52 protein-coding genes (1 of these 52 running past the window's edge) are annotated in these 56,584 nt (G+C 67.6%); 22 read left to right on the forward strand and 30 right to left on the reverse strand.

Annotated elements, in window-relative coordinates:
• Window positions 1–64: 64 nt before the first annotated feature.
• The 6 genes from Q8S30_RS01665 (at window position 65) to Q8S30_RS01690 (ending at window position 6,540) form a co-directional block, all read left to right on the forward strand.
• On the forward strand, window positions 65–1,192 hold the full coding sequence (locus Q8S30_RS01665; RefSeq protein ID WP_305664293.1) for an aminomethyltransferase family protein: 1,128 nt from the start codon (window positions 65–67) through the stop codon (window positions 1,190–1,192).
• 10 nt (window positions 1,193–1,202) lie between these two features.
• Complete coding sequence (locus Q8S30_RS01670; RefSeq protein WP_305664294.1) at window positions 1,203–1,805, forward strand: dimethylamine monooxygenase subunit DmmA family protein; 603 nt, start codon at window positions 1,203–1,205, stop codon at window positions 1,803–1,805.
• A complete protein-coding gene (locus tag Q8S30_RS01675; RefSeq protein WP_305664295.1) occupies window positions 1,802–2,758 on the forward strand; it encodes a PDR/VanB family oxidoreductase in 957 nt (318 codons plus the stop codon). The genes Q8S30_RS01670 and Q8S30_RS01675 overlap by 4 nt, the downstream gene beginning before the upstream one ends.
• A gap of 13 nt (window positions 2,759–2,771) precedes the next feature.
• Entirely contained in the window at window positions 2,772–3,839 is a 1,068-nt protein-coding gene (locus tag Q8S30_RS01680) for a DUF3445 domain-containing protein (RefSeq protein ID WP_305664296.1), read from the forward strand.
• Window positions 3,840–3,879: 40 nt separating this feature from the next.
• Window positions 3,880–5,214: an NAD(P)-binding domain-containing protein gene (locus Q8S30_RS01685; protein ID WP_305664297.1), complete on the forward strand. Its 1,335-nt coding sequence runs from the start codon at window positions 3,880–3,882 to the stop codon at window positions 5,212–5,214.
• A 183-nt stretch (window positions 5,215–5,397) separates the two neighbouring features.
• Window positions 5,398–6,540, forward strand: a complete 1,143-nt coding sequence (locus Q8S30_RS01690; protein WP_305664298.1) for an iron-containing alcohol dehydrogenase — start codon at window positions 5,398–5,400, stop codon at window positions 6,538–6,540.
• A 138-nt stretch (window positions 6,541–6,678) separates the two neighbouring features.
• On the opposite strand, the gene Q8S30_RS01695 is transcribed toward Q8S30_RS01690, so the two are convergent.
• From Q8S30_RS01695 to trpS, 16 genes are all read right to left on the reverse strand, one after another.
• On the reverse strand, window positions 6,679–7,362 hold the full coding sequence (locus Q8S30_RS01695) for a hypothetical protein (RefSeq protein WP_305664299.1): 684 nt from the start codon (window positions 7,360–7,362) through the stop codon (window positions 6,679–6,681).
• 368 nt (window positions 7,363–7,730) lie between these two features.
• Window positions 7,731–8,213 (reverse strand): hypothetical protein, encoded by a 483-nt coding sequence (locus Q8S30_RS01700; protein ID WP_305664300.1) that lies wholly within the window; start codon window positions 8,211–8,213, stop codon window positions 7,731–7,733.
• A gap of 87 nt (window positions 8,214–8,300) precedes the next feature.
• Window positions 8,301–9,047, reverse strand: a complete 747-nt coding sequence (locus Q8S30_RS01705; protein ID WP_305664301.1) for a TIGR02186 family protein — start codon at window positions 9,045–9,047, stop codon at window positions 8,301–8,303.
• Window positions 9,044–9,964, reverse strand: coding sequence for a sulfite exporter TauE/SafE family protein (locus Q8S30_RS01710; RefSeq protein WP_305664302.1), 921 nt, complete (start codon window positions 9,962–9,964; stop codon window positions 9,044–9,046). Before Q8S30_RS01710 ends, Q8S30_RS01705 begins: the two co-directional genes overlap by 4 nt.
• Window positions 9,965–10,046: 82 nt before the next feature.
• Window positions 10,047–10,859, reverse strand: coding sequence for a purine-nucleoside phosphorylase (locus tag Q8S30_RS01715; RefSeq protein WP_305664303.1), 813 nt, complete (start codon window positions 10,857–10,859; stop codon window positions 10,047–10,049).
• Entirely contained in the window at window positions 10,860–11,825 is a 966-nt protein-coding gene (locus tag Q8S30_RS01720; RefSeq protein WP_305664364.1) for an ABC transporter permease, read from the reverse strand.
• Window positions 11,825–12,913, reverse strand: a complete 1,089-nt coding sequence (locus Q8S30_RS01725; RefSeq protein WP_305664304.1) for an ABC transporter permease — start codon at window positions 12,911–12,913, stop codon at window positions 11,825–11,827. Before Q8S30_RS01725 ends, Q8S30_RS01720 begins: the two co-directional genes overlap by 1 nt.
• Window positions 12,910–14,463 (reverse strand): ABC transporter ATP-binding protein, encoded by a 1,554-nt coding sequence (locus Q8S30_RS01730; RefSeq protein WP_305664305.1) that lies wholly within the window; start codon window positions 14,461–14,463, stop codon window positions 12,910–12,912. Before Q8S30_RS01730 ends, Q8S30_RS01725 begins: the two co-directional genes overlap by 4 nt.
• 6 nt (window positions 14,464–14,469) lie before the next feature.
• The gene (locus Q8S30_RS01735) at window positions 14,470–15,459 is read right to left on the reverse strand and encodes a BMP family protein (RefSeq protein WP_305664306.1); all 990 of its coding nucleotides are present in this window, start codon (window positions 15,457–15,459) and stop codon (window positions 14,470–14,472) included.
• 175 nt (window positions 15,460–15,634) lie between these two features.
• Entirely contained in the window at window positions 15,635–16,057 is a 423-nt protein-coding gene (rimI, locus tag Q8S30_RS01740) for a ribosomal protein S18-alanine N-acetyltransferase (RefSeq protein ID WP_305664307.1), read from the reverse strand.
• On the reverse strand, window positions 16,054–16,707 hold the full coding sequence (gene tsaB / locus Q8S30_RS01745; RefSeq protein WP_305664308.1) for a tRNA (adenosine(37)-N6)-threonylcarbamoyltransferase complex dimerization subunit type 1 TsaB: 654 nt from the start codon (window positions 16,705–16,707) through the stop codon (window positions 16,054–16,056). Before tsaB ends, rimI begins: the two co-directional genes overlap by 4 nt.
• A gap of 3 nt (window positions 16,708–16,710) precedes the next feature.
• Window positions 16,711–17,274: a NifU family protein gene (locus tag Q8S30_RS01750; protein WP_305664309.1), complete on the reverse strand. Its 564-nt coding sequence runs from the start codon at window positions 17,272–17,274 to the stop codon at window positions 16,711–16,713.
• Between the two features lie 156 nt (window positions 17,275–17,430).
• Window positions 17,431–17,886, reverse strand: coding sequence for a universal stress protein (locus Q8S30_RS01755; protein ID WP_161344507.1), 456 nt, complete (start codon window positions 17,884–17,886; stop codon window positions 17,431–17,433).
• 58 nt (window positions 17,887–17,944) lie between these two features.
• Window positions 17,945–18,808, reverse strand: a complete 864-nt coding sequence (locus Q8S30_RS01760; RefSeq protein WP_305664310.1) for a branched-chain amino acid aminotransferase — start codon at window positions 18,806–18,808, stop codon at window positions 17,945–17,947.
• A gap of 245 nt (window positions 18,809–19,053) precedes the next feature.
• Window positions 19,054–20,217: a hypothetical protein gene (locus Q8S30_RS01765; protein WP_305664311.1), complete on the reverse strand. Its 1,164-nt coding sequence runs from the start codon at window positions 20,215–20,217 to the stop codon at window positions 19,054–19,056.
• Window positions 20,218–20,675: 458 nt separating this feature from the next.
• The gene (gene trpS / locus Q8S30_RS01770) at window positions 20,676–21,704 is read right to left on the reverse strand and encodes a tryptophan--tRNA ligase (protein WP_305664312.1); all 1,029 of its coding nucleotides are present in this window, start codon (window positions 21,702–21,704) and stop codon (window positions 20,676–20,678) included.
• Window positions 21,705–21,793: 89 nt separating this feature from the next.
• On the opposite strand from trpS, the gene Q8S30_RS01775 reads away from it, so the two are divergent.
• A complete protein-coding gene (locus Q8S30_RS01775; RefSeq protein ID WP_305664313.1) occupies window positions 21,794–22,483 on the forward strand; it encodes a rhomboid family intramembrane serine protease in 690 nt (229 codons plus the stop codon).
• Here the strand turns inward: Q8S30_RS01775 and murJ are convergent.
• Genes murJ through Q8S30_RS01790 form a run of 3 tightly spaced genes read right to left on the reverse strand, consistent with a single transcriptional unit; the run spans window position 22,474 to window position 28,044 of the window.
• Window positions 22,474–24,018, reverse strand: coding sequence for a murein biosynthesis integral membrane protein MurJ (gene murJ / locus Q8S30_RS01780; RefSeq protein ID WP_305664314.1), 1,545 nt, complete (start codon window positions 24,016–24,018; stop codon window positions 22,474–22,476). The two genes, Q8S30_RS01775 and murJ, sit on opposite strands and share 10 nt — an antisense overlap.
• A gap of 56 nt (window positions 24,019–24,074) precedes the next feature.
• Complete coding sequence (locus Q8S30_RS01785) at window positions 24,075–26,894, reverse strand: [protein-PII] uridylyltransferase (RefSeq protein WP_305664315.1); 2,820 nt, start codon at window positions 26,892–26,894, stop codon at window positions 24,075–24,077.
• The gene (locus tag Q8S30_RS01790; protein WP_305664316.1) at window positions 26,854–28,044 is read right to left on the reverse strand and encodes a penicillin-binding protein activator; all 1,191 of its coding nucleotides are present in this window, start codon (window positions 28,042–28,044) and stop codon (window positions 26,854–26,856) included. Before Q8S30_RS01790 ends, Q8S30_RS01785 begins: the two co-directional genes overlap by 41 nt.
• A 106-nt stretch (window positions 28,045–28,150) precedes the next feature.
• Here Q8S30_RS01790 and rsmI point away from each other — a divergent pair, with 106 nt between their 5' ends.
• The 4 genes from rsmI (at window position 28,151) to Q8S30_RS01810 (ending at window position 31,539) form a co-directional block, all read left to right on the forward strand.
• The gene (rsmI, locus tag Q8S30_RS01795; RefSeq protein ID WP_305664317.1) at window positions 28,151–29,167 is read left to right on the forward strand and encodes a 16S rRNA (cytidine(1402)-2'-O)-methyltransferase; all 1,017 of its coding nucleotides are present in this window, start codon (window positions 28,151–28,153) and stop codon (window positions 29,165–29,167) included.
• 29 nt (window positions 29,168–29,196) lie between these two features.
• Window positions 29,197–29,553, forward strand: coding sequence for a YraN family protein (locus Q8S30_RS01800; protein ID WP_305664318.1), 357 nt, complete (start codon window positions 29,197–29,199; stop codon window positions 29,551–29,553).
• 79 nt (window positions 29,554–29,632) lie between these two features.
• Complete coding sequence (gene gshB / locus Q8S30_RS01805) at window positions 29,633–30,610, forward strand: glutathione synthase (RefSeq protein ID WP_305664319.1); 978 nt, start codon at window positions 29,633–29,635, stop codon at window positions 30,608–30,610.
• Entirely contained in the window at window positions 30,610–31,539 is a 930-nt protein-coding gene (locus Q8S30_RS01810; RefSeq protein ID WP_305664320.1) for an alpha/beta hydrolase, read from the forward strand. Before gshB ends, Q8S30_RS01810 begins: the two co-directional genes overlap by 1 nt.
• On the opposite strand, the gene Q8S30_RS01815 is transcribed toward Q8S30_RS01810, so the two are convergent.
• Together Q8S30_RS01815 and Q8S30_RS01820 are read right to left on the reverse strand one after the other, a co-directional pair.
• Entirely contained in the window at window positions 31,505–33,019 is a 1,515-nt protein-coding gene (locus tag Q8S30_RS01815; protein WP_305664321.1) for a YifB family Mg chelatase-like AAA ATPase, read from the reverse strand. The two genes, Q8S30_RS01810 and Q8S30_RS01815, sit on opposite strands and share 35 nt — an antisense overlap.
• A 75-nt stretch (window positions 33,020–33,094) precedes the next feature.
• A complete protein-coding gene (locus Q8S30_RS01820; RefSeq protein ID WP_305664322.1) occupies window positions 33,095–33,967 on the reverse strand; it encodes a glutathione S-transferase in 873 nt (290 codons plus the stop codon).
• A gap of 237 nt (window positions 33,968–34,204) precedes the next feature.
• Here Q8S30_RS01820 and Q8S30_RS01825 point away from each other — a divergent pair, with 237 nt between their 5' ends.
• From Q8S30_RS01825 to Q8S30_RS01860, 8 genes are all read left to right on the forward strand, one after another.
• The gene (locus Q8S30_RS01825) at window positions 34,205–35,083 is read left to right on the forward strand and encodes an RNA polymerase factor sigma-32 (RefSeq protein WP_305664323.1); all 879 of its coding nucleotides are present in this window, start codon (window positions 34,205–34,207) and stop codon (window positions 35,081–35,083) included.
• Window positions 35,080–35,886, forward strand: a complete 807-nt coding sequence (locus tag Q8S30_RS01830; RefSeq protein WP_305664324.1) for a ChaN family lipoprotein — start codon at window positions 35,080–35,082, stop codon at window positions 35,884–35,886. The genes Q8S30_RS01825 and Q8S30_RS01830 overlap by 4 nt, the downstream gene beginning before the upstream one ends.
• A 112-nt stretch (window positions 35,887–35,998) precedes the next feature.
• The gene (coaBC, locus tag Q8S30_RS01835; protein WP_305664325.1) at window positions 35,999–37,201 is read left to right on the forward strand and encodes a bifunctional phosphopantothenoylcysteine decarboxylase/phosphopantothenate--cysteine ligase CoaBC; all 1,203 of its coding nucleotides are present in this window, start codon (window positions 35,999–36,001) and stop codon (window positions 37,199–37,201) included.
• Window positions 37,198–37,683, forward strand: coding sequence for a dUTP diphosphatase (dut, locus tag Q8S30_RS01840; protein WP_305664326.1), 486 nt, complete (start codon window positions 37,198–37,200; stop codon window positions 37,681–37,683). Before coaBC ends, dut begins: the two co-directional genes overlap by 4 nt.
• Window positions 37,680–38,732 (forward strand): HesA/MoeB/ThiF family protein, encoded by a 1,053-nt coding sequence (locus Q8S30_RS01845; RefSeq protein WP_305664327.1) that lies wholly within the window; start codon window positions 37,680–37,682, stop codon window positions 38,730–38,732. The genes dut and Q8S30_RS01845 overlap by 4 nt, the downstream gene beginning before the upstream one ends.
• A 400-nt stretch (window positions 38,733–39,132) precedes the next feature.
• A complete protein-coding gene (locus tag Q8S30_RS01850) occupies window positions 39,133–39,909 on the forward strand; it encodes a transporter substrate-binding domain-containing protein (RefSeq protein WP_305664328.1) in 777 nt (258 codons plus the stop codon).
• Between the two features lie 19 nt (window positions 39,910–39,928).
• The gene (locus Q8S30_RS01855; RefSeq protein WP_305664329.1) at window positions 39,929–40,720 is read left to right on the forward strand and encodes an amino acid ABC transporter permease; all 792 of its coding nucleotides are present in this window, start codon (window positions 39,929–39,931) and stop codon (window positions 40,718–40,720) included.
• 54 nt (window positions 40,721–40,774) lie between these two features.
• Complete coding sequence (locus Q8S30_RS01860; RefSeq protein WP_305664330.1) at window positions 40,775–42,802, forward strand: M3 family metallopeptidase; 2,028 nt, start codon at window positions 40,775–40,777, stop codon at window positions 42,800–42,802.
• Between the two features lie 107 nt (window positions 42,803–42,909).
• On the opposite strand, the gene Q8S30_RS01865 is transcribed toward Q8S30_RS01860, so the two are convergent.
• On the reverse strand, window positions 42,910–43,791 hold the full coding sequence (locus Q8S30_RS01865) for a cation diffusion facilitator family transporter (protein WP_305664331.1): 882 nt from the start codon (window positions 43,789–43,791) through the stop codon (window positions 42,910–42,912).
• A 52-nt stretch (window positions 43,792–43,843) separates the two neighbouring features.
• The gene (locus tag Q8S30_RS01870; protein ID WP_305664332.1) at window positions 43,844–44,446 is read right to left on the reverse strand and encodes an SH3 domain-containing protein; all 603 of its coding nucleotides are present in this window, start codon (window positions 44,444–44,446) and stop codon (window positions 43,844–43,846) included.
• A gap of 328 nt (window positions 44,447–44,774) precedes the next feature.
• On the opposite strand from Q8S30_RS01870, the gene Q8S30_RS01875 reads away from it, so the two are divergent.
• The 3 genes from Q8S30_RS01875 to Q8S30_RS01885 all read left to right on the forward strand — a co-directional run bounded on the left by Q8S30_RS01875 (window position 44,775) and on the right by Q8S30_RS01885 (window position 50,215).
• Window positions 44,775–45,761: a D-glycerate dehydrogenase gene (locus tag Q8S30_RS01875; protein ID WP_305664333.1), complete on the forward strand. Its 987-nt coding sequence runs from the start codon at window positions 44,775–44,777 to the stop codon at window positions 45,759–45,761.
• 385 nt (window positions 45,762–46,146) lie between these two features.
• The gene (locus Q8S30_RS01880; RefSeq protein WP_305664334.1) at window positions 46,147–47,595 is read left to right on the forward strand and encodes a glycosyltransferase family 39 protein; all 1,449 of its coding nucleotides are present in this window, start codon (window positions 46,147–46,149) and stop codon (window positions 47,593–47,595) included.
• Window positions 47,596–47,713: 118 nt separating this feature from the next.
• Complete coding sequence (locus Q8S30_RS01885; RefSeq protein ID WP_305664335.1) at window positions 47,714–50,215, forward strand: FAD-dependent oxidoreductase; 2,502 nt, start codon at window positions 47,714–47,716, stop codon at window positions 50,213–50,215.
• 49 nt (window positions 50,216–50,264) lie between these two features.
• On the opposite strand, the gene Q8S30_RS01890 is transcribed toward Q8S30_RS01885, so the two are convergent.
• The 7 genes from Q8S30_RS01890 to Q8S30_RS01920 all read right to left on the reverse strand — a co-directional run.
• Entirely contained in the window at window positions 50,265–51,035 is a 771-nt protein-coding gene (locus Q8S30_RS01890) for a GH25 family lysozyme (protein ID WP_305664336.1), read from the reverse strand.
• A 120-nt stretch (window positions 51,036–51,155) separates the two neighbouring features.
• A complete protein-coding gene (locus Q8S30_RS01895; RefSeq protein WP_305664337.1) occupies window positions 51,156–51,503 on the reverse strand; it encodes a carboxymuconolactone decarboxylase family protein in 348 nt (115 codons plus the stop codon).
• A 92-nt stretch (window positions 51,504–51,595) separates the two neighbouring features.
• Complete coding sequence (locus Q8S30_RS01900; protein WP_305664338.1) at window positions 51,596–52,672, reverse strand: FAD-binding oxidoreductase; 1,077 nt, start codon at window positions 52,670–52,672, stop codon at window positions 51,596–51,598.
• A gap of 79 nt (window positions 52,673–52,751) precedes the next feature.
• Entirely contained in the window at window positions 52,752–53,834 is a 1,083-nt protein-coding gene (locus Q8S30_RS01905; protein WP_305664339.1) for a BMP family ABC transporter substrate-binding protein, read from the reverse strand.
• Window positions 53,835–53,900: 66 nt separating this feature from the next.
• A complete protein-coding gene (locus Q8S30_RS01910; protein ID WP_305664340.1) occupies window positions 53,901–54,830 on the reverse strand; it encodes an ABC transporter permease in 930 nt (309 codons plus the stop codon).
• Window positions 54,827–55,909 (reverse strand): ABC transporter permease, encoded by a 1,083-nt coding sequence (locus tag Q8S30_RS01915; protein ID WP_305664341.1) that lies wholly within the window; start codon window positions 55,907–55,909, stop codon window positions 54,827–54,829. Before Q8S30_RS01915 ends, Q8S30_RS01910 begins: the two co-directional genes overlap by 4 nt.
• On the reverse strand, window positions 55,896–56,584 hold the end of the coding sequence (locus Q8S30_RS01920) for an ABC transporter ATP-binding protein (RefSeq protein WP_305664342.1). Its footprint extends 892 nt past the window's final position; only the last 689 of its 1,581 coding nucleotides appear in the window; its start codon lies off the right edge, out of view; its stop codon occupies window positions 55,896–55,898. Before Q8S30_RS01920 ends, Q8S30_RS01915 begins: the two co-directional genes overlap by 14 nt.

The following is a 56,584-nucleotide window of genomic DNA, read 5'->3' on the forward strand; positions in this document are numbered from 1 at the left end:
GCGCACCGCGCCACGCATAGTGAAGAAATAAATATTCCGCCTAATAAACACGACAGGGAACATGATGGCTCTCAGCTGGCGTTTTTCGGCCCTTGCGGACCGGCACCGCGCTCTTGGCTCCAACCTTGAAGATTGGAGCGGGATGGGCACCGCCTGGACCTATGCCAAGGACATTCAGGACGAACATACCGCGATCCGCACCAAGGCCGGGCTGATGGATGTGTCGGGCCTGAAGAAGCTGCATCTGGTCGGCCCCCACGCGATTGCGGTGCTGGACTATGTCACCACGCGCAATATTGCCAAGGTCACGCCGGGCCGGTCGGTCTATGCCTGCATCCTCAACGACAAGGGCTTCTTCACCGACGATTGCATCATCTACCGCACCGGGCCGAACGCCTTCATGGTCGTCCATGGATCGGGCACCGCGCATGAGGAGATCGTCAAGCAATGCGTTGGCCGCAACGTCGCTGTGCTGTTCGATGACGACCTGCACGACCTGTCGCTGCAAGGCCCCGTGGCGGTGGATTTTCTGGCCAAGCATGTGCCGGGCATCCGCGATCTGAAATATTTCCACCACATGCAGACCACCCTGTTCGGCGCGCCGGTGATGATTTCGCGCACCGGATATACCGGCGAGCGGGGGTATGAGATTTTCGTGCGGGGGCAGGATGCGCCGCTGGTCTGGGACACGATTCTGGCGGAAGGGGCCGAGATGGGGATCATCCCCTGCTGCTTCTCGGTGCTCGATATGCTGCGGGTGGAAAGCTACCTGCTGTTCTACCCTTACGACAATTCGCAGATGTACCCCTTTGCCGATCAGGGCCCGGGCGACAGCCTGTGGGAACTGGGCCTCGACTTCACCGTCAGCCCGGGCAAGACCGGCTTCCGCGGGGCCGAGGAACATGCCCGGCTGAAGGGCAAGGAGCGGTTCAAGATCTACGGGCTGCTGCTGGAGGCGGAGGGGCCCTGCGATCTGGGGGATGCGGTGTTTGCCGGGGATACTCAGGTCGGCGTGGTGACCTGCCCGAGCTATTCGGCGATCACCAGGCAGTCGATGGCGATTGCCCGGCTGGAGGTGGGCTGCGCGGTGCACGGCACGCCGCTGACGGTCGGCGGCAAGGCGATCCCGGCTGTGGCGCACAAGCTACCCTTCGACGACCCCGAGAAGAAAAAGCGCACGGCGATCGGCTGAGGGTGAAGCGATGCAGATTGATGCCATCCGCAGCCGCCCGATCTATCCCGGGCTTGCCATCGCGCCGCTGGCCCGGCGCCACATCTTCGCGCTGGAAGGCGAGGGCGCGGGGGCCCTGCTGGACATTGCGGGCAGCCTGACGCCCGCGGTGCTGGGGCGCAGCCAGATCCTCTATGTCGCGCGCGGCTCGCTTGGGGTGGGCCATCACGGCGCGCTGCAGACGCTGGGGGCGGCATTCTGGGCCGCGCCGACGGTGCAGCCACTGCTGGGGCGGCTGGATGTGGAGTTGTCGCGCTCGCACATGGGCACCCGGCTCTATCTGGCGGGGACCGAGGGGTTCATCGGGCAGGCGATGCAGGTGGCGGCGGCGCATGGGATCGATCCGGCCTCGGTCATCACCGAACATCGCGGCTCGCTCGCGCGGCGGGTGCAATGCGTGCATTGCAAGGGCGTGACAGAGGGGGTGACCGCCTCGCCCTTCGTCTGCAGCCATTGCGGGCTGAGCCTGTTCGTCCGCGACCACTATTCCCGGCGGCTGGGGGCCTTTCAGGGCGTGAACATCGATGCCGAGGAACCGGGCGCCGTGCCCCCGCCCGAGGAGCTGTATCTGTGAAGGGTGATCTTCAGATGCGGGTGACCGCGCTTCATGACGAGGCCGCCGGCATCCGCCGGGTGCGGCTGGAGCCGGTGGATGGCGGGGCGCTGCCGGCCTTCTCGGGCGGCGCACATGTGGTGGTTGCGATGCAAGATGGCGGTGTCACCCGCCGCAACCCCTATTCGCTGTGCTGCGACCCGGACGACCGGACCGGCTATGAGATCGCGGTGGCCCGCGCCGCCACCTCGCGCGGGGGATCGGCCTTCATCCATGAGCGGCTGGCGGTGGGCGATGTGCTGGTGGTGGGCGCGCCGACCAACCTCTTCTCCCCCGATTGGCGAGCGAAGAAGCATATCATGGTGGCGGGCGGTATCGGCATCACCCCCTTCGTGGCGATGATGGCGCAATTCGCCCGGGCAGGGCTGGCCTTCGAGCTGCATTACGCCGTGCGCTCGCGCGCCGCGGCGGCCTTTGCGGGGGTGTTGCAGGATCGCTATGGCCCGCGGGTGAAGATCTATGCCGCCGATGAGGGTGCGCGCCTGCCGCTGGCGGCGCTGGTGGAGAACCAGCCGCTTGGGACGCATCTCTACACTTGCGGGCCAGAGCGGCTGATGGGGGCGGTGCTGGACACCGCGCGCAACGCGGGCTGGCCCGAACAGGCGCTGCATTCCGAGCATTTCATGGCCCCGCCCCCCGGAGACCCGTTCACCGTGACGCTGGCGGAGTCCGGCCGCGAAGTTGCCGTGGGCCCGGACCAGAGCCTGCTGGAGGCGCTGGAGGCGGCCGGGGTGAACCCGCGCTACCTCTGCCGCGGCGGCGTCTGTGGGGAATGCGCGACCAAGGTCGTCGAGTTCCGCGGCACCATCCTGCACGCCGACCATTTCCTGACGCCCGAGGAACGCGCCGAAAGCCGCACGATCATGATCTGCATGTCGCGGTTTTCCGGCGACCGGCTCGTGCTGAACCTTTGAGGGAGACCCTGTGATGGACACAGCCTATAGCGCGACGCACCGGCCCGAGACCTTCCGGGAAGAAACCTTCCGCGGCGATTTCTCCTATGCCAACAGCCCCGAGAACATTCGGCATTTCCCGTTTCCGTTCCATGAGGACCACTACCGCTATTCGGTGAATATCGAGCCGCATGTGCCTGGCCTGCCGGGTTCGGCCTTCGAGCACCTCATCGACGTGGATGAGCATTATGTAGCCGAAATGGCCGACCGGGCGCAGGTGCTGGCCGAGGATCCGCTGCGCTATCAGGCGCTGCCGCATATGATGCTGGCGCAATGGGATACGCTGGAACTGCTGATGGAGGAGCAGGCGCGGGCCTATCCGCATCTGTTCACGCTCACGCGGAACGGCGATCAGTGGCGCTGGATCAACCGGCCGCTGGGGATCGACGATACCTTCACCTTCGGCGATCGCTCGACCCTGCCGCGCGAGCCGCTGGACTATATCTGCCGGCAGACCCAAGGCGATATCGCGCTGATGGACCAGCGCGACGGCAACCTGTGGATGGATGCCGGGATGATCACCGCGCAGGCCGACTGGTCGCTGGATTTCGACGTGGGCATGAACTTCCACGAATGGCACGCACCGGTGCCGCTGGCCCCGCAGATGGGGGTGTTCGACAGGGCCTTGAAATACCTGCTGAATCTGCAACTGGGCAAGCCCGTGCGGCGGCTGAACTGGACGATGACGATCAACCCGCGGCTCGATACCAGCCCCGAGAACTACCCCAAATGGGGGCCGGATCGGACCACGGTCACGCCCGAGAATGTGGGCCAGAAGGTCCATCTGCGGGTGGAACTGCAAAGCCTGTGGCGGCTGCCGCGGTCGAACGGCATGCTGTTCGTGATCCGCGGCTACATGATGCGCATGGACGAGGTGGTGACGGTGCCGAAATGGGGTCGTCGCCTGCCGCGGGTGCTGGAGACGCTGCCCGAAGAACTGGCCACCTACAAGGGCCTCAGCCGATATCGCCAGACCACCATCGACTGGCTGAAACGCCATGATGACGGCGCGCCGACCTCGCCAGGGATATTCCCGGATTGACGGGGACCGGCCAAGACAATCGACAACAGGGGACCAAAGCATGAGAGTTGCAGTCATCGGGGCCGGCCCGTCCGGCCTTGCGCAGTTGCGCGCCTTCCAGTCCGCGGCCCAGAAGGGCGAGGAGATCCCCGAGGTGGTCTGCTTTGAAAAGCAGAGCGACTGGGGCGGGTTGTGGAACTACACCTGGCGCACCGGGCTCGATGAGCATGGCGAGCCGGTGCATTGCAGCATGTACCGCTATCTGTGGACCAATGGCCCCAAGGAAGGCCTTGAATTCGCAGACTATTCCTTCGAGGAACACTTCGGCAAGCAGATCGCCAGCTACCCCCCGCGGGCGGTGATGGTGGATTATATCGAGGGCCGGGTGAAGAAGGCCGGGGTGCGGGACTGGATCCGCTTCTGCTCTCCCGTGCGCTGGGTGGCTTATGACGAAGGCACGGGGATGTTCACCGTGACGGCGCATGACCTGCTGAAGGACACGGTTTATTCGGAGACCTTCGACCATGTGATCATCGCCTCGGGGCACTTCTCGGTGCCGAATGTGCCGGAATATCCGGGGTTTGGCAGTTTCAACGGCCGCATCCTGCACGCGCATGACTTCCGCGATGCGCGGGAATTTTCGGGCAAGGATGTGCTGCTGATCGGGACGTCCTATTCTGCCGAGGATATCGGCTCGCAGCTGTGGAAGTATGGCGCGAAGTCGATCACCGTGTCGCACCGGACCGGGCCGATGGGCTATGACTGGCCGGAGAACTGGACAGAAGTTCCGCTTTTGCAAGGGGTTGAGGGGAACCGTGCGACGTTTGCGGATGGGACGACCAAGCAGGTGGACGCGATTATCCTGTGTACCGGGTACAAGCATCACTTCCCGTTCCTGCCCGATGATCTGCGGCTGAAGACGGCGAACCGGCTGGCGATTGCCGATCTTTACAAGGGTGTGGTCTGGGTGAAAAATCCCAAGCTGTTCTATCTTGGCATGCAAGATCAATGGTTTACCTTCAACATGTTCGACGCGCAGGCCTGGTGGGTGCGCGACGCAATCCTGGGGAAAATTGCAATTCCAGGGGAGGACGAAAGGGCGGCGGATGTCGTTTTGCGGGTGGCGGGGGAGGATGCGGGCAAGGACAGCCATGACGCGATCCATTATCAGGGCGATTACGTGAAGGAGCTGATCGCCGAGACCGATTATCCCAGCTTCGATGTGGACGGCGCCTGCGAGGCCTTCTTTGAATGGAAGGATCATAAAGCCAATGATATCATGGCCTTCCGCAACCACTCCTATCGCTCGGTGATGACCGGGACGATGGCGGAGCCGCATCACACGCCCTGGAAGGATGCGCTGGACGATAGCCTCGAGGCCTACCTGCGGGGGTAAGCGAGGGGGCCGCTCCGGGTGGGGCGGCCCCGATGTGAAAGGTATGCAGAAACCATGCAGAAACCGTATGTATTGCATACATACGATTTCGCCCTCCCCGGCGCTTGACGAGGCACCCATTCCGACCGACCTAAGGGCAATAGGCTGCGCGTTCTGTGCCGTCGCCGATCCGGAGGCTTGCCCATGACCCCGCCGTTTTCCTTCCTGACCGCGACCGAGATCCGCTTTGGCCGCGGCACCGTGGAGGGGGCGGCGGAGTATGTTGCGCGGCAGGGGCGCAATGTGCTGGTGGTGCAGGGTGCCAGCGGCCAGCGCGCCGATCCGCTGATCCTGGCGCTGCAGCGGCTGGGAGTGGGGGTGAGCGTGTTCAGCTGTCCGCGCGAGCCCGACATCGCGCTGATCGAGGACGGGATCCGGCTGGCGCGCGGCGCGGGTGTGCGGGCGGTGGTGGCGCTGGGCGGCGGCGCGGTGATTGATTGCGGCAAGGCCATTGCCGCGCTGGCCCCGGCGCCGCGGCCGATGCTGGACCATCTGGAGGTGGTGGGTCGCGGGCTGCCGCTGGATGCGCCGCCGCTGCCCTTCGTGGCGATCCCGACGACGGCGGGCACCGGCGCCGAGGTGACCAAGAACGCGGTGATCGCGGTGCCCGAAGCGCGGCGCAAGGTGTCCTTGCGCGATGCGCGGATGCTGCCGCTGTTGGCGATTGTGGATCCGGCGCTGACCGATGGCTGCCCGCGTAGCGTGACGCTGGCCAGCGGGCTGGATGCGGTGACGCAGGTGATCGAGCCTTACGTGTCGAATAAAGCGAACCGGCTGACGGATGCGCTGTGCCGCGATGCGATCCCGCTGGGGCTGCGGGCGCTGGCGCGGTTGATGGAGGGCGAGGATGCGGGGGCGCGCGACGATCTGGCCTGGGTGAGCTTGTGCGGTGGGTTGGCGCTGGCCAATGCGGGCCTTGGCGCGGTGCACGGGCTGGCGGGGCCGATCGGCGGGATGGCATCTGCGCCGCATGGGGCGGTGTGCGGCGCGCTGCTGCCGCATGTGCTGGCGGCGAACATTGCGCGGGCCGAGGGGGTCGCGGCGGAGCGGCTGGCCGAGGTGGCGGGGTGGATTGCCGCGGCCTTGGGCGGAGCGCCGGGTGAGGCAGCGGAGACGCTGGCGGGCTGGTCGGCGGCGCAGGGGCTGCCGCGGCTGGGGAAGATGGGGATGGCGGCGGGCGATGTGCCCGAGGTGGCGGCGCTCGCGGCGGGGTCATCCTCGATGGCGGGGAACCCGGTTGCGCTGGACAGCGGCGCGCTGATCGGGGTGTTGCGCGCGGCGTTTTGAGGGAGCGGGTGTCAGGTGCCAGAGAGTCTTGACCCCCGAGGGCATCCCTGCGCCCGACGTCAGCCGAAACCGACTCGCATTGCCTGAAGGTGGGGGTCGGCTTTGCGGGACTGTGCCGTCGTTCGACCGCCTCTATGGTTAAGCCTTCGCCGAAATAGACCGAGCGAGATGCTCCGATCTAAGCAAATCCCTATTATCCTCCAAATTGCTTGCAAGCCGTGCGAGGTAATCACTATGTTTCATTAGCTTATCCAACTCATGCCGGAGCGGGCGTAACTGGACGATTCCGAATTTTGCTTCGTCGCGGCCCTGTGCGAAGTTATCTCGTCGTATCGCTTCTTTCGAGTTCTTCGTCAGGATAACTAGGGCATCTTGCTTGGGAACCTTGCGGACAACCCAGTGAGCAAACCCGTGCCTGTGCGTTCTATGCATCTCGAGAGTAGAAGCTGCCTTGCAAACACCTTCCGCGATATGGGGAGCTCCGGTCCATTCTGATGTACAGATTTTGAGGTGCAAAATTACATCGGAGTCATTCAAAGATGAGGCAAAGTCGGTTTCCTCCGCCTTGGTTATGAACCGCATAGCATTAATAGTCGCCCGCGCATTAAAGTCGGCGGAACAGTAGACCTGAATGAATTTTCCGATGAACGCGAAGTCTGCGTCTCGGAGAAGCTCGGTTTTTTTAAGCCAGTTAGGATCGGATGTTAGCGCAGCCAACAAACCTTCTAGATTTGCGACTAAATCCTCGGAAGACCGAAAGTTGTTTCTGGCACTTGCTGCTCCCCGTATGCGATCCATAATACCTCGAACTATTTTGGTCATGCATTACCTCTCGGCTTGAACTTCAAATATGGAATCGAGGATATCGTCGTCCGGCTCGTTTGTGTATGCCGATGGCCCGCTATCGCGCCACGTCAGCCACATCGCGGCGATTTCTCCACGTCTTCACAACGTCTCAGAAGGGCTCCTCGCTTTGATGGTGATGCCACGGCTTCATCTGGGTCAGCAATCTGCCGGAACGCCACAAGTATCCGACCGGACCGAGGCCTTTGGGGCCCGACCGTGAGGGATGAGAGGTCGCGGCGTGGCGAAAGGCGATGGCCTTCGCCACGGCGGGGGTGGCTGGGGGAGGACCCACGCAAAAGGCCCGCCTTTTCGGGCGGGCCTTGGCAGGATCAGCTCAGCAGAAATCAGTCGAGCTTTTCGACCACACGCTCGGCAAACAGCTCGATCATCGTGGCATAATAGACCGGGCTTTCGATGGTCAGCACGGTAATATCGGTGCCGACGGGCAGGTAGGCCTGGTCGAAGCCGACCTCAAGATCATAGGTGCTGAACTTGGTGTTGTCGGTCTCGCTGGAGATGTTCACCCGGCCGACCAGCTTGGAATCGGCGATCCCCATCGCCGACTGGAACGAGTTGGCCAGCTCGACCTCGTTGATATCGACCGAGATCTTCACGCCGTCTTCGTCAACACGGTCGGTGACCCGGCCGATGATGGCCATCTGCAGATCGGATGCGATATTGCCCCAGACCGTGGCGGCCTGCGGGTTGTTGATGGCGTTCAGGTCAATGGACACTTCGACCTCTTTCACCTCGGTGACCGCAAGGGCGGGCGAGGCCGCACCAAGGGCGAGGGCAGAAAGGAAAGCTGCGAATGTAAAGCGTGACATCTGTCGTCTCCAAATCGTAAGGACGGCATATTGCCATTCCACGAGGGACAACTCCCGCGGGCCGGGAAAGGTTCCGCCCCCGCCGCCTTAGCTGCGGATATAGCGGAAGGCGGCCGAGGCGGCCCAGCCGGCGGTCACCGCCAGCACAAGGGATAGCAGGCCATAGATCAGCGGCTGTTCGCGCGAGAGGGCGAAGAGCCAGCGCTCCAGCCCGACCTTGCGAACGTCGACCATGGTTTCATGGCTGTCGATCACTTGGCCATTGCGGGTGAGCAGGATGCGGGTGCGATAGGCGCCCTCTGTCAGGTTCGCGGGCAGGATAAAGCGGGTGCGGAACAGGGTTTCCTCGGCCAGCTCCACCCCGGTTTCATTAAGCGTATAGGAGCCCTCATCGGTGCGGATGCGGATCAGCGCATCTGTGAAGACGCCCGCATCCTCGAGCCCGCTGCCGACGGCACGGATGGCGCGGGGGATCGACACGGCATGGCGCAGGTCTTCGGTTTCGGTCAGCACCTCGCGCAGGGGGGCGGTGGCGGCGATGGCGTAGAAGGAGGGCGAGCTGCTGACGGGGACGGCATCAGTGTTGACCCAGATGCCGGCGACCTTGTCCTTGCGGCGGACGGTGACGGCGAGGGGCGGGCCCTGCAGGGTGATGATGACCTGAAGCGGGCCCTCGGGCGCCGGGGTGTCACGCTTGACGGCGCCGAAGACGAGGATGTCAGAGCCCGAGAAGCTGGCGGTGATGGCGATGCGGTTCTGGCTGAGGCCGGCGACGACTTCTTCGGCGCGAACCGGGAGGGCGAAGAGGATCAGGAGGGCGAGGAGGCGGATCATGCGCGGCCCTCCACCGAGATGGAGTAAAGCTCGCCGGGGCGCAGCAGCAGGTCCAGCGCCAAGAGGCCGCAGACGCCGAGGACCAGAAGGGCCAGCAGGATGCGCAGCTGCTCGGCCTTCAGCTTGGCGCCGATCTGGGTGCCGAACTGTGCGCCGACGACGCCGCCGAGGATCAAGAGCAGCGCCAGCATCATGTCCACCGACTGGTTGGTGACGGCATGCATGACGGTGGTGAAGGCGGTCACGAAGATGATCTGGAACAGCGAGGTGCCGATGACGACCTTGGTGGGCATTCCCAGAAGGTAGATCATCGCGGGGACCATGATGAAGCCGCCGCCGACGCCCATGATGGCGGCGAGAACGCCGACCAGCATCCCGACGAGGATGGGGGGGATGACGCTGATATAGAGGCCCGAGGTGCGGAACTTCATCTTCAGCGGCAGGCGGTGGACCAGAAGGTGCTGGTGGCGGCGGGTGATCTTCCGCGCCGGCTGACGCGACCGCAGGATGGAGCGGAGCGATTCCTGGAACATCAGGAGGCCCACGAAGCCGAGGAACAGGACGTAGGACAGCTGCACCGTCAGGTCGATCTGGCCGAGGGCAGAGAGGATGTTGAACACCCAGATGCCGAGGGCAGAGCCGATGAGGCCCCCCGCCAGCAGCACCCAGCCCATGCGGAAATCGACCGTACGCTTGCGGATATGCGCGAGCACGCCGGACACGGAGGAGGCGACGACCTGGTTGGCGCCGGTGGCGACGGCGACGGTGGGGGGGACGCCGATGAAGAACAAAAGCGGCGTGATCAGGAAGCCGCCGCCCACGCCGAACATCCCGGACAGAAGCCCGACAATTCCGCCCAGGCCGAACAGCAGGAGGGCGTTCACCGAGACTTCGGCGATGGGCAGATAGATCTGCATGGGCATGTCAGTCAGTGAAGGACGTTGCTGTCCAAGTCTTGGGCGTGGTTGCCTACCATGTCAAACCGATGCTGCAGATGCGTCACGGCATGTTGCGCAGACAGCGCCGCAGCACCTTCTCGAGCTTCGCGGCGCCAAGGGGGGCCATGGCCTTGGTATGCTCATGGCTGATCGCCTCGTCCGACATGCCGGCCGCCATGTTGGTGATGACCGACACCGCCGCGACGCGCAGGCCGAGGAAGCGGGCGAGGATCACCTCGGGCACGGTGGACATGCCGACGGCATCGGCGCCGAGGATGCGGATGGCGCGGATCTCGGCCGGGGTTTCGAAGGAGGGGCCCGAATACCAGGCATAGACGCCTTCGGGCAGGTCGATGCCTTCGGCCTCTGCCGCCGCGCGCAGGGCGGCGCGCAGGGCAGGGTCATGGGCGGCGGTCATGGGCACGAAGCGGGCATCCGACGGCTCACCGATCAGCGGGTTGAGGCCGGAGAAGTTGATATGGTCTGACAGCAGCATCAGCGAGCCGGGCGGGGTGGTGGGGACCATGGAGCCTGCGGCGTTGGTCAGCAGCAGGCTTTCGGCGCCGAGTGCCTTGAGGAGTTCCAGCGGCAGGCGCATGGCGGCGGGGTTGCCGGTCTCGTAGTAATGCGCCCGCCCCCCGAAGACGGCGACGCGCTGGCCCTCCAGATCCCCGATCACCAGCTGCGGGGTGTGGCCGGAGACGCCGGCATGGGGGAAGCCCGGCAGGTCGGCATAGTCGATGGCGACGCCCTGCACCGCGCCCGACAGATGGCCGAGCCCCGAGCCGAGGATCAGCCCCACCTTCACAGGTTCGGTGCCGGCCACGGCATGGACCCGGGCGGCGAGCGCCGAGGCGGTTTCAAGAGCGGTCATTCAGCGTTCCTTGACATAGGCCTCGCCCCCGGCGCGCGGCGGCGTCGCCTTGCCGATGAAGCCGGCAAGGATCACCACGGTCAGGATGTAGGGCAGGGCCTGCATGAATTGCACCGGCAGCACGACGCCGCCGAGGTCGATGTTCTGGTAGCGGTTGGCGATGGCCTCCAAAAGGCCGAAGAGCATGGTCGCGCCAAGCGCCGGGACGGGCCGCCATTTGGCGAAGATCAGCGCGGCGAGGGCGATGTAGCCGCGCCCCGCCGTCATCTCTTTCACGAAGCCGGCCGAGAGGGCGGTGGCGAGGTAGGCACCGGCAAGGCCGGTCAGCAGCCCGCAGATCATCACCGCCGCATAGCGCAGCCGCACCACGGAGATGCCGGCGGTATCGACCGCGGCCGGATTCTCGCCCACCGCGCGCAGGCGCAGGCCAAAGCGGGTGCGGTAGAGCAGCCACCAAGACAGCGGCACCGCGGCGAAGGCGACATAGACGAGGATGGAATGGCCCGAGATCAGTTCGTAATAGATCGGGCCGATCACCGGCACCTCGCGTAGGGTTTCCGCGAAGGGCAGGGTGATGGGCGAGAAGCGGCCATCGCCGGTCAGCGGCGGGGTGCGCCCGCCAAGCTGGAACCATTTCTGCCCGATCAGCACCGTCAGGCCCGAGGCGAGGAAGTTGATCGCCACGCCGGAAATGAGCTGATTGCCACGGAAGGTGATCGAGGCCGCGCCGTGGATCGCGGACAGCACCAGCGAGGACAGCACCCCCGCCGTCAGCCCCAGCAGGACCGAGCCGGTGATCGCAGCGACGGCGCCCGAGAAGAAGGCGGCCATCAGCATCTTGCCTTCCAGCCCGATGTCGAAGATCCCGGCACGTTCCGAGAAGAGGCCGGCAAGGCAGGCCAGCAACAAGGGCGTGCCAAGGCGGACGGTGGAATCGAGGATCTGCAGCAGCGTTGAAAGGTCCATCACCGGATCCCCCTGCGTGCAAAGAGCCGCTCCACCGGGGCGCGGACCATATTGTCGAGCGCGCCGGTGAAGAGGATCACCAGCGCCTGGATGACGGTGATCAGCTCTCGCGGGATCGTGGTCCAGAGCGCAAGCTCGCCGCCGCCCTGATAGAGGAAGCCGAACAGCAGCGCCGCCAGCAGCACCCCGAACGGATGGTTGCGGCCCATCAGCGCCACGGCGATGCCGATGAAGCCCGCGCCCTCGACCGCGTTCAGGACCAGCCGTTCCGCCTCGCCCATGACGTTGTTGATCGCCATGAGGCCGGCGAGCCCGCCCGAGATCAGCATGGCATACATGGTGATCCGCACCGGGCTGATCCCGGCATAGACCGCGGCGGGTTCGGATTTGCCAAAGGCGCGGATCTGGTAGCCGAGCCGGGTTTTCCAGATCAGCGCCCAGACACCGAGGCAGCACAGGAGCGCGATGAAGAAGGAGACGTTGGCGGGGGTGTTCTTGCCCCAGACGAAGCCGAGGCCCGCGGCCATGTCATTCAGCGTCGGCAGGGTTGCGCCCTCGGGGAAGCGGGCCGAGGCCGGGTCCATGCTGCCGACCGGGCGCATGACGTTGACCAGCATGTAGTTCAGCAAGGATGCGCCGATGAAGTTGAACATGATGGTGGTGATGACGATATGGCTGCCGCGTTTCGCTTGCAGCCAAGCCGGGATCGCCGCCCAGGCGGCGCCGAAGGCGGCAGCGCCAAGGCTGGCGGCGAGCAGCGCGAGGCTCCAATGCGGCCAGGGCAGCGACAGGCAGATGAGCGCGACGCCAAGGCCGCCAAGCGTCGCCTGCCCCTCGCCGCCGATGTTGAACAGGCCCGCATGGCTGGCGATGGCGACCGCGAGCCCGGTGAAGACGAAGCTGGTGGCGTAGTAGAGGGTGAAGCCCCAGCCATAGGACGATCCGAGCGCGCCGCTGACCATGATCTTCAGCGCCTCCCACGGGTTTTCCCCGATGGCGAGGATCACCAGCGCCGAGATGGCGAAGGCGATGACGAGGTTCAGAAGCGGGATCAGGGCGACATCGGCCCATCTTGGCATCCTGGTCATTGGACCCCCGCCATCAGCAGGCCGAGCGCACGCTCATCAGTTTCGGAGGGCAGCCGCTCACCCATGATGCGGCCATCGAACATGACGGCGATGCGGTCGGAGAGCGAGAGAATCTCGTCGAGTTCGACCGAGACCAGAAGCACGGCCTTGCCGGCATCGCGCAGGGCGACGATCTGCTGGTGGATGAATTCGATGGCGCCGATGTCGACGCCGCGGGTGGGTTGGCCGACGAGCAGGAGGTCGGGGTTGCGCTCGATTTCCCGCGCGAGGACGATCTTCTGCTGGTTGCCGCCCGAGAAGTTCTTGGCGGCCAGCGTCGGGATCGGCGGGCGCACGTCGAAGCGCTGCATCTTTTCGGCGGTGGCGGCAAGGAGGGCGGCGTTGTCCATGAAAAGCGCGTTCTTCTGGTATTCGGGCGCGTGGTGATAGCCGAAGGCCATGTTCTCCCAGGCCGCGAAATCCATGATGAGGCCGAGATGCTGGCGATCCTCTGGCACATGGGCGATGCCCTGCGCGCGGCTGGTCTGGCCGTCGGAGCTGTGGCCGGTGAGGTCCACGGGCACGCCGTTCATGGTGATGCGGCCGGTGCCATGGCCGAAGCCGCCAAGGATCTTGAGGAGTTCGGACTGGCCGTTGCCGGCGACCCCGGCGATGCCGAGGATCTCTCCGGCGCGGATCTGGAAGGAGATGCCCTTGAGGCGCTCCACCCCGTCCTCATCCACCATGCGCAGGTCTTCGACCGACAGCACGACCGCGCCGGGATTGGCGGGGCCCTTGGGGACATGTAGCAGCACCTTGCGGCCGACCATCAGCTCGGCCAGCTGCTCGGGGCTGGTCTCGGCCGTGGTCACCGTCGCCGTCATCTCGCCGCGGCGCATGACGCTGACGGTGTCGGTGATCTCCATGATCTCGCGCAGCTTGTGGGTGATGAGGATCACGGTCTTGCCCTGATCGCGCAGGCCGCGGAGGATGCGGAACAGGTGGTCCGCCTCGGCGGGCGTCAGCACGCCGGTGGGCTCGTCAAGGATCAGGATGTCGGCCTGGCGGTAGAGGGCCTTGAGGATCTCCACCCGCTGCTGGTGGCCGACGGACAGCTCCTCGACCACGGCATCGGGGTCCACCTCCAGCTCATAATCCCGCGCAAGCTGCTGCAGGCTGGCCCGCGCCTTGGCGAGGCTGGGGCGCAGCAGGGCGCCGTCCTCGGCCCCCAGCACGATGTTTTCCAGAACGGTGAAGTTCTGCACCAGCTTGAAATGCTGGAACACCATGCCGATCCCGGCGCGGATTGCGGCCTGGCTGTCGGGGATCTGCACCGGGGTGCCGCCGATCAGGATCTCGCCCGCATCGGCCTTGTAGAAGCCGTAGAGGATCGACATCAGCGTCGATTTCCCGGCGCCGTTTTCACCGATGATGCCGTGGATGGTGCCGGGCATCACCCGGATCGAGATGTCCTTGTTGGCCTGCACCGGCCCGAAGGCCTTGGAGATGCCCCGGAGTTCAATGGCAGGAGCGGCAGTTGCCTGCCGCTCCGAAGGTTGTGCCTGTGCCATTGGCGGTTATTCGACCGGGCAGGTGTTGTCGGCCATGTAGTCATGCACGGCGATCTCGCCTGAGGCGATCTTCGCGGTGGCCTCGTCCACGGCGGCCTTCATCTCGGCGGTGATCAGCGCTTCGTTGTTCTCGTCCAGCGCGTAGCCCACGCCCTCGGAAGCGAGGTCCATCACGGTGATGCCCGGCTCCAGCGCATCGCCATCGATGAAGGCCTCATAGACCGAGTTGTCGACGCGCTTGACCATCGAGGTCAGCACCTTGCCGGGGAAGAGGTGGTTCTGGTTGCTGTCGACGCCGATGGACAGGATGCCCTGATCCGCCGCCGCCTGCAGCACACCAAGCCCGGTGCCGCCCGCGGCGGCATAGATCACGTCGGCGCCCTGCGACTTTTGCGAAATCGCCAGCTCGGAGCCCTTCACCGGGTCGTTCCAGGCGGCGGGGGTGGTGCCGGTCATGTTCTGGATCACGGTCGCATCCGGGTTCACCGCCTTCACGCCCTGCACATAGCCGCAGGCAAACTTGCGGATCAGCGGGATGTCCATGCCGCCGATGAAGCCGACGGTGCCGGTTTCCGACGCCATCGCGGCCAGCATCCCGACAAGGTACGATCCCTGCTCTTCGGTGAAGACCACCGATTTCACGTTGGGCTGTTCCACGACCATGTCGATGATGGCGAACTTGGTGTCCGGGTAGTCGGGGGCGACGGTGTTCAGCACATCGCCAAAGGCAAAGCCGGTCATCACGATCGGGTTCGATCCGGCCTCGGCCAGGCGGCGCAGGGCCTGTTCGCGCTGCGCCTCGGATTGCATTTCCAGCTCCTTGAAGCTGCCGCCCGTCTCTTCCGCCCACCGCTTGGCGCCGTTGAAGGCGGCCTCGTTGAAGGATTTGTCGAACTTGCCGCCCAGGTCGAAGATGATCGCCGGGTCGGCCAGCGCCGCGCCGGTGGTCAGCGCCAGCACTCCGGCGGCGCCAAGGAAATGGGTCATCAGGCTCATGGAAAACTCCCGGTTGTCGAGGGGCGCGGCACAGGGTTGGCCGGCCCGCTGTGAAGACGTGATCTCTTGCGGATCTGCGCCGAATTAGGGCCGGGTTCGGGAAAGCGGTCAATAGCTATTCGCCGCATCTGCCCCGGCTCTCAAGGACTTGTAGGGGGGCGGGGCGCCCTTCGCCTCACGCTTGCGCGTCCAGCGCCCGCGTCATCACAAGCGCGTCTGTGCTGGTGCCATCCGGGTGGCGGTAATAGGCGCGACGGCGCCCCGCTGGCGCGAAGCCGGCGCGTTCGTAGAGCGCGCGGGCGGGCTGGTTGTCCTCGGCCACCTCCAGAAACGCGGTTTCCGCGCCGCGGGCCGCGGCTTCGGCCAGGAACCCGGCCAGCAGCCGCGCCCCGATGCCGGCGCGGCGGGCTTCGGGGGCGACGGCGAGGGTCAGAAGTTCCGCCTCACCGGCCAGCGCACGGCCGAGCAGGACGCCGGTGGGCTCTTGCAGCAGGAAGGTGTCCTGGCGGGCCAGCAGGTCTGCGAACTCACTGGCGGTCCAGGGGCGCGGCACGGTGAAGCAGGCGGCGTGGAGCGCGGCGAGGTCTGCGGGGCTCACGGCAGCAGCACCGGCGGCGGGTCCGAGGCGGGGGCGGCATCGGCGCTGCGCAGGTACAGGGGGGCGGGGCGGGGCTGCGGCTGGCCCCTGGCAAGGCGCGCGGCGGTGATACGGGCAAGGGCCTCGGCGAAGGGCAGGGCGGGGGGCAGCTCGCGCAGGTCCGGGCGCAGGGCGTGCAGGACGGCGGCGCCGTCGCCGACCAACGCAAGGCCGGGCGGCAGGTCCGTCAGGGCTTCGGCGGTCATCAGCCGCGGTTCGGCAGGCCCCGCGCCAAAGCCCTGCGCATAGACCTCGCCGCGCCGCGCATCGGTCACCGCCAGCACGGGGCGCGGCAGGTCCAGCGCCAAGGCCTCCAGCGTGCCCACCCCGATGGCCGGGATGCGCAGCGACAGCGCCAGCCCGCGCGCCGCCGCCACCGAAATACGGATGCCGGTGAAGTTGCCCGGGCCTATCCCCACGGCTATCGCCGCAAGATCCCGCCAGCCCACCCCCACTTCGGCCAGCAGCTCCTCCAGCAGCGGCATCAGCCGTTCGGCCTGACCCTTGGCCATCGGCTCCAGCCGCGCCGTCACCACCTCATCGCCGCGCAGCAAAGCGGCCGCGCAATGCGCGGCCGATGTGTCGAAGGCAAGGATCAGCTTGGCGGGCAAGGCTCAGACGGCCACCGGCCGCACCTCGATCACCTCGGGGATGTAATGGCGCAGCAGGTTCTCGATCCCCATCTTCAGCGTCAGGGTCGAAGAGGGGCACCCGGCGCAGGCGCCCTGCATATGCAGGTAGACGACGCCGCGGTCGAAGCCGTGGAAGGTGATGTCGCCGCCATCCTGCGCCACGGCGGGCCGCACGCGGGTGTCGAGCAATTCCTTGATCTGGTTGACGATCTCGCCATCGGCGCCGTCATGGGCGGCATGGCCGCCCGCCGGGGCGCCCTCACCCTCCAGCACCGGCGCGCCGGACTGGAAATGCTCCATGATCGCGCCCAGGATGGCCGGTTTCACATGCTCCCAGGCGATATCGTCGGCCTTGGTCACGGTGACGAAATCGGTGCCGAAGAACACGCCGGTGATGCCGTTGACCGCGAAGATCCGCCGCGCGAGCGGGGATTTGACGGCGGTGTCGGGGGTCGGGAAATCGGCGGTGCCCATCTCCAGCACGGTCAGCCCCGGCAGGAACTTCAGCGTGGCGGGGTTCGGGGTGGATTCGGTCTGGATGAACATGGGTAGCCTCCGGTGGTCAGGGGCTGATATGCGCTTGACGTGTGAGCAAGTCAAGGTTTGGAACGATTCTAAGTTTTGGCGCCCCTTGCCTTTGCCTTGTCGAAATATCCTCGGGGAGGGCCCCGGGAGGGGTGGAAAACTCCTCCCGCTTCCCCCTCAGGTAATCGACTCCAGCCGCTCCTTGGACATGTCCCCCGGGACGATCGTCATCGGACAGGGCATGTTCCCGGCGCTGCGGGTCAGCTGGCTGACCAGCGGCCCCGGCCCCGACTTGTCGCTGCCCGCCCCCAGCACAAGAATGCCGATCTGCGGGTCTTCCTGGATCACCGCCAGGATCTCGGTCGCCGGCTCGCCCTCGCGGATGATCAGCTCGGGGTCCACCCCCTGCCTATCCCGCATCCATTTGGCGAAGACCTCGAAATGCGCCTCGATGCGCTCGCGCGCCTCTTGCCGCATCAGTTCGGCCACGCCGATCCAGTGCTGGTATTCCTCGGGCGGGATCACCGACAGGATGATCACCCCCCCGCCCGAATGCGAGGCCCGCATCGCGGCGAAGCGCATGGCGTTCAGGCATTCGCGGGTCTCGTCGAGCACGACCAGAAATTTGCGCATGATGGTTCCCCTTCAACCGATCATCGCCGATCCGGGGGGCGCGGCGCAAGGGGGCGCCTCAGGCGGCCGAATGCGCCCAGTCCCAGTAGAGCTCGCGCACCCGTTTCGTGACGGGGCCGGGGCCGTAGCTGCGGTCCTCGAAGGCGGCGACGGGGGTGACCTTGGCGAAGTTGCCGGACAGGAACACCTCGTCCGCGCCGCGGAAATCGTCCAGCGTCAGCACCGTCTCATGCACGCTCACGCCATCGGCGCGCAGGTTGGCGATGTGCCGCGCGCGGGTGATGCCCGACAGGAAGGTGCCATTGGCAATCGGCGTGAAGACCTCGCCGTCCTTGACCATGAACACATTGGCGGTGGCGGTTTCGGCGACATTGCCCATCGCATCCTGCACCAGCGCATTGCCAAAGCCCTTGCGCTGCGCCTCGACCAGCATCCGCGCGTTGTTGGGGTAAAGGCAGCCGGCCTTGGCGTTGCAGACATTGTCGGCCAGCACCGGGCGGCGAAATTGGGTTGTGGTCAGCGTGGTGGTGGCGGTCGGGGCGGGCATCGCAACCTCTTCCAGGCACAGCGCAAAGCCGGTGTCGCCGCGGGCCGGGGCAACGCCCAGGTCGGAGCCGTGGATCGCCCAGTACATCGGGCGCACATAGACGGCCTGATCCTTGCCATAGGCGCGCAGACCTTCGCGGGCGATGTCCAGCATCGTCTCGGGATCGATGGTGGGCTCGATCATCAGCGCATCGGCCGAGCGGTTCACGCGGGCGCAATGCGCCGCCAGATCCGGGGCCACGCCCTCGAAATACCGCGCGCCGTCGAAGACGCTGGAGCCTTGCCAGATGCCGTGATCGGCGGCGCGCATCACCGGGATGTCGCCCTCGTGCCAGCGACCCTCGAACCAGGTGCGGATGTTCTTGCCAAATGCCATAGCCGGTATCCCCTTGCGAACGGCGCGGAGTTAATCACCGCGCGGCGGCGGGGTCCAGTGCCCGAGTTGGCCGCAAAAGGACCGGACCGGCTGGCACCGCAGGGGCTGTGCGGCGTGCCGGGGGATCGGGCTGGCCTGCCGGTCCGGTACGATTGCGCTCCGATGGGGGATTCGGCTTCGGAACAGGGACAGGTTATGCAGCCAATGATTCCGTTTTGCGACGTAGGGTCAATTTGGCGTGTGTTTCAGCTCCGCGCCGCCCGGCGCAGGCCCCGCATCGCCAGCGAGGAGAGGCTGGAGCCGATCAGCGAGGCGGCCGAGAGCAGCAGCCCGATCAGCCCGGCGAAGAGCTGCAAGGTGAGGTTCGAGAGCCGCACAGTGGCGCGCAGGAAGCGCGACTTGCCCAGAACCTCCATCCTGCCCACGGTTTTCGGCCCCAGAGCCTCGGCGGCATTGGCGATGCGCCGGGCGTCGGGCGCGTCATCCACGTAGCGCAGCAGGTGCAGCGCATCGGTGGTGCCAAGCGTGCGGCTGGTGCGGCCGAGGTCGGAGGCGATGGCGACCAGCGGCGCAAAACGGTCGGGTCGCAGCACGCGGCCCAGATCATCCGCGCCCCGCACCGAGGGCACCCGCGCCCAGTCGACCCCGTGGCGCAGCGCGTCGCTGGCCAGCGCGCCAAGCCGCGGCGAGACCAGCCCCATCCGCCGCGCCAGCTTGGCGACGCTCGCGCCGATCTTGACGGTGGCGGAGGAGCCCCCCGTGGCGACGACCAGTGCCACCGCGCCGAGGCCGACGAGCGAGAGCGCCAGGTTGATCTCATCCACCTCATTGCCGGTGCTGTAGGCGAGCCCCTCCTTCGCCACACCGGCGATGTCCCCGAGCGGAGTCGCCACCATCGGGGCCTGGCAGAGCAGTTCGGCCGACAGGGTGCATTGGGCGGGGTCATAGGCGCAGGCGAGGCAGCCCCCGGCGGAGGCCCAGAAGCCGCTGTCCTGATCCCAGGCAGCGGCAATGCTGTCGGTCAGGTCGGGGGGGATCGCCAGCCCGCGCTCATCCGCCACGCCTTCGATGGCGCGGATCGCCAGCCAGTTGCGATCCTCCCCGGCCATCTGGGCGCGCAGCAGCGCCTCGATCCGTTCGGGCGTCGCCTCCTTTGCCAGCGCCCGCTCCATCGCCGCATCGATGCTGTCGGCGCCCCTGTCCACGAAGGGAGCGATCCCGGGGCTGCGGGCGATGGTGGCGAGTGATTGGCCGGAGAGGGCCAGCGAGGCGAGCAGGATCAGCAGCAGGATGCGGCTCGCGGCGAGGCGGAAGCCGGCACCGAGGGCGGCGAGGGGGCGGCGAGGGGGCGGACCGCGTCGGCCGCGGCGAGTCTGTCGCGGGGCCTGCGGTGCGGGGGGCGCGGGCATGGGCCGGGGTGCTGTCGGCAGCAGCGGCGCGGGCCGTGGCGTGGTGGGCGAGGCGCTGCGGGCCGGGTGGATGGGGACGACGGGCGGCGCGAGCGCGGTGGGCTCCGGCGCGGCAGGCTCTGGCAGGGGGGCAGTGCCGAGAGCTGGCCGCGCGCGGCTGGTGGGGGGCACGGGCGGCGGCGCTGCAGGCGGGGCGATGCCGGGCAGCGGCGTGGTCAGCAGCAAGGGCGCAGAGCGGGGGCGCTCGCCGCGGGTAACCGGCGGCGGTTCCGGCGCGGCAGGCCTGGGCGCGGGCCCCGCCGCCTCCTCGCCCGGCCGGCGTTGGCCGGGCAGGGCGGGGTGCAGGCGTTCGGACAGCGAGGCCGGGGGGCGCGAGATTGGCGGGCTTGCAGATCGCCTTCCCGCGCCGCCGCTGCCGGGGCGCGCCTCCTCGCCGCCGCCGGGCGGCGTGGCTCCGGTCAGCCGCGGCGTGACCGCACCATGCCGACGATGTCCAGCGTCCGGTCGAGGATCGGGCGGGCGATGGCCTCGGCCCGGTCGGCACCTTCGCCGAGGATCCGGTCGATCTCGGCGGGGTCGGCCATCAGCCGGGTCATCTCGGTGCTGATCGGCGAGAGCTTGGCCACCGCCAGATCGGCCAGCGCCGGCTTGAAGGCGCCGAAACCTTGGCCCGCAAACTCCGTTACCACCGCCTCGGCCGTCATTCCCGACAGCGCGGCGTAGATGTTCACGAGGTTGCGCGCCTCGGCCCGGTCCTTCAGGCCTTCCAGCGTTTCGGGCAGGGGCTCCGCGTCGGTGCGGGCCTTGCGGATCTTCTGGGCGATGGTGTCGGCGTCGTCGGTCAGGTTGATGCGGCTGGCATCCGAGGGATCGGATTTCGACATCTTCTTGGTACCGTCGCGCAGGCTCATCACCCGCGTGGCCGCGCCTTCGATCACCGGCTCGGGCGCGGGGAAGAAATCGACGCCATAGTCATGGTTGAACTTCGCGGCGATGTCGCGCGTCAGTTCGACATGCTGTTTCTGGTCGTCGCCGACCGGCACGTGGGTGGCGTGATAGACCAAGATGTCGGCGGCCATCAGCGAGGGATAGGCGTAGAGCCCAAGGCTGACATGCTCGGCATTCTTGCCGGCCTTATCCTTGAACTGGGTCATGCGGTTCATCCAGCCGAGCCGGGCCACGCAGTTCAGGATCCAGCCAAGCTCGGCATGGGCCGAAACCTGGCTCTGGTTGAACAGGATCGACCGCGCCGGGTCGATGCCCGATGCCATGAAGCCCGCCGCCGCCTCGCGTGTCTGCTGGCGCAGGCGCTCGGGGTCTTGCCAGACGGTGATGGCGTGCAGGTCGACGAGGCAATAAATCGTCTCGATCCCCTCATCCTGCTTTTCGGCAAAGCGTTTGAGGGCGCCAAGGTAGTTGCCCAGCGTCAGCCCGCCCGAGGGCTGGATGCCCGAAAAGATGCGGGGGGTGAAAGCGGTGGCTGTCATGTCGCCTCTCCGTCTGGATATTCCTGCATGGCTCGCTTATCGCTGGGGGCATGGCCCGTCAATGCGGGGCACCCCAATCGGAGACGGCAATGCGCCCAGGTCATGACGAATCCCCGCTGAACCCGATCCCGCCGGTGATCTGGCTGCTGCTGCTGCCGGTGGTGGCGATGGAACTGGTGCTGAGCGCGGGGGGCACGGGCTATGTCGGCGGGCCCGAAGCGGCCGGCTGGCGGCTGGAGGCGCTGCAGAAGTTCAGCTTCGCGCCGGGCATCTTCAAGGTGCTGCTGGAGAACCGGATCTTCCCGCCCGAGCAGATGATGCGCTTCGTGACCTATCCGTTCGTGCATGGCGATATTACCCATGCGCTGTTCGTGTCGGTGTTCCTGCTGGCGCTTGGCAAGATGGTGGGCGAGGTGTTCCGGGCCTGGGCGGTGCTGGTGGTGTTCTTCGCCGCGGCCATTGCCGGCGCGCTGGCCTACAGCCTTGTGCCCTATGACGTGCAGCCGCTGTTTGGCGGCTATCCGGCGGTCTATGGGCTGATCGGGGCGTTTTCCTATATCCTCTGGGCGCGGCTGGGGGCGGTGAATGCCAACCGCTACCGGGCCTTCACGCTGATCGGGTTTTTGCTGGCCTTCCAGTTGGTGTTCGGGCTGCTGTTCGGCGCGGGCGGCTGGTCCTGGGTGGCCGAGATCGTGGGCTTCGTCGCCGGGTTCCTGCTGTCCTTCATCGTCAGCCCCGGCGGCTGGCAGCGGATGGTGCGGCGCCTGCGTCAGCGCTGACGGCGAAAGCCTGCGGTGAAGTCGGCGGGGCGGGCCGCGCCGGTGGCGAAGGCGGCCAGAACATAGGTGGCCATGCCCCCGAGGACCAGCAGCGCCAGCGCGCCGTAGCGCTGCGTGGGGGTGTAGAGCGCGTCCCCCAGCAGATGCTCGATCCCCCACAGCGCCAGTCCCATCACGGCCGAGGCGAGCACGATCCGCGGCAGGCGGCGGCGCAGGCGGTCGTCGAAGCGCGCGGCCTCACCCATGTCGCGCGTGCCCCACCAGAGCTGCGCCAGCATCACCCAGCCGGCAATGGTGGTTGCCAGCGCGGCGGCGCTGAAACCGATCAGCGGCGCAAGGCCGATGGCGACAACCGCGTTCACGGCCATGCAGTTGAGCGCATAGCGGAAGGGGCGGCGGGTGTCCTCGCGCGCGAAATAGAGCGGCTGGACCACCTTTTGCAGGACGAAGGCCGGGAGGCCCGCGCCGTAGATCGCCAGCGCGAGGGCGGTCGGTGCAACCTCGGCCGCGGTGAAGGCGCCGCGCTGGAACAGGACAGAGATCAGCGGCCCGGCGATCACCATCAGCGCCACCGCCGCCGGCACCGTCAGGATCAGCGCGAACTCTGCCCCGCGGCTGAGCGCGTGGCGACCGCCAATCGTATCGCCCGCCCGCAGGCGGCGCGAGATGTCGGGCAGCAGCACGATGCCGATGGCGATGCCGACCACTCCCAAAGGCAGCTGATACAGACGGTCGGCATAGGACAGCCAGGCGATGGCGCCTTCGAAGAAGCTGCCGACCTGACGGCCGACCAGCAGGTTGATCTGCACGACGCCCCCCGCCAGCACCGCCGGGAAGGCGATGACCAGCAGCCGCCGCATATCGGGCGTGAGGCGCGGGCGGCGCAGGCGCAGCGGAAAGCCCATCCGCGCCGCGGCGACCCACAGCATCCCGGCCTGCGCGATGCCGGCCACCGGCATCGACCAGCTCATCGCAAGGCCCATGTCCCAGCCCTGCACATAGGCCGCAAGCATCGCCGCGATCAGCACCACGTTCATCAGCACCGGCGCGGCGGCGGCGGCGATGAACCTGCCGCCCGCGTTCAGCAGGCCCGACAGCAGCGCCGCGACCGAGATGAACAGGATATAGGGGAAACAGATCCAGCCATAGAGCGTGGCAAGCGCCAGCCGTTCGTCCTGCGCAAAGCCCGAGGCCATTGCCAGCACGAGCCAGGGCATCGCCGCCATCGCCACGACGGACACGCCGATGACCACTGTCGCCAGCCCGGCCAGTGCCTCTTCCGCAAAGCCCTGCGGATTCTCGCCCGCCTCCAGCCGTTTGGAGAACATCGGCACGAAGGCGGTGTTGAAGGCGCCTTCGGCAAAGAAGCGGCGGAACATGTTGGGCAGGGACGAGGCGATCAGATAGGCCTCTGCCACCGGCCCCGCGCCGACGAAAGCGGCAATCATCATGTCGCGGATGAAACCCACAAGGCGGCTGCCAAGCGTCCAGCCGCCCACCGTCAGGAAACCGCGGATCAGCCGCACGGGTCTCATCGCCGCCCCCAAATCGCGGCCGAACTGCCGCCGTTCAATCGCCGTTCAGTTGTCGTTCAGTCTGGGGCCCGGGCCCGTTCCACGCCTTCGGTGATCGCCTGCCGCAAGCGGCGCTCCAGCGTTTCTTGCTTGGACTTCACATGCAGCTTCAGCCCGAACATGTCCTTCACGTAGAAGGTATCCACCACCTGCGCGCCATAGGTCGCAATCACGGCGCTGGCAATGTAGATATTATTCGCCGCCAGCGTGCGCGTCAGGTCGTAGAGCAGGCCGGGGCGGTCGCGGGTATCGACCTCGATGATGGTGTAGATGTCCGAGCCTTCATTGTCGAAGGCGATGGAGGTGGGGAATCGGAAGCCGCGTTCGCGCTTCTTGACCTTGTCGCGGTCCTTCAGCGCCTCGCGCGCCACCACTTCGCCGCGCAGGGTCTTTTCGATCATCTGGCGCAGGCGGGGCAGGCGGCTGGCCTCGTAGGGGCGGCCTTCGATGTCCTGCACCCAGAACACCGCGGTGGCGTAGCCATCCTTGGACGTGTAGGTGCGCGCATCCACGACGTTCGCCCCGACCAGCGCCAGCGCGCCCGACAGGCGCGAGAAGATGCCGGGATGATCGGTCAGCGCGAAACAGGCGCGGGTGGCGTCGCGGTCGGGGTCGGGCATCAGGTCGATGCGGATCTCGTCATCGCGCAACCCGTCCAGCAGGCGGGCGAAGATCACATGGCCTTCGGTCGACAGCGCCTGCCAGTAGGGGCCGTAATGGCGGCCGATCTCTGCCTCGATCTTGCCTGCCGGCCAGAAGGCCAGCGCCTCGCGCAGGTGCTGCTTGGATTCCTCCTCGCCCCGGTCGCGGTTCAGCGCCTCGAGCCCGTCTTCCAGCGCGATGCTGGCCAGGCTGTGCAACCGGCGCAGCAGCATCGCCTTCCAGTTGTTCCAGGTGCCGGGGCCAACGCCGCGGATATCGCAGACCGTCAGCACCGTGAGCAGGTCGAGTCGCTTCTTGGTCTTCACCGCCTTGGCGAAATCGCGCAGGGTGCGCGGGTCCGACAGGTCGCGCTTCTGCGCCACGTCGGACATGAACAGGTGATAGCGCACCAGCCATTCCACCGTCTCGACCTCTTCGGCATTCAGCCCGAGCCGAGGCGCGACGCGGCGGGCGATCTGGGCGCCCACGACCGAATGATCCTCGGGCCGGCCTTTGCCGATATCATGCAAGAACAGCGCGACATAGAGGACGCGGCGATTCACCCCCTGCTGCAGGATCGAGGAGGACAGCGGCAGTTCCTCGGCCAGCTCGCCGCTTTCGATGCGGTCGAGCGTGGCGATGCACTGGATGATGTGCTCGTCCACCGTGTAGTGGTGATAGACGTTGTATTGCATCATCGCCACGATCGGCTCGAACTCGGGGATATAGGCGCCGAGCACGTTCAGCTCGTTCATCCGGCGCAGGGCGCGTTCCGGGTTGCCGTGCTTGAGCATGAGGTCGAGGAAGATCCGCGCTGCCTCGGGCGCCTCGCGCATGTCGTCATCGATCAGATGCAGGTTCGCCGCCACCAGCCGCATCGCATCGGGATGGATCAGATAGCCGGTGCGCAGCGCCTCATCGAAGATGCGCAGAAAGTTCAGGTTGTCCGCCAGAAAGGCCTTCGGGTCTTCGACATTCAGCCGGTTCAGGTCGATCCGGTAGCCCGGACGCACCTTCTTGCGGCGGCGGAACAGGCCTTCCAGCCGCGGCACCTTCTTGACATGCCGCGCTTCTAGCCCGGTCAGGAAGATCCGCGTCAGCTCACCCACCTTGGTGGCCTCGCGGAAATATTCCTGCATGAACAGCTCGACCCCGCGGCGCCCCGCGCGGTCCTCATAGCCCATGCGCTGCGCCACATCGACCTGCATGTCGAAGGTCAGCTGATCGACGGCGCGCCCGCCCAGCAGGTGCAGATGGCAGCGCACCGCCCAGAGGAAATCCTCGGCCTGCTCGAATTGCAGGTATTCCTCGGCCGAGAACAGGCCGGTGCCGACGAGTTCCGAGACCTCCTCGACATTGTGCAGGTATTTGGCGATCCAGTAGAGCGTCTGCAGATCGCGCAGCCCGCCCTTGCCCTCCTTGACGTTCGGCTCCAGCACATAGCGCTGGCCGCCCTGCCGGCGGTGGCGTTCGGCGCGTTCGGCCAGCTTCGCCTCGATGAATTGCGGGCCAGTGCCGCGGAACAGCTCGTCGCGCAGCCGCTGGTGCAGCTCGCTTGCCAGCCGCACGTCGCCGGACAGGAAGCGGTGTTCCAGCAGGGCGGTGCGGATGGTGATGTCCTCGGCCCCAAGGCGCAGGCAATCCTTCACCGTGCGGCTGGCATGGCCGACCTTCAGCCGCATGTCCCACAGCATGTAGAGCATGGATTCGATGACGCTTTCGGCCCAGCCGGTGATCTTCCACGGGGTCAGGAACAGCAGGTCCACATCGGAGTGCGGGGCCATCTCGGCCCGGCCATAGCCGCCAACGGCGATCACCGCCAACCGCTCGCCCTCGGTCGGGTTCGGCAGTGGATGGAGGTGACGGGTGGCGACATGGAAGGCGGCGCGGACGATCACATCGGTCAGCGCGGCATAGGCGCGGACCGTGGGGCCGGCCGCGCGGGGATGCTTGGCAAACTCCGCCTCGATCCGGGCCGAGCACTCGCGCCGGGCCTCGATCAGGTGCTGCACGGCAAGGCTGCGCGGGGCCGTGCCGTCCGGTGGAGCGGAGAGCAGCGTGTCCAATGCAGAACACAGCGCCGCGGCATCAAGGCCGGGCGCCGTGCTGGTCAGCGGTGTCGCAGGGACGAGAGGGGCTGCGGGCAGGGCCGGGTCAGAACCCGGCGCCACCGAAGCTTCTTGGGGCAGGGTCAATCACGTAAACCTGGTTGTTGCGGACCTGCCCCACGGCGAGCCCACGTTCGTTGGTGCCGTCCGAGCGCAGCCGGAAGATGCCGCTGACGCCGACAAAGCCCGAGCCTTGGGTCAGCGCGGCGGTGGTCAGGGCATCGGACTTGCCCGATTTCACCAGCGCGCCGATGGCGGCGATCCCGTCATAGGCAAGGCCGGCGATGGGATGCGGTGCCTCGCCAAAGGCGGACTGATAGCGCGACTGGAACTGCTGGTTCAGCGAGGGATCGGGCAGGGCAAACCAGCCGCCTTGAACGCCGGGCAGCGCCAGCGTGGCGGCCGGAATGTCCCAGCGGGTCAGGCCGATGAAGCGGGTCGTTTCACGGTCCAGCCCCGCCTCGGGCAGGAGTTGCGCCAGCAGGGGCAGCGCCCCGGCGGTGTCGGCGGTGAAGAACATCGCCTGCGCACCGGTGCCGCGGGCGGTCGCGACGATGTTCGGGACCGCGGCGACGACGCCTTCTTGCGAGAAGTCATAGGAGCCGGTGCCGGCCAGCGAGGCGCCGCGCGAATTGCCGATGGCGCTCTCGATGGCGCGCCGGCCGGCCTCGCCGCTGGGATTGCGGTCATGCACGACCATGATCCGGCCGCGGCCTTGGCTCGCGGCATAGGAGACCAGCCGGTTCGCGGTGTTCTGGAAGGTCGGCCCCAGCACGAAGACATTGCCGCCGGCAATGTCTGGGTTGTTAGAGAAGGACAGCACATTCACGCCGCGCCCCGCGACGGCAACGCCCGCGGCATTCGCCGCTTCGGCATAGACCGGGCCAAGGATGATCTTCGCGCCCTCGTCCACCGCCTTGGTGGCGGCGGCGCCGGCACCTGCGGCCGAGGGGCCGGTGTCATAGATACGCAGGTCGATCTGTGCCCCCTGAAGGTCCGAAACCGCCAACTGGGCGGCCTGACGCAGGCTACGTGCGATCAGCTCATCCCCCGCATTGCCGGACCCGCCGGGCACCAGCAAAGCCACCGGAACCGGGGCGCGGGTATTGATCGAGGGGCCGGTGCTGCCCGTGGCAATCGGGTCGCAGGCGGCGACCCAGAAGGCCGAGACCAGCGCGGCAATGCGGGTCAGGGGGCGGGTCAATGGCTTGCGGGGGGTGCGGAAAAGGGCGAACATGAAAGCGATCCTTGTGGTCCCGGGCATGGTTGGGCAGGGCGGCAACGCGCGATGAACCTATGCGTTCCCGGATCGGAAGGCAACTTGCACCAGGACTGGAGCGATCATGACCGGCGACGCAACGCCCGTGCCGCAGACGGAGTCCGAACCCGGATCAGGGTCTTCGGAACCGACCGAAGACCGGGTAGAGGCAGACGAGGGGACAGGGGCTGACCCGCAACCGGCGGCGAGTCTGGAGGCGAGCCCCGGCCCGCGCCACACCCATAACCCTGCGCTCAAACCCATCGCGCCAGGGCTGCATTTCGTCGCCACCCCGATCGGCGCGGCGCGCGACATCACCCTGCGCGCGCTCGACATTCTGGCCGGCGCCGACCTGATCGCGGCCGAGGATACCCGCACGCTGCGCCACCTGATGGACATCCACGGCGTGCCGCTGGGTGACCGGCAGATCATCGCCTATCACGACCATAACGGTGAGCAGATGCGCCCGCGGATCCTGCGCGCGCTGGCGATGGGCAAGTCCGTCGCCTATGCGTCCGAGGCCGGAACCCCGCTGGTCGCCGATCCCGGCTATCAGCTCGGCCGCGCTGCCATCGAGGCCGGCCACAAGGTTCTGGCCGCGCCCGGCCCCTCGGCGGTGCTGGCGGCGCTGACGGTCTCGGGCCTGCCCTCGGACCGGTTCCTGTTCGCGGGCTTCGCGCCCTCGACGGCCAGCGCCCGGCTGCGCTGGCTCGAGGATTTGGCCCCGGTGGCGGCGACGGTGATCCTCTATGAATCGCCAAAGCGCATTAGCGATTTGTTAGGGGCCCTCGTGCAAAGCTTCGGAGGCGAGAGGGAGGCGGCAGTGTGCCGGGAACTGACCAAACGCTTCGAAGAGGTGACGCGCGGGCCGCTTGCCACGCTGGCTGCCGATTTTGCGGACCGTTCCGTGAAGGGTGAGATCGTGGTGGTGATCGACCGGGCGCGCGGGCGCAAGGCCGATAGCGCGGATCTGGATGCGGCGCTGAAGGATGCGCTGACCCGGATGCGGCTGAAGGATGCGGCGGCTGCGGTGGCCGAGACATTGGGCCTGCCCAAACGCGAGGTCTATCAGGCCGCGCTGCGGCTGGGGAATGACGAGTAGGGCGCAACCGCGCCGCAGCGGAGGATGGCATGGGCGGGCAGGTTTCCTATCACGGCGGGCTGGCCGCCGAAGCTCAGGTCGCTGCGCATTACCAGCGCAGCGGCCGCCCGATTGCCGCGCAGCGCTGGCGTGGCCCCGGCGGCGAGATCGACCTGATCGCCCGTGAAGGCAACGGGCTGGTCTTTATCGAGGTCAAGAAATCCTCCAGTTTCGCCCGGGCTGCCGAGCGCCTGTCACGCCGACAGATGGACCGGATCTGCCGCTCTGCCGCCGCCTTTGTTGCCGGTGAGCCGATGGGCCAGAATACCGAGATGCGCTTCGATGTGGCGCTGGTCGATGGCTATGGCCGAATCGACATCATCGAGAATGCCTTCGGGGACTACTGACCGCGCGGCTGCCTCTGCGCCTTCCTTGCAACTGCCGCGCCGCTGATCCATCAAGGGCGCAGCAAAACAGGAGGCGCGCATGGCCCTGACATCCCTGCCCACAGGCTTGCCCAAAAGCCTGAAAGTCGCGATCCAGATGGATCCGATCGGCCCGATCAATATCGAGGCGGACAGCACCTTCCGCATTGCGCTGGAAGCGCAGGCGCGGGGGCATGAGCTGTTCTACTATACGCCCGACAAGCTGTCCTACCGCGAGGGCCGGGTGCTGGCGCGGGGCTGGCCGCTGACAGTGCGGCGCGAGCTGGGGAACCACTACACGCTGGGGGCCGAGACCGAGATCGATCTGGCCGATTGGGATGTGGTCTGGCTTCGGCAGGATCCGCCCTTCGACATGGGCTATATCACCACCACGCATCTGCTGGAGCGGATCCACCCGGCGACGCTGGTGGTCAATGACCCGTTCTGGGTGCGCAACTCGCCCGAGAAGCTGCTGGTGCTGAACTTCCCCGACCTGACGCCGCCGACGCTGATCGCCCGCGACCTCGCCTCGATCCGCTCCTTCAAGGCGGCGCATGGCGATATCATCCTCAAGCCGCTCTACGGCAATGGCGGGGCGGGGGTGTTCCGGCTGGACCCCAATGACCGCAACCTCGCCAGCCTGCATGAGCTCTTCACCTCGATGAGCCGCGAGCCGCTGATCGCGCAGAAATTCGTGCCCGATGTCAGCAAGGGCGACAAGCGGATCATCCTGGTGGATGGCGAGCCGGTGGGCGCGATCAACCGGGTGCCGGCCGAGGGCGAGACCCGGTCGAACATGCATGTCGGCGGGCGGCCCGAGAAGATCGGGCTGACGGCGCGCGATCTGGAAATCTGCGCGCGGATCGGCCCGGTGCTGAAGGAAAAGGGCCAGGTCTTCGTCGGCATCGACGTGATCGGCGACTGGCTGACCGAGATCAACGTGACCTCGCCCACCGGGATCCAGGAGCTGGAGCGCTTCGACGGCACCAACACCGCCGAGCGGATCTGGCAGGTGATCGAGGCGAAGCGCGCCGGCTGATGAGCCGGCGGCTAGCCCTGCTGAACGCGGCCTTGCGGCTTGGCAACAAGCCGGTGCTGGCGCGGATGAAGGACCCGGTGCTGGCGCGGGCGATGATGGAGCGGGGCGCACGGTGGGCCTTCCTTCCGCCGCCGCACTTGCTGGTGCTGGACGCGCCCCTCGGCCGCATGCCGGGGCTGCGCATCTCCAGCGGGCAGGTGGCGCCGGCCCACGCGATCTTGCATCTGCATGGCGGGGCCTATGTGGCCGGCTCGCCGCGCACGCATCAGGCGATGCTGGGTCGGTTGTCGCGGCTCTCGGGGCTTGAGGTCTTCGCGCCGTCCTATCGGCTTGCACCTGAGCATCCGTTTCCCGCGGCGCTGGAAGATGCCGAGGCGGCCTTTGCCGGGCTGCTGGCGCGGGGCTATGCGCCGGGGCGGATTGCTCTGGGCGGTGACAGTGCCGGGGGCGGGCTGGCCTTTGCGCTGTTGGCGCGGCTTTGTGCAGCGGGCACGGTGCCGGGGTTTGCCTATGGGTTTTCCCCGTGGTCGGACCTGACGGGATCTGGCGAGTCGATCCGAACGAATGCCGCCGCCGATCCGATGCTGCCAGCGGCTCGGTTGGCGGATGTGGCGCAGATGTATCTGCAGGGGCAGGTGGCGGGTGATCCCGGGGCTTCGCCGCTGTTCGCGGAGTTTCCGGGCGCGCCCGCCACGCTTTTGCAGGTCGGCAGCACCGAGATATTGCTGGACGATACGTTGCGATTGGCAAAGCGGCTGCGCGGCTTTGGGGCTGCGGTCGATCTGCAGGTTCTGCCCGGCACGCCGCATGTCTGCCAGCTGTTCGACGGCTGGGTGCCGGAGGCGCGAATGGCCCTTCGCGCCGCTGCGGCCGGAATCCGCGCCGGGCTGGGGCTCACGCGGGCACGCTCAGCGTCAGCCGAAAGCTGACCGCCTCGGCCACATGCGGTTTGCGCACCGCCTCTGACCCTTCCAGATCGGCGATGGTGCGCGCGACGCGCAGCACCCGGTGATAGCCGCGGGCCGAGAGGCCGAAGCGCTGCGCCACGGTCGACAGCAGCGCCCGGCCCTCGGCATCGGGGGTTGCCACCGCCTCCAGCACCGCGCCTTCGGTGTCGGCGTTGACGCGTACCCCGGGCACCTCGGCATAGCGCGCCGTTTGCAGGTGGCGCGCGGCGGCGACACGCAATGCGACCTCGGCGGAGCCCTCGCCGGTCGCGGGCAGGTCGAGGTCGGTATAGGCGACGGGCGGCACCTCGACCCGCAGATCGAAGCGGTCCATCAGCGGGCCGGAAATGCGGCCGAGGTAATCCTCGCCGCAATTCGGCACCCTCGCGCAGGCGCGGGCGGGATCGGCGAGATAGCCGCATTTGCAGGGGTTCGCGGCGGCGACCAGCAGGAAGCGGCAGGGATAGCGGATATGGGCATTGGCGCGGGCCACCATCACCTCGCCGGTTTCCAGCGGCTGGCGCAGGGTTTCGAGCACCTGCCGGGGAAATTCCGGCAGCTCATCGAGGAACAGAACGCCGTTATGGGCGAGGCTGATCTCTCCGGGTTTCGCGCCGCGCCCGCCGCCGATGATCGCGGCCATGGAGGCGGTGTGGTGGGGGTCGCGGTAGGGGCGGGTGCGGGAGATGCCCCCTTCGGACAGGAGGCCCGCCAGCGAGTGGATCATCGAGGTTTCCAGCGCCTCGGCTGCCGACAGGGGCGGCAGGATCCCCGGCATCCGCGCCGCCAGCATGGATTTGCCAGAGCCGGGCGAGCCAACCATCAGCACATGGTGCCGTCCCGCCGCTGCAATCTCCAGCGCCCGGCGGGCGCGTTCCTGGCCCTTCACGTCGCGCAGGTCGCGGGTGCCGGTGTCTGCCACCACCTCGCCGGGGGCGGCGGGCAGCAGTGGGGACTGGCCGGTGTAGTGCCGGATCGCCTCGGTCAGGCTGGCGGGGGCGATGACCTGCGTGGCGCCGACCCAGGCGGCCTCGGCCCCGCAGGCCTTGGGGCACATCAGCATCCGGCCCTCGGCGGCGGCGGCCATGGCGGCAGGCAGGGCGCCGATCACCGGCACCAGCCGCCCGTCCAGCGACAGCTCGCCCAGAGCCACCGTATTCTCGACCTCCTCGCGCGGCAGGATCTCGATGGCGGCCAGCAGCGCCAGCGCGATCGGCAAGTCGAAATGCGAGCCTTCCTTGGGCAGGTCGGCGGGCGACAGGTTCACGGTGATCTTCTTGGACGGCAGCGCGATGGAGAGGGCCGAAAGCGCCGCCCGCACCCGTTCCCGCGCTTCGGACACCGCCTTGTCGGCCAGCCCGACGACAGTGAACGCCGGCAGGCCCGGGGTCAGCGCACATTGCACCTCGACGATGCGCGCCTCGACCCCCTCGAAGGCCACCGTATAGGCCCGTGCCACCATATGCCCGCCCTCACCCTCAACGGCCCCGCCGTTAACCCTTAGGGAAGGATCGGTTTAAGAATGGTTAACGCCGCCTCAACCAGCTTCGACCATCGCCATGAACTTCGGCCAGACCTCGGGGTCCGCGAGAGTCTTGTCGCGGCAGAAGGGGTTGCAGAAGCCCCAGACCTTTCCCTGAAGCTCAAGGAAATCGGTGACCGGCTTGCCGGAATAGGGGCAGGCGGCGTTCACCGAAGGCCCCTCCGCCACGGTCGCGGCCAGCGGCGCAGGGCCGGGCCAAGGCCGTTCGGCATAGGGCTTGCGATAGGCCGCCTGCTCCAGATGCTGCGCCCACCCCATCGCCCGCCAGCGCCGGAAGGCAGGGTCGGCCAGATGCGCCGCGACATACTCGGCCGACGCGGGCCCCACCGGAAGGTTGTACCCGGCAATCCGGGCGGCGACCGGGGCGAAGAAGGCGTCCGCGGCAGTGTAGGTGCCCAACAGCCACGGCCCGCCAGCGCCGAAGCGGTCCCGCGCCCAAGCCCACAGATCCTCGATCCGCGCCAGATCGGCGAGAACCTCCGCCCGCGGGGCGCTGTCCTGATAGCTCTTCGCCAGGTTCATCGCGCAATCGCCGCGCAGCGCGCCGAAGCCTGCATGCATCTCGGCACAAAGCCACCGCGCCATCGCCCGTGCCGCCGGATCGGCAGGCCAATGCCCCGCCTCGGGGTGCCGCTCGGCCAGCGTTTCGGCCATCGCCAGCGTCTCGCCGACCACCACGCCGTCCGGCATCCGCATCGCCGGCACCAGTCGCGCCGGGGCATAGCGGGCCAGTAGCCGCGGCAGTTCATCGGTGTACAGAACCGCGGTTTCCACGCTCACCGGGATCCCGAATTTCTCGAACAGCAGCCAGCCGCGTAGCGACCAGCTGGAATAGGTGCGATCGCCGATGGCGAGGTGATAGGTCATGGCGTTTCCCTTTGCTGCACTGGGTGGAACCTATCGGCCCCCCGGCCCGTTGGGAAATGCCTGTTCGTGCGGCATTCCATCACGCGCGGTGATGGCCCACCGGCCCTTGGGCATGAACTTTTGCGTGATCCGGTTCTGCCCGGGAAACGTATCCCGCATAGTCAGGAAAGAAGAGACCGATTCCTGCATTCACCGCCTGACCCGACCGCCCGTGATAGACACGAAGGGGAAGCTCGCATGGCACTGGACGGATATTCTGATGGCATTCTGCCCCGCCGGGCGATGAAGGCGGAGCTTCTGGATGCCGAAACCGAACATCAACTGGCCGTCGCCTGGCGCGACAGGCGGGACGAGGCAGCGCTGCACCGGCTGGTCACGGCCTATATGCGCCTTGCCATCTCGATGGCGTCGAAGTTCCGCCGCTATGGCGCGCCGATGAATGACCTGATCCAGGAGGCGGGGCTGGGGCTGATGAAGGCCGCTGACAAGTTCGACCCGGACCGGGGCGTGCGCTTTTCGACCTATGCCGTGTGGTGGATCAAGGCCAGCATCCAGGACTATGTGATGCGCAACTGGTCGATGGTGCGAACCGGATCGACCAGCAGCCAGAAGGCGCTGTTTTTCAACATGCGCCGGGTGCAGGCGCGGCTGGAGCGCGAGGCCGAGGCGCGGGGCGAACGGCTGGACGGGCACCAGCTGCGCGAGCGCATCGCGCGGGAGGTGGGCGTGCCGCTGCATGATGTCGAGATGATGGAGGGCCGGCTGGCCGGGTCCGACTTCTCGCTGAACGCCACGCAATCCTCGGACGATGAGGGCCGCGAATGGATCGAGGCGCTGGAGGATGACGGCCCGCAGGCCGCCGAGACCGTGGCCGAGGCGCATGACGCGGGCCATCTGCGGATATGGCTGGGCAAGGCCATGGCCGCGCTGACCCCGCGCGAGCGCTACATCGTCGGCGAGCGCAAGCTGCGGGCAGAGCCGCGGACGCTGGAATCGTTGGGGGAAGAACTCGGCCTGTCCAAAGAGCGTATCCGCCAGCTCGAGGCGCAGGCCTTCGCCAAGATGCGCAAGAGCCTTGAAGCCCAAAGCCAGGAAGTGCATCACTTCCTCGCATGAGACATGCCCTGATCCTGACGCTCTGCGTCTGTGCCGCGCCGGTGTTTGCCGAGCAGATTCAACCTGATGCGCTGGCCGATCTCCGCGCCGATGTGGTGATCCTGGGCGAGGTGCATGACAACCCCGTTCACCACGCCCATCAGGCGCAGGCGGTCGCGGCGCTGGCCCCCACTGCGCTGGTCTTCGAGATGCTGACGCCGGATCAGGCGGCCCTGGTGACCGAAGCCAACCGGGGCGATGCCGCCGCCTTGGCCGCGGCGCTGGACTGGGAGGCCTCGGGTTGGCCCGATTTTGCCATGTATCACCCGATCTTCACCGCCGCGCCGCAGGCCAAGGTATACGGTGCCGCCCTGCCGCGGGATGAGGTGCGCCGCGCGGTTGGCGAAGGCGCCGCGGCGATCCTCGGGAGTGATGCCGAACGTTTTGGCCTGACCGCCCCGCTCCCCGCCGCTGAACAGGCGGAGCGCGAAGCGGAACAGATGGAAGCCCATTGCAATGCCATGCCGGCCGATCTGATGCCCGGCATGGTCGAGGCGCAGCGGCTGCGCGATGCGGCATTGGCCCGCGCCGCGGTGCAGGCAATGGCCGAGACCGGCGGCCCGGTCGCCGTGATCGCCGGATCGGGCCATGCCCGCCGCGACTGGGGCATTCCTGCCGCGCTGGCCGTGGCTGCCCCGGAGATGTCGGTACTCTCGGTCGGGCAGATCGAGGCGGAGGGCGCGGCGGAGCCGGATCAGCCCTTCGATATGTGGCTCGTGACCGAGCCCACCCCGCGCGAAGACCCCTGCGCCGCGTTCAACTGAATCGGCCGCCACTGCGGCCGGGCAACTGAAATCGCGCGCCATCGCTGCCCGGGCGTTGTCATCCGCGCCCCGCGCCCCTAATCCTTGGCGGACCCTTGGGGCGGAGGCCATCATGCTGGCGGGCAAGCGCATCCTTCTGATCATCGGCGGCGGCATCGCCGCCTACAAGGCGCTGGACCTGATCCGCCGCCTACGCGAGCGCGGGGCCTCGGTGACGCCGGTGCTGACCCGCGCGGCCGAGGAGTTCGTGACGCCGCTGTCGGTGGCGGCCCTTGCCGGCGCGCAGGTTCACCGCGACCTCTTCGACCTGACCGCCGAGGCCGAGATGGGCCATATCCAGCTCTCGCGCTCTGCCGATCTGGTGGTGGTGGCCCCGGCGACGGCCGACCTGATGGCCAAGATGGCGGGCGGGTTGGCCAACGATCTGGCCTCGACCCTGCTGCTGGCGACCGACACGCCGGTGCTGATCGCCCCGGCGATGAATGTGCGGATGTGGCAGCACCCGGCGACCGTGCGCAACCGCGCGGTGCTGGCGGGCGATGGCATCCTCTCCGTCGGCCCCAACGATGGCGACATGGCTTGCGGCGAGTATGGTCCGGGCCGGATGGCCGAACCGCTGGAGATCGTGGCGGCCATCGAAACCGCGCTCAACGGCTCCACCGGCCCGCTGGCGGGGCGGCATGTGCTCGTCACCTCCGGCCCCACGCATGAGCCCATCGACCCGGTGCGCTACATCGCCAACCGCTCTTCCGGCGCGCAGGGCACGGCGCTCGCCGCCGCGCTGCGCGATCTGGGGGCAAAGGTGACCTTCGTGACCGGCCCCGCCACGGTGCCGCCGCCGCAGGGCGTGACGGTGGTGAAGGTGGAAACGGCGCAGCAGATGCTGGCGGCGGTGGAGGCGGCGCTGCCGGCCGAAGCCGCGGTCTTTGCCGCCGCCGTCGCCGACTGGCGTGTCGCCAATGCCGCCGACCGCAAGATGAAGAAGGATGGCAGCGGCACCCCGCCAGCGCTGGCCTTTGCCGAGAATCCCGACATCCTCGCCACCATCTCCCAGCTTGCCATCGGCCGTCCGCGGCTGGTGGTCGGCTTCGCCGCCGAAACCGATGACGTGATTGCCCATGCCAGCGCCAAGCGCGCCCGCAAGGGCTGCGACTGGATCGTCGCCAACGATGTCTCGCCCGCCACCGGCATCATGGGCGGAAGCGAAAATGCGGTGACGGTGCTGACGGCAGACGGCGCCGAGACATGGCCCCGCATGGCCAAGGACGCCGTGGCCCGCAAGCTCGCCGCCCGCATCGCCGAGGCGCTGGCATGACGACTTTAGACAAGGCTGGGCCGCAAATCGCCGTCCTGTGGGAAGACTGGGCCGACCGCGGGGTGCCGCTGCCCAGCTATGAAACCGCAGGTTCTGCCGGGGCCGACATCCGCGCCAACCTGAAGCCCGAGGATCGGGCGACCGGCTTTATCCTCGATCCGATGCGGCGGGCGGTGCTGCCGACCGGGATCCGGGTGGAGATCCCGGAGGGGTATGAGATCCAGATCCGCCCCCGCTCCGGCCTGGCGTTGAAGCACGGGATCAGCCTGCCGAACACGCCCGGCACCATCGACAGCGATTATCGCGGGCCGCTGGGGGTGCTGCTGATCAACCTTGGCACCGAGCCCTACACCATCCAGCACGGCGACCGGATCGCGCAACTGGTCGTCGCGCCGGTGCTGCAGGCCGGGTTCGCGGTCGTCGACGCCTTGGGCGACACCGCTCGGGGCGCGGGCGGCTTCGGCTCCACGGGCAAGCGATGACGGTGCTGCTGGCCGCTCTGGCGCTGATGGCGGTCGGCTATGGGACCGGGCTGCCGCGGCGGCTGATCGGGTTGATGCTGGTGCTGCTGTGGCTGGCGGTGGTGCTGGCGCATCTGGTGCTGCCCGAGGGTACGGGCCTGCTGCGCGCCACGGGCGGCACCCTGCGCGGCTGGCTGGCGCTTGGCGTCGTCGCGGTGCTGGTGCTGGGGTATCGGGCAGGCGTCAGCCGCCTGCGCAAAGGCGCCCTGCGCTCGGTTGCGGCCCCTGCGCAGCCCGCGAGCGGGCCGTTCTCGGACACCGAACTTGACCGCTACGCCCGCCATATCGTGCTGCGCGAGGTTGGCGGTGCCGGGCAGCGGCGGCTGAAGGGCGCGCGGGTGCTGGTGGTCGGGGCAGGGGGCCTCGGCTCGCCGGCGCTGCTCTATCTGGCGGCGGCGGGAGTGGGCACCATCGGGGTGATCGACGACGATACCGTGTCGAACTCTAACCTGCAGCGGCAGGTGATCCATACCGATGCGCGGATCGGGATGCCCAAGGTGTTCTCGGCTGAAGTAGCGATGACGGCGCTGAACCCCTTCGTGACGGTGCGTCCCTACAACCGCCGCCTCACGGTCGAGGAGGCCCCCGCGCTCTTCGCCGACTATGACCTGATCCTCGACGGCTCCGACAATTTCCCCACCCGCCTGCTGGTAAACGCTGCGGCAGTGGTGGCCGGCAAGCCGCTGATCTCGGGTGCCATTGCGCAATGGGAGGGGCAGCTTGGCCTGTTCGACCCGGCAAGCGGCGCGCCCTGCTATGCCTGCATCTTCCCCGAAGCCCCGGCCGAGGGCCTCGCCCCCGCCTGCGCCGAGGCCGGGGTGATGGGCGCCTTGCCGGGGGTCGTGGGGGCGATGATGGCGGCCGAGGCGATCAAGGAGATCACCGGGGCCGGGCAGTCCCTGCGCGGGCGGCTGCTGATCTACGATGCGCTGTGGGGCGAGAACCGGACGATGGTGCTGAAACGGCGGGTAGGGTGTGCGGTGTGCGGGGGCGTGCATCCGGCGGGGTGAGGGGGGTGTTGCTGGTGCCCAGATCGCCCGCGCGGTTGCTGCTCGCCCGCTGAGCGATTTCCTTGGCGAAGGCCATCGCCTTCGCCACGCGCTGCCGTCTCCACTGTTACCGGACGGGGGCCCAAAGCCCCCGGCCAGCGCCCGCCCCGCCCTCGGCGGGCGCTTCTCGCCCGCCAGGTCGGGCGCTGTCCTCATACGGTCTCGTGCGGCCACCGGCTCCGTGGGAACGGTCCCGCACGGGCGGGGGCGAGGCAGTGCCTCGCCTTTTCCCACCCGATCAAATGGCTTGAAGATTGCCAAGGGCGACGAGGGGGCGGTGTCATCCCCAACTCCCCCGCTGGACAGCCCGCGCCCCCAAGCCTACCCTTCCCGCAAACCCCGTCCCCGACAGGAGATCCCGATGCGCCGCCTCGCCGCCCTCGCTGCCCTCATGCTCGCCACCCCCGCCCTTGCCGACCTGCCCGACCTCACAGGCCGCGAAGTCGTGGTCGTCACCGAAAACGCCTACCCGCCGCTGCAATTCCTCGACACGTCGGGCAAGGCCGTCGGCTGGGAATATGACGCGATGGACGAGGTCGCGCGCCGCCTCAACATGACCGTCCGCTACGAAAATTCCAGCTGGGACGCGATGATCCCCGCCATTTCCGAGGCGCAATACGATATCGGCATGACCGGCATCACCATCCGCGACGACCGCAAGGAGATGGTGGATTTCTCCGACCCCTACATGCGCTCGGAAATGGTGATGATGGTGCGCGGCGACGAGACCCGCTTTGCCGACGCCGCCGGTTTCGCTGCCGACGAGGCCCTGCTGATGGCCGCACAGCCCGGCACCACGCCCTTCTATGTTGGCGTCTACGAGGTGCTGGACGGCGATGAGGCCAACCCGCGGATCAAGCTGTTCGAGACCTTCGGCGCCGGCGTCGCCGCGCTTAGGGCCGGCGATGTCGATCTGGTGCTGACCGATGGCACTTCGGGCAACGGCTATGTCGCGGCCTCCGAGGGCGCGCTGAAGCTGGTCGGCAGCCCGCTGGGGACCGAGGATTTCGGCTTCATCTTCCCCAAGGGCTCCGATCTGGTCGCCCCGGTCAATGCCGCGATTGCCGAGATGGCCGCCGATGGCACGCTGGAGGCGCTCAACACCCGCTGGTTCCTCGACTTCAAGATGGGCGAGTGACCGCGCCGCAGCCAAACCGATGCTGACCCCCCGCGACCCCGCCAAGGAGTTTCCCTGGTGGCTGGCCCTCGTGCTGGCCGCCGGGCTCTGGCTGTTCTGGCAGGCCTCCGCCGACCCGGTGCAGCGGCAGGTGCTGCAGCTGCTGTGGCGCGGCGTCGGCGTCACGCTGCTGGTGACGGCGGTTGCCTACCTCTCGGCCTGCGCGCTTGGCCTGCTTCTGGCCTTGGCGGTGCTGGCGCGGAACCGGATCCTGCGGCAGGCGGCGCGGCTCTATATCGAGGTGGTGCGCGGCATCCCGATCCTGGTGCTGCTGCTCTACATGGCCTTCGTGGTGGTGCCCGCGGCCGTGGCCGGATGGAACTGGCTGGCCGCCCACCTTGGCCTGCCGCCGCTCCAGACCCGCGACGTGCCCCTCTTGTGGCGCGCCGTTCTGGCGCTGACGGTCGCCTATTCCGCCTTCCTCGCCGAGATCTTCCGCGCGGGCCTGCAGTCGGTGGACCCGGGCCAGATCGAGGCCGCCGAGAGCCTTGGCCTCGGCCGTTGGATGCGCTTTCGCATGGTGGTCTTCCCGCAGGCCTTCCGGGTGATCCTGCCGCCGCTTGGCAATGACCTGGTGGCGATGGTGAAGGATTCCTCGCTGGTCTCGGTGCTTGGCGTCGCGGATGTGACCCAGCTGGGCAAGGTCGCCGCCGCCGGCAACTTCCGCTACTTCGAGACCTACAACATGGTTGCGCTGGTCTACCTGACGATGACACTGACCCTGTCCTTGCTGTTGCGAAGGCTGGAGGCGCGCCTTCGCAACAGGGGTTGAGGCTGGACCTTGCCGCAGGCCGAGCCTAGCTTGGCGGCAACAAGGAGTTTCCCCATGACCGATGCTGCCAACCCGCTGCTCGCCCCCTGGACCGGCGCGTTCGACCTGCCGCCCTTCGCCGCGATCACCGATGACGACTTCGCCCCCGCCTTCGAGACCGGCCTCGCCGAAGCCCGCGCCCGCATCACTGAGATCGCCGGCGACCCCGCGCCCGCCACCTTCGCCAACACCATCGCTGCGCTGGAACTGGCCGAGACCACGCTCGACCGGGTGGCAGGCGTCTTCTACAACCTCGCCGGCGCCGACAGCACCGACGCGCGCGAGGCTTTGCAGCGCGACCTCGCCCCGAAGATGTCGGCCTTCTCCTCCGAAGTCACCATGAACCGCGGGCTCTTTGCGCGGATCGAGGATCTGTGGCAGCGGCGCGATGGCCTTGGACTCAACGCCGAAGAGTCAAGGGTTCTGGACCTTTACCGCCGGATGTTCATCCGCGCCGGCGCGCAGCTTCAGGGCGAGGCGGCTACCCGCATGGCCGCGGTGAAACAGCGCCTCGCCGTCCTCTCCACCCGCTTCAGCCAGAACGTGCTGGCGGATGAGCGCGGCTGGTCGATGCCGCTGGCCGAGGCCGATCTGGAGGGCCTGCCCGATTTCGTGATCGCCAGCGCCAAGGCCGCCGCCACCGAACGCGGGCAGGAGGGCCATGTGCTGACCCTGAACCGCTCGCTGATCGTGCCGTTCCTGCAATTCTCGCCCCGCCGCGACCTGCGCGAGATCGCCTTCGCGGCCTGGGGCGCCCGCGGCGCCTCGGGCGGCGAGACCGACAACCGCGCCGTCGCCGCCGAGATCCTTGCCCTGCGCGGGGAGCGTGCCAAGCTGTTGGGATATGACAGCTTCGCCGCCTACAAGCTGGAGCCGGAAATGGCCAAGACCCCGGCCGCGGTGCGGGGCCTCCTGATGCAGGTCTGGACCCCGGCCCGCGCCAAGGCGGAAGCTGATGCGGCGATCCTTGAGGGGATGATGCACCGCGATGGCATCAACGGCGCGCTCGAGGCCTGGGACTGGCGCTACTACTCCGAACGCCGCCGCCGCGCCGAGCATGATCTGGATGAGGCGGCGCTGAAGCCCTACCTCTCGCTCGACGCGATGATCGGCGCGCAGTTCGACGTGGCCAGCCGCCTGTTCGGGCTGGAGTTCCGGGAACTCGACACGCCCCTCTACCACCCCGACGCCCGCGCCTGGGAGGTGACCCGCAAGGGCCGCCACATGGCCGTCTTCATCGGCGACTACTTCGCCCGCGGCTCCAAACGCTCCGGCGCCTGGTGCTCCTCCTTCCGCAGCCAGCGCAAGCTGGGGGGCGAGGTGCGCCCCGTGGTGGTCAACGTGTGCAACTTCGCCAAGGCCGACCCGGCGCTGCTGAGCTATGACGATGCGCGCACCCTCTTCCACGAATTTGGCCATGCGCTGCACCAGATGCTGTCGGACGTGACCTATCCGCTGATCTCCGGCACCTCGGTCGCGCGCGACTTCGTCGAGCTGCCAAGCCAGCTTTACGAACATTGGCTGGAAGTGCCCGAGGTGCTGGAAAAACACGCCCGCCACTGGCAGACCGGCGCGCCGATGCCGCAGGACATGCTGGACCGGCTGCTGGCCGCCAGCACCTATGGGCAGGGCTTCTCGACGGTGGAATATGTCGCCTCGGCGCTGGTGGACCTCGCCTTCCACGAAGGCGCCGCCCCGGCCGATCCGATGGAGATGCAGGCGCGGGTACTGGCCGATCTGGGCCTGCCCCACGCAATCCCGATGCGCCACGCCACGCCGCATTTCACCCATGTCTTCTCGGGCGACGGCTATTCCTCGGGCTATTACAGCTACATGTGGTCCGAGGTGATGGACGCCGACGCCTTCGCCGCCTTCGAGGAAACCGGCGACGTGTTCGACCCCGAAACCGCGGCGAAGCTGGAGAAGTTCATCCTCTCCGCCGGGGGCTCGCAAGAGGCCGAAGCCCTCTACACCGCCTTCCGCGGCCGCTTGCCGGGCGTGGAGGCGCTGCTGAAAGGCCGCGGCCTGCTCGACGCAGCCTGAGTCTTTCCCCCTCTTCTTTGCCTAAATATCCTCGGGGGGCGCGGGGGGCAGAAGGCCCCCCGCTTCTTCGTTTCGGGGCGGGGGCAGACGGCCCCCGCCTCTGACAGTCACACCCGCGCCACATCCTTGTGGATGATCACGTCGCATTGCGGATAGGCCAGCAGGATCGTGCGTCGCAGCCCGGCGCCGATGTCATGCGCCTCGCGCAGTGTCAGATCGCCATCGAGCTCGATATGCAGGTGCACGAACACCCGGCTGCCGGCGGTGCGGGTCTTGAGGTCATGAAACCCCCGCACCTCGGGCCAGGCGCGGGCGAGCTCGCCGATGCCGGCCACCAGCTCGGGATCTGCGGCGCGGTCCATCAGCGCGTCCCAGGCGCCCTTGCCGATGCGCGTGGCCCCCAGCACCATGCCCGCCCCCGCCGCCAGCGCCACCACGGAATCGATCTGTCCCAGCCCGAACCGCGCCGAGGCCCACAGCGCCAGGATCGCGCCGATATTGGGCAGCAGGTCGCCCAGATAATGCAGCGAATCTGCAGCCACCACCCGGCTGCGGGTGCGCCGCGCCACCCGGCGCTGCCAGAGCACCAGCCCCACCGTCAGCACGATGGAGAAGGTCATCACCGCGATGCCCTCGGCCTGCGCCTCCAGCGGTTCGGGCGCGTCCGACAGCAGCCGCGCCGCGGCGGCCCAGCCGATGACGATGCCCGACACGGCGATGAAGATCGACTGCCCGAGGGCCACCAGATCCTCGGCGGACGAATGCCCAAAGGCATGGTCCTCATCCGGCGGGCGTGCGGCGTAGATCATCGCCGCGAGCCCGGCAACTGACACCATCAGGTCCATCGCGCTGTCGGCCAGCGAGGCTGCAATCGACAGCGCCCCGGTCGCCGAGAGCGCCCAGAGCTTGACCAGGACCAGCACCGTCGCCACGGATACCGAGGCGAGGCCGGCCGACAGGTTCAGGCGCAGCGTGGGGTTCTTGGCCATGGGGGGTCCTTCGAGTCGGGTCCGTGCAGCCACTCTGCCGCGGACCGCCGGACTATTCGACCAGTTCGTCGGCGTCCACGCCCCAAAGCGCGGATTTTTGGACCCAGCCCTTCTGGCCGCCGGCATTGATCCTGCACCAGTCCGGCCCGCATTGCTCCAGCCGCGCGATCACCCCGGCCATGGCCCGGGCCTGAACGGGCGCCGCTGCATTGTCGCGGGCGCGCAGGTCCGCGGTCTCGGCACTGACAACCACGGTCCGCACGCCCGAGATCAGCGAGTAATGCACCCATCCGCCCGCGCCGTCACGATCCTCGACCCGGCGCCAATGGCCGAACTCGGCCGTTACCCGCAGCGGCATGTCGCGGTGGCGGAAGACCCAGTCGATCCGGTGCGAGAGGGACGGGCCGCGCCGGGCATTGCCCTCTGAGGCTTTCATCGACACGAAACGCGGCATGGGCAGGTTGGTGACGGGGCCGCGGCCATCAGCCGTGGCGACCGACGCCTCCACCGCGGCGTCAAGGTCAAGCTCCGGCTCCACCGCCGCATCTTGCAGCACGGCAGTGCCGTCTTGCGCCTGTGCGGCGCCCGCCGGCCCGAACAAGGCCGCCAGAATTGCCGCTATTGCCAGAAATTCCTGTCCAGCCCGCATGGTCATGCCTGCCGCCCGCCCGTCTTTGCCACGATCTGGTCTGCCTCGGTTTCGGGATGTCGCGCCGGACCCGGCCGCATCCTCTTTGCGCCGATCAGACCATGCGGGGCGCCGAAAGGCCAGCGCCGGGGCCCAGATGCGGCGCGATGCCCGGTCAGGTGTGGCCTTGCAGCGCCAACAGGCCGCAGCAGGGCAGTATGCCGCGACGTTTTTGCTAAGTTTTCCCCTTGAAATCGCAATAATATTGCGCGAGTAATGCGGTGCAAACCCGCCTGCTGCACTGCAACATGACGCAGACGGCGCCCCCGAGACCCCTGACGAGCGGAAGACCGACATGTCGAAGCAAAAACTCAGCGTCGTGGTGACCCGGCGCCTGCCCGAGGTTGTGGAATCCCGGATGAAGGAGCTGTTCGACGTCGAGCTGAACGAAACCGACGCCCGGATGACGCGCGAGGATCTGGCCGCCGCGATGCGCCGCGCCGATGTGCTGGTGCCGACGCTCAGCGACCATATCGACGCGAACATGCTGGCGCAGGCCGGCGAGAAGCTGAAGCTGATCGCCAATTTCGGCGCGGGGGTGGACCATATCGACGTCTCCAGCGCCCGCCAGCGCGGGGTGCTGGTGTCGAACACGCCCGGGGTTTCGGCCGACGATACCGCCGACATGGCGATGGCGCTGATCCTTGGGGTCACGCGGCGGATCCCGGAAGGGATGGCGGTGATGCAGGACGGCAAATGGCAGGGCTGGTCGCCGACCGCCTTTCTGGGCGGCCGCGTCGGCGGGCGGCGGCTCGGCATCCTCGGCATGGGCCGGATCGGGCTTGCCGTGGCGCGGCGGGCGCAGGCCTTCGGGATGCAGATCCACTACCACAACCGCAAGCGCCTGCGCCCCGAGGTAGAGGCAGAGGTGGGGGCGACCTATTGGGAAAGCCTCGACCAGATGCTGGCGCGGATGGATGTGGTGTCGGTCAACTGCCCGCACACGCCCTCGACCTTCCATCTGCTGAACGCGCGGCGGCTGAAGCTGATGAAGCCGACGGCGGTGGTGGTCAACACCTCGCGCGGCGAGGTGATCGACGAGAATGCCCTGACCCGGATGCTGCGCGCGGGCGAGATCGCGGGCGCCGGCCTCGACGTGTTCGAACATGGGCATGAGATCAACCCCCGCCTGCGCGAGCTGCCAAATGTGGTGCTTGTGCCGCATATGGGCTCCGCGACCGTCGAGGGCCGGGTGGAGATGGGCGAGAAGGTCATCATCAACATCAAGACCTTCGCCGATGGCCACCGCCCGCCGGATCTGGTTGTGCCGGGGTTGCTGTGAGCTAAGCGCCCCGAAGCTCTACAACGAATAGGCCAACAGGTGCGCCCTCGCAGCCGTCGCACAGATGCTTGCAGAATTTCGGCCGTCGACGAAATTCTGCTGTGCCCGCCCCCGCATGGGCGGGCACATTCGTGCCCACTGGGGCGGTCCCATCAGAATTTGGCACCATTCGGGCCCATGTCTTCACCCCTTGCCCTCCGGCTCACGCCTCCGGGCAACCGGCGCGGGTGACTTGCCACTGGCAAGTCCCCTGATCGCGCCGGGGTGCCAAGCCTACAGAGCTCGGCGACAATCGTTCTGAGGCACCCACCTCCCCATGGGCTGGCGCTCCCCGCCGCGGGATGCGAAACTGGCCGCGATTACAGGGCGCAGGCAGGGCGGGTAGATGGACCAAGACAACGGGCAGGGCACGCGGATCTTCCTCGCGCTGCTGGCAGGCTACTTCGCGCTGCAATTCGCGCTGCGGCTGGCGCTTGGCGGCGCGCTGGAGACGGACGAGGCGGAAATGGTGCTGCTGACCCACGGGTTCCGGCTGGGCTATGGCCCGCAGCTCCCGCTTTACGGCTGGGTTCAGGCGGCAAGCTTTGCGATCTTCGGCAAGACCGCCTTTGCGCTGGCCGTCGTCAAGAACCTGATGCTGTTCGGCACCTATGCGCTGGTCTTTGCCGCGCTGCGCCCGTTGCTGACTTTCCGGCTGGCGGTCAGCGGCACGCTTGGCCTCGCTCTGCTGCCCGATGTGTTCTGGGAATCGCAGCGCGCCACCACCCATTCCGTCGCGCTGATCCTGCTGATCGCGGCGACGCTGGCGGCGGCATCCAGCCTGCTGCGCCGGGGGCGGATCGTCGATTACCTGCTGCTGGGGCTGGTGATCGGCCTCGGCCTGCTGTCGAAATACAACTATGCGCTGGTTCCGGTCGCGTTGGCGCTGGCGGGGCTGACCCTGCCGCAGATGCGGGCGCGGCTGGCCGACCGGCGCCTCCTTGCCACGCTGGCGGTCGCGCTGGCCATCGTCGCTGTGCCGGCCCTGTGGATGTTACGCCATCCCGAACTTGCCTTCGCTTCGGGCTACAAGCTGACGGTCGGCAAGGCGGCGACGGATGCCATGCCCTGGTTGACCGGCCTGGGCGACAGTTTCGGCGGATTCGCGGCAGAGATGGTGCTGGCGGCGCTGGTCGCGGCGGGCCTCGGCTTCGGGATGCGTGACCGTAGTGCGCCGCCTCTGACCGAGCCCGGAGAGACCTTCGTGCGCCTGCTGACCCGCGCCGCACTGTTCTCCTTTGCCCTGTTCCTGATCGGGGTGGTCATCGCCGGGGCCACCCATGTAACCGCGCGCTGGCTGCTGCCGGTCTTCGTGCTGGCCGCGCCGCCGCTGATGATCCGCGCCGTGGCGATGGCACGGCCCGCCGCCTTCCGCGGGCTGGTGGGGGGCGTGGCGGCGCTTGCGGCATTGACGGTGGTGGGCATGGCCGGCGCGCGGCTCTATGGCTCGGCGCGCGGTGCGGTGGACTTTGCCGATGTCGAGGCGGCGCTGGCCCGCTTCAACCCGGAAACGACGCCGATCCTAGCCGACTTCTACGTCGGCGGCAATCTGGCCTTGCGCAATCCCGGCTGGCGGGTGGAGCCGTTCCTGCCCACCCAGTCGCCGCCTGCACCCGGAACGCCGGTGCTGGTGCTGCTTCGCGGTACGTTGAGCCTTGAGAACAATCTGGGACGCAGCGGCTGGCCCGAGCCGGAGGCGGTGCAGGTGCTGGACAGCCTCGATTTCCGCGTGCCCTACCGCTTCACCGACGCCGAAACCCTGGCGCTTTCCGCCCGGCTGGTGGCGCGTCCCTAAGCCGCGCTGCGGCGCAATCGCGCATCATGTCGTTTTCGTCCCGCAGATGTCGGGCGCGCCGTCCTGAAATTCCGCTGTTCTGGCATTCGTGGGCAAACAGCGCTTCAGGAGTCGCCCGATGAAAACCCATGTTCGTGCCCTGGTCGTCGGCGGCGGCGCCGTCGGAAACGGGATCGCCTATCACCTCGCCAAGGCCGGCTGGGACACGATGCTGCTGGAGCGGGACGAGCTGACCTCTGGCTCCACCTGGCACGCGGCGGGGCTGCTGCCGCTGTTCAACATGGGCTATGCCACCACCCACATCCACAAATACAGCGTCGATTTCTACAAGACGCTGGAGGCGGAAACCGGGCTCAATGCCGGCTTCGCGGTGGTCGGCAACCTGCGCATGGCGCAGACCGATGCGCGGATGGATGAATACATGCTGTATTCCTCGGTTGCCGAAACCGCCGATGTCTATCACGAATTCCTGACCCCCGCGCAGATCAAGGAGCGCTGGCCGCTGGTGCGGACCGAAGACCTGAAGGGCGCCCTCTTCCACCCGCAGGACGGCTACATCAACCCCGCCGACGTGACGCAGGCCATGGCCAAGGGCGCGCGCCAGCACGGGGCCGAGATCGTGCGGCGGATGCAGGTCGACAGCTATGAATGGACCGGGTCCGAGTGGATCGTGCGCGGCCACAAGATGGTGGAAAAGGGCGGGATGCTGGTCGCGTCCGAGGAAGCCTTCGAGATCCGGGCCGAGCATGTGGTGACAGCGACGGGAAACCACGCGCAGCGCACCGCACGGCTCTTGGGGCTGAAGATCCCCGCGATCCCGGTGGAACACCAGTATATCGTCACCGAACCCGACCCGATGCTGGCCGCCTGGCGCAAGGCCGGCAATGCCGAGCATCCGGTGCTGCGCGATGCCGATGCCAAATGGTATGTGCGCGAAGAACGCGGCGGATGGATCCTCGGCCCCTATGAGCGCAATGCCCCGGCCCGCTTCCTCTACGATGTTCCGGAGAGCTTCCGCGCCGACCTCTTCCCGCTGGATCTGGAGCGGATCGAGGAGGAATACATGAGCATGATCCACCGGATTCCCTCGTCGGAAACCGTGGGTCTGAAGGACGATTTCAACGGCCCGATCTGCTACACCCCCGATGGCAACCCGCTGGTCGGCCCGGCGCCGGGCCTGCGCAACATGTGGCTGGCCGAGGGGTTCAGCTTCGGCATCACCGCGGCAGGCGGCACCGGCCATTACCTCGCCCAGCTGATGACGGAAGGCGAGGCCGAGATCGACATGGCCAGCCTCGACCCCAAGCGCTACGGCAGCTGGATGACGACCGAGTACGCGGCCCGCAAGAACGAGGAATGCTATGAGCATGTCTTCGTCCTGCATCACCCGGATGAAGAGCGCGAAGCCTGCCGCCCGCTGCGCACCGCGCCCGTCTATGACCGGCAAAAGGCGCTTGGCGCGCAGTTCGGCCAGGTGAACGGGTGGGAGCGGCCGAACTACTATGGCCCGCTCGATGCGCCCTCCAGCTTCGACCATGACTCCCGCAGCTTCCGCCGCGGGGCGTGGTGGGACTATGCCAGGGCCGAGGCCGAGGCGCTGCGCGAGACCGCAGGCCTGATCGACGCGACCGCCTTCACCAAGCATCTGGTGCGCGGCCCGGGGGCTACGGCGTTCCTCGACCACTTCACCTGCAACAAGCTGCCCGCCATCGGCCGCATCAACCTGACCTATGCGTTGACGGCCACCGGGACCACGCGGACGGAATACACAATCGTCCGTTTGTCGGAAAATGAATACTATCTGGTCTCTGCCGGGGCCTGGACGGCCTATGATGCAGATTATCTGAAACAGGCGGCCGAGGATTTCATGGGCGCCGGCGGCGGCTACCTCGACATCCATGACGTCACCACGCAATGGGGCGTCTTCGCTCTCGCCGGCCCCAACTCCCGCGCGATCCTGAATGAGTTGGTGCGCGATGCGGTGCCCGAAACCGTGCTGTCCAACAAGCGCTTCCCCTGGCTGACCATGCGCAATATCGAGCTTGGCATGTGCCCTGTGCGCGCGATCCGCGTCGCCTATACCGGCGAGCTGGGATGGGAGCTGCACCACCCGATCGAGATGTCGGCCTATCTCTGGGACCAGCTGCAGACCGCCGGTGCCAAGCACGGCATGAAGCTGGTCGGTGCCCGCGCCCAGAACTGGTTGCGGCAGGAGAAATCCTATCGCGCCTTCGGCACCGAGCTTGGCCGCGACGCGACCCCGCTGGAGGCCGGGCTGGACCGCTTCGTGGACCTGTCCAAGGACTTCCACGGCAAGCAGGCAATGCTGGACACCGGCATCCGCAGCAAATGCGTAACGCTGCTGATCGACGGCCCCGCCGATTGCGACCCCTGGGGAAAAGAGGCGCTGCTGCATGACGGCACCAAGATCGGCCGCCTGACCTCGGGTGGCTGGTCGGTGGGTTTCGGCAAGCAGATCGGCATGGGCTATGTCCGCCCCGACCTTGCCGTCACCGGGCAGAAGCTGAAGGTGCGGATGCTGCGCGAGCTGTGGGATGCCGAGGTGGTGGAGGATAGCCCGTTCGATCCGACCAACGCCCGCATCCGCCAGGACGGCTGAAGAGGCGCGAGCCCCGGACACCCCTGCAGAAGGGGGGCTTCGGCCCCCCTTACTGACTGCGCCGGGCCAGCCAGCGCGACCATTGCTGGCGCGAGCCGCCGAAGGCGTTCAGGTCCACCTCGCGGGAAACGCCGCGCGCGAGGCCGGTGCCGGTGTACTGCCAGAACGTCCAGTCATGCCCCGGATAGACCTGATCGGGGTGCCCGGCGACGGAGCGCAGCCAGAACTCCACCCCGTTCAGCCGCCACATCTCGTTCTCGCGGAAGAAATCCACCGTGGTGTAGACCACGGGCCGCGTGCCGTAATGCTGTGTGATGATCGCCATGAAGATCTGCGCCTCGGTGCGGATCCACTCGGGTGAGGGGCGGCCGGGGCAGTTGCGGGACCGCGTCCATTCCATATCCAGCACCGGGGGCAGGGCGCCCCGCTCGGCCGGGACGTTCTGGATGAACCAGGCCGCCTGCTCCTGCGCCGTGCGGCAGAAGTAGTAGAAGTGATAGGCGCCGCGCGGCAGGCCGGCGCGGCGTGCCCCCTCCCAGTTGGCGCGGAACATCGGGTCGGCCACGTCGCCGCCCTCGGTCGCCTTGATCCAGGCGAAGGACACCCCGCCCGAGGCGACGCCATACCAGTCGATATTGCCCTGCCAGCGCGATACGTCGATGCCATGCACCTCATATCCCGCAGGGGTGCGGCCATACCAGGGATGCGGCGCGGCATCGCCGAATTGCGGCGGAATGCCCTGCGGATGCTGACCGCCCCCACAAGCCGCCACGATCGCCGCCACGGCGATGACCGCCAGCCCCCTGATCCATCCGCGCATCCGCTGCCCCTGCATCCAGCCTGCGGGCCATTCGGCCGCGCCTCACTTTTTTGCGACTTTGCCGGAGGGGGGGCGAAATGTCACGGGGGCCAGGGCGGGGGCAACGGAAACGTGTCCGGTTTATACGGCTTTCGCGGCCGCCAGTTCATCCCAGCAGGCCAGCGCGTGCCCGGCATACATCATCGCGGGGCCACCGCCCATCTGCACGGCCATCGCCAGAACGTCGCCCAGTTCTTCCCGGGTCGCGCCTTCCTTCATCAGGGCATCGACATGCAGCACGATGCAAGGCTCGCAGCGCACGCCGACCGCGATTCCAAGCGCGATGAACTCCTTCTCCTTCATCCCCAGCACGCCGCCCTCTTTCACGCCCTTCGACAGGGCGCTGAAACCACGCGCCGTTTCGGGAATCGCCTTGTAGAGCGTGCGCAGCTCGTCGCGCATCGTGTCGATCTTGGTCTGGTAGTCCATGTCCGTCTCCTGCTTGCGTGCCCAGGACACTTGGCATGGACGACGGACCCGCACCTTGATGCGGGTCAACTCATGCGGCGTTCTGAATGCGTTCAGCCGAACCGAGCGGGCGACAGCGCCGAGACGGTGGCCGCATCGACCGCGGGCGCGCGTCCGGCGATCAGATCCGCGGCCAACTGGCTGGCAGCAGGGCTGGTCTGGAAGCCATAGCCGCCTTGCCCCGCCAGCCAGAAGAAATCCGGCACGACCGAATCCGGCCCGATCACCAGCACCCGGTCGGGCGCGAAAGTGCGCAGGCCGGCCCAGTTGGAGATCATGCGGGTCACCGGCTCTGTCACCATCTCCTCATAGCGCGCCAGCCCCTCGGCCAGCACCATGTCATCGGCCCAGGCATCGTGAGCCTCCATCGGGTGCTCCTCGGCCGGCGAGACGATCAGCGCCCCGGCATCTGGCTTGCAATACCAGCCTTCGCCGGCACCAAAGATCATCGGCCAGCGCGTGAGATCATGCCCGCCCGGCGCCGGGATCCGCGCCATGGACCGGCGGTTGGGCTGGAACTTCAGGGGCCGCACCCCCGCCATCTGAGCCACGCCGTCCACCCAGGCCCCGGCGGCATTCACCAGCATCCGCCCGGAATGGCTGCCCGCGGCGCTGGTGACGGTCCAGCCGCCGGCATCCCGCGCAATGCCCGTCACCCGCGCGCCGGTGACGATGCTGGCCCCATTCCCCCGCGCCTCGCGCAGGAAGTTCTGGATCAGCAGGTCGGTGTCGATATCCTCGGCATGGGTCGCATAGCCGGCCAGCGCCACGGCCTCCGGGTTGAGGATCGGCACCATCCCCCGCGCCTCCTCCACGGTGATCTGGTCCAGCGCCATGTCGGCGATGTCCTCGGCGAAGGCCTCCGCCTCGCTCTGCCGCGCCACGATCATCATGCCGCGTGGGCTCAGCACGCCGCCGTTTGCGTGGCGGTGATGCTCCTCGCTGGCGAGGCTCAGCTCCACCACCGGCGCCAGCCCATAGCGCGGCTCGAACAGCGCGGCCGAGCGGCCCGAGGCGTGGTAGCCAAGCGCCGGTTCCGCCTCCAGCAGGGTGACGCGACCCAGATGCGACAGCCGCGCCGCCGCCGAGATGCCGGCGATGCCGCCGCCGATGATCACGAAATCCTGCATGCCCGTCTCCCAAGCCGTTGCCGTCAGAACGCAAGAGGGGGGCACGATTGCCCCCCTCTGCCGTGTCAGGGTGCCGCGCTTACTGCGGGATGTCGCCCTTGATGCCTTCGACATAGAAGTTCATGCCAGCCAGCGTGCCATCATCGGCCACTTCGCCCTCGGCCAGCCAGGCAGACCCGTCCTGCTTGTTCAGCGGGCCGGTGAAGGGGTGGTAGGACTTGTCGCCAATGGCGGCGGCCAGCGCCTCGGCTTCGGCCTTCACTTCGGCCGGCACCGCATCGGTGATCTCGCCGATCACCACTTCGCCCTCACCGATCCCGCCCCAGGTGTCGGTCGAGGTCCATGTGCCATCCAGCGCCTCTTGCACGCGCTTGATGTAATAGGGCGACCAGTCGTCGATGATCGACGAAACGCGCGGGCTCGGCGCGAAGTCGAGCATGTCGGACGCTTGCCCGAAGCCGATCACGCCTTCGGTCTTGGCAGCTTCGGCCAGCGGCGCGGTAGAGTCGGTATGCGCGAGGATCACGTCCACGCCCTGCTCGATCAGCGCCTTGGCGGCATCGGCCTCTTTCGCCGGGTCGAACCAGGTATAGGCCCAGACCACGCTGATCTCGACATCGGGGTTCACCTTCTGGGCGTGGATGAAGGTGGCGTTGATGCCCTGGATGACCTCGGGGATCGGGAAAGACCCGATATAGCCGATCTTGTTCGATTTGGTCATGTGGCCGGCGATGGTGCCCATCACGGCGCGGCCTTCATAGAAGCGGGCATTGTAGGTGGCGACGTTGTCGGCGCGCTTGTAGCCGGTCGCATGTTCGAATTTCACATCCGGGAACTTGGCCGCCACGTTGATCGTCGGATCCATGTAACCGAACGAGGTGGTGAAGATCAGGTCTGCGCCCTGCATCGCCATCTGCGTCAGCGCGCGTTCGGCATCGGCGCCTTCGGGCACGCTTTCCAGATAGACGGTCTCGATCTTGTCGCCAAATTCCTCTTCGATGGCCAGACGGCCCTGGTCATGCTGGTAGGACCAGCCGAGGTCGCCGATCGGGCCGACATAGATGAAGCCCACCTTCAGCGGGTCTTGCGCCAGCGCCGGACCGGCCAGCGATACGGCGACCAGCGCGGCGGCGCTGGATTTGAGCAGGGTTCTGCGTTGCATGTTCGGGGTGCTCCCTTGAGGTGTCATCGGTGATGCGGGGCCGCCCGGTGGGGCGGCGGTGAAGGATTAGCTCGAGGCATGGAAGACCCGACCCAGCGAGGCCGGGGCGTTCTGCGCCGCGCGGCGACGGTCGGCCGAAATCAGCACCAGCACAAGGATGGTGATCAGGTAGGGCGCCATCGACAGGTATTGCACCGGGATCGCCACCCCCGCCGCTTGCAGGTTCAGCTGCAGCACCGTGACCCCGCCAAAGAGGTAGGCCCCCGCCAGCACCCGCCAAGGCCGCCAGCTGGCGAAGACAACGATGGCCAGCGCGATCCAGCCGGCGCCAGCGGTCATGCCTTCCGTCCATTGCGGCACGCGCACAAGGCTCAGGTAAGCGCCGCCAAGCCCCGCACAGGCCCCGCCAAAGGCAATCGCCAGCACGCGCAGCCGCACCACCTTGTAGCCAAGCGCATGGGCGGCATCATGGCTCTCGCCCACCGCGCGCAGCACGAGGCCCGCGCGGGTGAACTTCAGGAAGGCCCAAACCGCCGCGATGATCAGGATCGACACATAGACCATCGGGTCATGGCGCAGCAGCATCGGCCCGATCACCGGAATATCCGACAGCGGCCCGAAATCCATCTTCGGCGTCGGCGGCGGGCGCACGCCCGTGTAGCCCTGCCCGATCAGCGCCGAAAACCCGATGCCGAACAGCGTGAGGGCAAGCCCCGTCGCCACCTGATTGGACAGCAGCACCTGCGTCAGGAAGGCAAAGATCAGCGACAGCGCCGCGCCCGCCAGCGCCGCCCCGAGGAACCCCATCAGCGGCGAGCCGGTCTCCACCGCCATGGCAAAGCCCGCAATGGCGCCGACGATCATCATGCCTTCCACGCCAAGGTTCAGCACCCCGGCCTTTTCCGTCACCAGCTCGCCAATCGCCGCCAGCAGGATCGGGGTCGAGGCGACCATCAGCGAGGCGATCAGCAGGATCGGGTCGATGGAGCCCATCATGCGCGCGCCCTCCCTGCCAGACGAATGCGGAAATTCGCCAGCACGTCAAAGGCCAGCAGGAAGAACAGCAGCATCCCCTGGAACGCCTGCACCGCCGCGGAGGGCAGGTTCAGCGTCAACTGCGCCAGCTCGCCGCCAATATAGGTCAGCGCCATCAGCAGTCCCGCCAGCAAAATGCCCACCGGATGCAGCCGGCCCAGAAACGCCACGATGATCGCCGTGAACCCGTAGCCCGAGGCGAAATCGGTCGTGATCTGCCCCGCAGGCCCCGTCACCTCGAAGAGGCCCGCCAGACCCGCCAGCGCGCCAGAGGTGCCAAGGCAGACAGAGGTCAGCAGCGCCGGGCTGACACCCGCAAACCGCGCCGCCCGCGGCGCCTCGCCTGCCACGCGGATATGGAAGCCCAGGATATGCCGCGACAGCAGCACATAGGCCGCCACCACCGCCCCAAGCGCGGCAACCCCGCCCCAATGCATCCCGGTCCCGGCGATCAGCTCACCGTTGAACGCGGCCGGGTAGTGCTGGAAATTTCGGCTGCCCGGAAAGCCCATGCCTTCGGGGTTCTTCAGCATCCCGAAGGACGCGGCCGACATGATGTGCTGCGCCACATAGACCAGCATCAGCGACACCAGAATCTCGCTGGTGCCAAAGCGCAGCTTCAGCACCGCCGGGATCATCGCCCAGAGGAACCCGCCAAACGCGCCCATCACCACCATCGCCGGGAACAGCAGCACACTATCGGTCGGGTAGAAGGCCAGCCCCGTCGCCGCGCCGAACAGCGCGCCCATCATGTACTGCCCCTCGGCCCCGATGTTCCAGACCTGCGCCTTGAAGCCAAGGCTCAGGCCGATGGCGATCAGGATCAGCGGGCCCGCCTTCACCAGCAGCTGCGGGCGTGAATAGCTGGCGAACTCGCCGAACAGCGGGTCCCAGAAGATGGTGCGGATCGCCTCGACCGGATCCTTGCCAAGCGCCGCGAACAGCAGCCCGCCCGCGATCATCGTGGCGATCACCGCCAGCACCGGCGTCGCCGCCGTCCACAGCCGCGAGGGGGCAGGGCGCCGCTCAAGCTTCAGCATCGGCGGCCTCCGCATGCAGCAGATGCGCCGCGCCAATCTCGGGCACATGCATCCCGTGCGCGCCGCCCATCATCAGCCCGATCTCCTCCATCGTCAGCCCCTGCACCGGGCGCGGCACCGACAGCCGCCCCTCGTTCAGCGCGGCAAAACGGTCGGCGATCTCCATCAGCTCGTCCAGATCCTGGCTGATCACCACCACCGCAGCCCCCGCCGCCGCCCGGTCCAGGATCACCTGCCGGATCGCGGCCGCGGCCGAGGCATCGACGCCCCAGGTCGGCTGGTTGATGACGATCACGGCCGGCTCCTGGCTCAGCTCGCGCCCGATCACGAATTTCTGCAGGTTCCCGCCCGACAGCGCCCGCGCCGCGACATGGGTGCCGGGGGTGCGCACGTCGTAGTCCCTGACCACGCCTTCGGCAAAGGCCCGAGTGGCAGCCCAGTCGATGAAGCCGCGCCTGACCAGCCCCATGCGGATGGCGCCCGACAGCAGGGCATTCTCCACCAGACTCATCCCCGGCGCGGCGGCATGGCCCAGCCTCTCCTCGGGCGCGACCACAAAGCCCGCCCGCCGCCGGTCATTCGGGCCCTTGTCGCCCAGATCCACCCCTGCCGCCCGCACCATGCCGGGTGCCGACTTCAGTTCCCCCGACAGCGCCAGCAGCAATTCGTCCTGCC

Origin of the sequence: Frigidibacter sp. (genome assembly GCF_030695035.1) — a bacterium.
In the GTDB taxonomy this organism is placed as follows: domain Bacteria; phylum Pseudomonadota; class Alphaproteobacteria; order Rhodobacterales; family Rhodobacteraceae; genus Frigidibacter.

Coding starts and splice junctions, on each gene's coding strand:
- Q8S30_RS01665 (WP_305664293.1), top strand. CDS start 65: ATGGCTCTCAGCTGGCGTTTTTCGGCCCTTGCGGACCGGCACCGCGCT.
- Q8S30_RS01670 (WP_305664294.1), top strand. CDS start 1,203: ATGCAGATTGATGCCATCCGCAGCCGCCCGATCTATCCCGGGCTTGCC.
- Q8S30_RS01680 (WP_305664296.1), top strand. CDS start 2,772: ATGGACACAGCCTATAGCGCGACGCACCGGCCCGAGACCTTCCGGGAA.
- Q8S30_RS01685 (WP_305664297.1), top strand. CDS start 3,880: ATGAGAGTTGCAGTCATCGGGGCCGGCCCGTCCGGCCTTGCGCAGTTG.
- Q8S30_RS01690 (WP_305664298.1), top strand. CDS start 5,398: ATGACCCCGCCGTTTTCCTTCCTGACCGCGACCGAGATCCGCTTTGGC.
- Q8S30_RS01695 (WP_305664299.1), bottom strand. CDS start 7,362: ATGACCAAAATAGTTCGAGGTATTATGGATCGCATACGGGGAGCAGCA.
- Q8S30_RS01700 (WP_305664300.1), bottom strand. CDS start 8,213: ATGTCACGCTTTACATTCGCAGCTTTCCTTTCTGCCCTCGCCCTTGGT.
- Q8S30_RS01705 (WP_305664301.1), bottom strand. CDS start 9,047: ATGATCCGCCTCCTCGCCCTCCTGATCCTCTTCGCCCTCCCGGTTCGC.
- Q8S30_RS01710 (WP_305664302.1), bottom strand. CDS start 9,964: ATGCAGATCTATCTGCCCATCGCCGAAGTCTCGGTGAACGCCCTCCTG.
- Q8S30_RS01715 (WP_305664303.1), bottom strand. CDS start 10,859: ATGACCGCTCTTGAAACCGCCTCGGCGCTCGCCGCCCGGGTCCATGCC.
- Q8S30_RS01720 (WP_305664364.1), bottom strand. CDS start 11,825: ATGGACCTTTCAACGCTGCTGCAGATCCTCGATTCCACCGTCCGCCTT.
- Q8S30_RS01725 (WP_305664304.1), bottom strand. CDS start 12,913: ATGACCAGGATGCCAAGATGGGCCGATGTCGCCCTGATCCCGCTTCTG.
- Q8S30_RS01730 (WP_305664305.1), bottom strand. CDS start 14,463: ATGGCACAGGCACAACCTTCGGAGCGGCAGGCAACTGCCGCTCCTGCC.
- Q8S30_RS01735 (WP_305664306.1), bottom strand. CDS start 15,459: ATGAGCCTGATGACCCATTTCCTTGGCGCCGCCGGAGTGCTGGCGCTG.
- Q8S30_RS01750 (WP_305664309.1), bottom strand. CDS start 17,274: ATGTTCATCCAGACCGAATCCACCCCGAACCCCGCCACGCTGAAGTTC.
- Q8S30_RS01755 (WP_161344507.1), bottom strand. CDS start 17,886: ATGCGCAAATTTCTGGTCGTGCTCGACGAGACCCGCGAATGCCTGAAC.
- Q8S30_RS01760 (WP_305664310.1), bottom strand. CDS start 18,808: ATGGCATTTGGCAAGAACATCCGCACCTGGTTCGAGGGTCGCTGGCAC.
- Q8S30_RS01765 (WP_305664311.1), bottom strand. CDS start 20,217: ATGCCCGCGCCCCCCGCACCGCAGGCCCCGCGACAGACTCGCCGCGGC.
- trpS (WP_305664312.1), bottom strand. CDS start 21,704: ATGACAGCCACCGCTTTCACCCCCCGCATCTTTTCGGGCATCCAGCCC.
- Q8S30_RS01775 (WP_305664313.1), top strand. CDS start 21,794: ATGCGCCCAGGTCATGACGAATCCCCGCTGAACCCGATCCCGCCGGTG.
- murJ (WP_305664314.1), bottom strand. CDS start 24,018: ATGAGACCCGTGCGGCTGATCCGCGGTTTCCTGACGGTGGGCGGCTGG.
- Q8S30_RS01790 (WP_305664316.1), bottom strand. CDS start 28,044: ATGTTCGCCCTTTTCCGCACCCCCCGCAAGCCATTGACCCGCCCCCTG.
- rsmI (WP_305664317.1), top strand. CDS start 28,151: ATGACCGGCGACGCAACGCCCGTGCCGCAGACGGAGTCCGAACCCGGA.
- Q8S30_RS01800 (WP_305664318.1), top strand. CDS start 29,197: ATGGGCGGGCAGGTTTCCTATCACGGCGGGCTGGCCGCCGAAGCTCAG.
- gshB (WP_305664319.1), top strand. CDS start 29,633: ATGGCCCTGACATCCCTGCCCACAGGCTTGCCCAAAAGCCTGAAAGTC.
- Q8S30_RS01810 (WP_305664320.1), top strand. CDS start 30,610: ATGAGCCGGCGGCTAGCCCTGCTGAACGCGGCCTTGCGGCTTGGCAAC.
- Q8S30_RS01815 (WP_305664321.1), bottom strand. CDS start 33,019: ATGGTGGCACGGGCCTATACGGTGGCCTTCGAGGGGGTCGAGGCGCGC.
- Q8S30_RS01820 (WP_305664322.1), bottom strand. CDS start 33,967: ATGACCTATCACCTCGCCATCGGCGATCGCACCTATTCCAGCTGGTCG.
- Q8S30_RS01825 (WP_305664323.1), top strand. CDS start 34,205: ATGGCACTGGACGGATATTCTGATGGCATTCTGCCCCGCCGGGCGATG.
- Q8S30_RS01830 (WP_305664324.1), top strand. CDS start 35,080: ATGAGACATGCCCTGATCCTGACGCTCTGCGTCTGTGCCGCGCCGGTG.
- coaBC (WP_305664325.1), top strand. CDS start 35,999: ATGCTGGCGGGCAAGCGCATCCTTCTGATCATCGGCGGCGGCATCGCC.
- dut (WP_305664326.1), top strand. CDS start 37,198: ATGACGACTTTAGACAAGGCTGGGCCGCAAATCGCCGTCCTGTGGGAA.
- Q8S30_RS01845 (WP_305664327.1), top strand. CDS start 37,680: ATGACGGTGCTGCTGGCCGCTCTGGCGCTGATGGCGGTCGGCTATGGG.
- Q8S30_RS01850 (WP_305664328.1), top strand. CDS start 39,133: ATGCGCCGCCTCGCCGCCCTCGCTGCCCTCATGCTCGCCACCCCCGCC.
- Q8S30_RS01855 (WP_305664329.1), top strand. CDS start 39,929: ATGCTGACCCCCCGCGACCCCGCCAAGGAGTTTCCCTGGTGGCTGGCC.
- Q8S30_RS01860 (WP_305664330.1), top strand. CDS start 40,775: ATGACCGATGCTGCCAACCCGCTGCTCGCCCCCTGGACCGGCGCGTTC.
- Q8S30_RS01865 (WP_305664331.1), bottom strand. CDS start 43,791: ATGGCCAAGAACCCCACGCTGCGCCTGAACCTGTCGGCCGGCCTCGCC.
- Q8S30_RS01870 (WP_305664332.1), bottom strand. CDS start 44,446: ATGACCATGCGGGCTGGACAGGAATTTCTGGCAATAGCGGCAATTCTG.
- Q8S30_RS01875 (WP_305664333.1), top strand. CDS start 44,775: ATGTCGAAGCAAAAACTCAGCGTCGTGGTGACCCGGCGCCTGCCCGAG.
- Q8S30_RS01880 (WP_305664334.1), top strand. CDS start 46,147: ATGGACCAAGACAACGGGCAGGGCACGCGGATCTTCCTCGCGCTGCTG.
- Q8S30_RS01885 (WP_305664335.1), top strand. CDS start 47,714: ATGAAAACCCATGTTCGTGCCCTGGTCGTCGGCGGCGGCGCCGTCGGA.
- Q8S30_RS01890 (WP_305664336.1), bottom strand. CDS start 51,035: ATGCGCGGATGGATCAGGGGGCTGGCGGTCATCGCCGTGGCGGCGATC.
- Q8S30_RS01895 (WP_305664337.1), bottom strand. CDS start 51,503: ATGGACTACCAGACCAAGATCGACACGATGCGCGACGAGCTGCGCACG.
- Q8S30_RS01900 (WP_305664338.1), bottom strand. CDS start 52,672: ATGCAGGATTTCGTGATCATCGGCGGCGGCATCGCCGGCATCTCGGCG.
- Q8S30_RS01905 (WP_305664339.1), bottom strand. CDS start 53,834: ATGCAACGCAGAACCCTGCTCAAATCCAGCGCCGCCGCGCTGGTCGCC.
- Q8S30_RS01910 (WP_305664340.1), bottom strand. CDS start 54,830: ATGATGGGCTCCATCGACCCGATCCTGCTGATCGCCTCGCTGATGGTC.
- Q8S30_RS01915 (WP_305664341.1), bottom strand. CDS start 55,909: ATGCTGAAGCTTGAGCGGCGCCCTGCCCCCTCGCGGCTGTGGACGGCG.